Origin of the sequence: Pseudomonas sp. R28(2017) (assembly GCF_002112505.1) — a bacterium.
Lineage (GTDB): Bacteria > Pseudomonadota > Gammaproteobacteria > Pseudomonadales > Pseudomonadaceae > Aquipseudomonas.
The window spans coordinates 1-56,902 of the sequence record NZ_NEHW01000003.1 but is presented as its reverse complement, the minus strand read 5'-3'; the positions used below and the strand labels follow the sequence as shown (position 1 = coordinate 56,902).

Here is a 56,902-nt window from a genome sequence, read left to right as displayed (position 1 = left end):
CGGCTCGGTACGATCACCCGGCTCCGGCTCCAATGGCTGCTCGTCCAGCAGTACCGGCGCCGGTTCATGAGCCGCGAGCGGTTCATGGCGGTCGTCGGTCGCGGTACCGAACGGTTCATCAGCATGCTCATCGGCAGCCGGCTCGTCGCGACGGGCCTGCAGGGCACCGGCCTTGGCGTCAAGACGCGGTTCGGCAGCCTCGCCACGGCGTTCGAGGCGGGCGAGCTCCTGGTCCAGGTCGAGTTCATCCAGGGCCTGGGCGGTGATGGCCCAGTCCTCTTTTTCCACCGGTGGCGGCTCGCTGGCGACCGGTTCAGGCGCCGCGACCGGCTCGACCACCGCTGGCGGTGGTGCCACGGGGGCAGCGCTGGCCCCGGCACGGTTCTGCTCCAGCAACTGCTTGGCCGCATTGAACACTTGCAGGCAGTGGCCGCAGCGCACGACGCCGCGAGCCACGCTCAGCTGGTGATGAGTGACGCGAAAGCTGGTCTGGCAATGCGGGCACTGGGTGACGAAACTGTCGGTCATGCGGCGATCCGGGAGCTGTGCAGAGAACTATTCTAGGCCCGCTTAGCGGCGCCGACCACTGATGCGCACCCAGCCGTCGCGCACGACGATCGGGTCCAGGTCGAAGTCGGCAGCATAGGCCGCGGCCACTTCCTCACCCTGTTCGGCGAGGATGCCCGACAGGGCCAGCAGGCCACCTGGGCGGACCAGGCCGGACAGCTGCGGCGCCAGCGACACCAGCGGGCCAGCCAGGATGTTGGCGACCAGCACGTCGGCCTGCATGGCCGGCATGCGCTCGGGCAGGTACAGCGCCAGTTTGTCGTCGGCGATGCCGTTGCGCTGGGCGTTGTCACGCGAGGCTTCGATGGCCTGCACGTCGATGTCGGTACCCACGGCCTCGCGAGCGCCCAGCAGCAGGGCGGCGATGGCGAGGATGCCCGAGCCGCAGCCGAAGTCCAGCACCTGGGTGCCTTGCAGCTGCTGGCCGTCGAGCCATTCCAGGCACAGCGCGGTGGTCGGGTGGGTGCCGGTGCCGAAGGCCAGACCGGGGTCGAGCAGCAGGTTGACCGCGTCCTGATCCGGGGCCTCGTGCCAGCTCGGCACGATCCACAGGCGCTGGCCGAAGCGCATCGGCTGGAAACCGTCCATCCAGCTGCGTTCCCAGTCCTGGTCCTCGATCACCTCGGCCTGGTGCTCGGGCAACTCGGCGCCGGTCAGCAATTGCAGGTGGGCGAACACCGCTTCAGGCTCGGCGTCGGCTTCGAACAGGGCCAGCAAGTGAGTATGCGACCACAGCGGGGTGGTGTTGAGGTCGGGTTCGAAGATCGGCTGGTCTTCAGCGTCCATGAACGTGACCGATACGGCGCCGACTTCGAGCAGGGCGTCTTCGTAGGTTTCGGCTTGTTCCGGGCTGATGGCCAGGCGTACTTGCAGCCAAGGCATGGCGGGCACCTTTGGTAAATCGGACAGGGGCAGCCCGAGGCTGCGAGAAGCCTGGCAGTTTACGCGAGTGCGGGGGGTTTGTAGAGCAGGGGCGGCAGACCGTGTCGCGTTCTTCGCGGGCAAGCCCGCTCCCACAGGTTATCCATGGTCTTCAAGGTCAGGAGATCCTGTGGGAGCGGGCTTGCCCGCGAAGAGCCCGGAACAGACAGTTGAAAAGGTCAGTGCCTGCTCAGGAACTCCAGCACCCGCTGGTTCACCTGCTCCGCCGCCTCCATCTGCACCATGTGCCCGACCCCAGGCACCAGCAGCACCTCGGCCTCAAGCCCGCTGGCATGCGCCACTGGAATGATCGCGTCCGCGGTCCCCCAGATCACCAGCGCCGGGTGCTGCCCCAGCACCCCGCGCAAGTCATGGCGCTGGCGGTCACCGTCGGCCAGCGCCGAACCCAGTTGGCGCAAGGCTTGATCCACGCCTTCCAGGCGCTTGAACTTGAGCATGTCCTCGAGCATCTGCCGGGTCACCAGTCCCGGGTCGGCGAACAGCTGTACCATCTGCGGCTTCAGCGCGTTGCGGTTGGCCGCGGCGACGAAGCCTTGCAGGTAATGGCCATTGATTGCCTCGCCCAGCCCGGCACTGGCCACCAGACACAGGCTCGCCACCCGCTGCGGCGCCAGGCGTGCCACGTTCAGGCTGACCGCGCCCCCCATGGAGTGCCCGGCCAGGTGAGCCTTGGCGATGCCCAGATGGTCGAGCAGGGCCAGCACGGTTTCGCTCAGTTCATCCAGGTCACCTTTGTCCAGGGCCTTGGCCGACTCGCCATGCCCCGGCAGGTCCAGGGCGATGACCCGTCGCTCGGCCGCCAGTGCCGGGTGGTTGAACAGCCAGTTGTTGAGATCGCCGCCAAAGCCGTGCACCAGCACCAGCGGCGTACCACCGTCACCCAGTTCGAACCAGCGCAGCAGGCGCCCGGCTACCTCGGCTTTCTGCGGTGCTGGCCCCTGGGCCTGGTCGGCGCTGCCCTGGGCGACGAACTCGGCCTGGAAACGTTGCACCACGGCGTCGATTTCTGCCTCTTCGGCTTCACCCTCCACCACCACCGCCAGCAGCGCACCGACCGGCAAGGTTTCGTCGGGGCGGGCCACCTGGCGGCGCAGCACGCCGCTGAATGGCGCCTCGACACTGCTACTGATCTTGTCAGTCTCGACGTCCAGCACTTCGTCGCCCTTGCTGATTTCATCCCCCTCTTGCTTGAGCCAGGCATCGACCCGGCCCTCGGTCATCGACAGGCCCCACTTGGGCATGGTCAGGGTATGGATCTGGCTCATGCGGCACTCCTTGCAGCTTCGATCACCTTGCGCACGGCTGCTTCGATCTTCGCCGCGTCAGGAATGTACAGGTCTTCCAGGGCATCGGAGAACGGCACCGGGGTGTGCGGCGCGGTAACCATCTCGATCGGGCCCTTGAGCGCGGCGAAGGCCTTTTGCGCGACCAGTGCGCTGATGTCGGTGGCCATCGAGCAGCGCGGGTTGGCTTCGTCGATCACCACCAGGCGGCCGGTCTTCTCCACGCTTTCGAGGATGCTGGCCTCGTCCAGCGGGCTGGTGGTACGCAGGTCCAGCACTTCGCAGTCGATGCCCTGGCGGGCCAGGTTGCTGGCGGCTTCCATGGCCACGTGGACCATGCGGCCGTAGGTCACCAGGGTCACGTCGTCGCCGTCACGCAGGAAGTTGGCCTCGCCAAATGGCACGGTATAGACCTCTTCCGGTACCTCGCCCTGCAGGCTGTAGAGCAGCTTGTGCTCGCAGAAGATCACCGGGTCATTGTCACGGATCGCCTGGATCAGCAGGCCCTTGGCGTCATACGGCGAGGACGGGCAGACCACCTTCAGGCCGGGGATGTGGGTCCATAGCGACGTGAGCATCTGCGAGTGCTGGGCAGCGGCGCGCAGGCCGGCGCCGTACATGGTGCGCATCACCAGCGGGGTGACCGCCTTGCCGCCGAACATGTAGCGGAACTTGGCGGCCTGGTTGAGGATCTGGTCCAGGCAGCAGCCGGCGAAATCGACGAACATCAACTCGCACACCGGGCGCAGGCCTTGGGTGGCGGCACCGACTGCGGCACCGACGTAGCCGATTTCCGACAGCGGCGCATCGAGCACGCGCCCCGGGAACTGGTGGTACAAGCCTTTGGTGACACCGAGCACGCCACCCCAGGCATCATCTTCGCCTGGGGCGCCCGCGCCACCGGCAACGTCTTCACCAATGATGAACACGCTGCTGTCGCGGTGCATTTCCTGGGCCAGGGCTTCGTTGATGGCCTGCTGATAACTGATTTTTCTAGCCATGGTGGTTCTCCTGTTGTTCTTGTTTTCCGGGCTCAGGGGTAGCTGACGTAGACATCGGTGAGCAGGTCGGCGGGCTGGGGCTTGGGGTCGGATTTGGCGCGGCGCACGGCGTCTTCGATCAGGTCGTCGACACGGGCGTCGATGGCGTCCAGTTGCGCCGCCTGCAGCAGGCCGGCACGGGTGGTCTTGTTGCGGAACTGCAGCAGGCAGTCACGGGATTCGCGCAGGTTCTTCACTTCATCGGGTGCGCGATAGGTCTGTGCGTCGCCTTCGAAGTGGCCGTAGTAGCGGCTCAGCTTGACCTCGATCAGCGACGGGCCTTGCCCTGAACGGGCGCGCTCGATGGCGGCGCCGGCAGCCTCGTGCACGGCAAAGAAGTCGAAGCCGTCGATGGTCACCCCTGGCATGCCGAAGCCGGCGGCGCGGTCGGCGATATGGTCGCAAGCCACCGACCAGGTCGAGGCGGTGGCTTCGGCGTAGCCGTTGTTCTCGGCGACGAAGATGCACGGCAGGTTCATGATCGAGGCCAGGTTCATTGCCTCGAACACTGCGCCCTCGTTGGAGGCGCCGTCGCCGAAGAAGGCCACGGCCACGTTGTCATTGCCTTTGATCTTGGCAGCCAGGGCGGCGCCCGCCACCAGTGGTGCACCGGCACCGACTATGCCGTTGGCGCCGAGCATGCCTTTTTCCAGGTCGGCAATGTGCATCGAGCCGCCCTTGCCGCCGCACACGCCGGTCTTCTTGCCGTAGATCTCCGCCATCATGCCGTACACGTCGACTCCCTTGGCGATGCAGTGGCCATGGCCGCGGTGGGTCGAGGCAATGCAGTCACTGTCGCGCAGGTGCGCCATGACCCCGGCGGCGGAGGCTTCTTCGCCGGCATACAGGTGGACGAATCCGGGGATCTCGCCAGTGGCGAACTCCACGTGCAGGCGTTCTTCGAAGGCACGGATGGTGCGCATCACTTCATAGGCATGCAGCAATTGCTCTGAACTGAGGTGAGTGGACATCTTGTTGTTCTCCAGGGTTGTCTCAACACGGGGTTGCAGGGTGCAGCCGATGGCCGTGCGGGACGGCCAGCAGGTGATGACGGGCGGCATGTGCCAGCACGGCCTCGACGTCGACCGTCAATGGGCCTTGCAGGTCAAGGGTGATGGTCGGGGTGTCGTGTTCGGCGAACTCGATCTCGCGCTCGCCATCCAGGGCCAGGGTGCCGGCGGTGAGGCTCAGGCGGTGCGCCACACCGGGGCTGAGCGTGCCGCTGGCGGTGATGCCGCAGCCTTGCAGCAGGCCGGGGGCAAGCGGCGCGAGCAAGGCCTGTTCGGCACCGGGGTTGAGCCGTACCCAGGCACCGTGTGGTTCATGGCGGGCCACCGGTTGCCACAGCCCGCAGAGTGCGGACAGGCCAATGGCGTGGGGCTCGGCGAAGCAGGCGAAGACTTCGCTGAGGTCTTCGCTGCGGCTCAGCGCGCGAGCGCCGATGAAGCGTTGCGGCGACACTGCCACTTCGACCAGCGCCCACTCACACAGCTGTTGCTGCGGTACCTTCACCAGCAGCCGCTTGTTGCGGCGCAGGCCGATGCTGGCAGGCACCCGGCCACCAGCGAGCAAGCCGCCAGCGAGGCCTGCGCTGGTGGCTTCGCGCAGTTCCGGGAAGGCGTTGTTGGTGCCGGTGGACAGGGTAAGCAGAGGCGTGTCCCCAGCCTCGGCCGCCACGGCTTTGTGCGTGCCGTCGCCGCCCAGCACGGCGATCATGCTCACGCCTCGCCCCACCATCTGCCGGGTGGCCAGGCGGGTGTCGCTGACCGTCTGGGTCAATGGCAGGTCGAGCAGTTCCAGGTGCGGCCAGTGCTGGTCCTGCGCCATGGGGCCGAGGCTGGCCTTGAGCACGGCGGCGGCGATACCGGTCATGTCGGTGGGCAGCAGCACCTTGGCGACGCCAGTGGCGCCAAAGGCGCCAAGCAGGCGCTGGATGACCGAGGCCTTGTCGGTGCTGGAGTAGAGCCCTGCATTGCTGGTCAGGCGACGCAGGTCACGGCCGGAGGCAGGGTTGGCAATGATCCCGATGATCGGGGCGGGCTGCGGCATGGCACACCTCGTGTTCTTGTTTGCCTAGGCTTGAGCAAGGTGGGTGCCAGGTTCCTTCCTTTGCCCTGCAAGTGCTGTTGCAGAGCGGCCAGGCGGCAGTCGGGCCAGGTTGCAGTGGCCTTTGTTTGAGACGCTGCGTGCCAGCATTGCCAGGCGCCAGCCGGGCGCTTGAGACGCAGCGTCTCAAGCCCACCGGTAATCACACAGCGCTTGTCGGGACATGCCGGCAGGCGCTTAATGGCCGCACAACGACAAGAACAAACAGGAACCGGAGGCCTCATGCTTGCCGCGAACTCCCGAGCCCATGTCGATTGCGTCAGTCGGGTGGTGAAGAACGCCGACCGCCTGCCCCAGGCACCGGTGCCGCCGCTGATCCTCGACTCATGGCGCCGTTCCATGGAGCTGTACCGTCTTGACCCCGGCTCCCAACAGGGGCCGCGCATCCTTTCGCAAAGCCTGCTCAACGAATGCCGCGAACGTGCCGAACTGTTCCTGCGTATTGCCAGCGATGCCGTGGCGCGTCTGCATGCGCGGGTGCGCGGCGCCGACTATTGCGTGCTGCTGACCGATGCCCTGGGGCGCACCATCGATTACCGGGTCGAATCGGCCATCCGCAACGACTGTCGCAAGGCCGGCCTTTACCTGGGCACCTGCTGGTCGGAGGGCGAGGAGGGCACCTGTGGCGTGGCGGCGGTGCTGACCAGCAAGGCGTCGGTCACGGTGCACAAGCGCGATCACTTTCGTGCCGCCTTCATCGGCCTGACCTGCACGGCGGCGCCGGTATTCGACCCACAGGGCGAGTTGCTCGGCGTGGTCGATGTGTCGGCCCTGCAATCCCCGGACGACCGCCGCAGCCAGCACCTGATCCTGCAGTTGGTTGAACAGACCGCACGGGAGATCGAGAACGCCTTTTTCATGCACAGCGCCCAGGGTCACTGGGTGATGCGTGCCCATGGCACCCCGGGTTATGTGGAGAGCCAGCCCGACTATTTGCTCGCCTGGGAAGCCGACGGTCGGGTGCTGGGGATCAACAGCCTGGCCCGCGAGCGCTTGCTGGCACGGCATGGGCGTTTGCCTGAGCACATTGGCGAGTTGTTCGACATGGACCAGCTGCGCCGTGCCAACGAGGCATCGGCCCAGCGCCTGCCGGGGTGGGGCGGATTGTTCGGGCGGGTCAGCGCGCCCCAGCGGCGGGGCTGGACGCAACCTTTGCAGCAAGCCCAGGATTCGCGCATCGAACAGCACCTGCGGTTGGCCACAAGAGTCAAGGATTGCAACCTGGCGGTGCTGGTGCAGGGTGAGACCGGTGCAGGCAAGGAGGTCTTTGCGCGTCAGTTGCACCAGCAGAGCCAGCGCCGTGACGGGCCGTTCGTCACCCTGAACTGTGCCGCCATCCCTGAGAGCCTGATCGAGAGCGAGCTGTTCGGCTATGTCGCCGGGGCGTTTACCGGTGCGTCGAGCAAAGGCATGCAGGGGCTGCTGCAGCAGGCCGATGGCGGCACCTTGTTCCTTGACGAGATTGGCGACATGCCGCTGCATCTGCAGACCCGGTTGCTGCGAGTGCTGGCTGAAGGCGAAGTAGCGCCGCTGGGCGCAGCGCGGCGGGAGCGCGTGGATATCCAGGTGATCTGTGCGACACACCGCGACCTGGCGACGATGGTGAGTGAAGGGCGTTTTCGTGAAGACCTGTATTTCCGTCTGGCCAATGCCCGGTTCGAGTTGCCGCCGCTGCGTGAGCGCGACGACCGGTTGGGCTTGATTCATCAGTTGCTGGCTGAGGAGGCCGAGGCTTGTGGGGTTGAGGTGGTGCTGGCCGACGATGCGTTGCAGGCGCTGCTGGAGTACCGCTGGCCGGGGAATTTGCGCCAGCTGCGACAGGTACTGCGATATGCCTGTGCGGTCAGTGAGGGCGGGCAGGTGTGCCTGGAAAGCCTGCCACAGGAGGTGCGGGGTGATGTCGTGCCTGCGGCTGTTGTCGGCGTTTCGAGCCCGGCGCGGCAACTGCTGCTCGATGCTTTGATACGGCACCGCTGGAAGCCAGCGGAAGCGGCACGGGCCTTAGGGATATCGCGGGCGACTTTGTATCGGCGCGTGCATGAGCATCGGATCGAGATGCCGCGAATGAAGGGTTAGCGTCGGGGCTGGCAGGTGTTCGCCACAACATTTTAGCGCCTGTGAGATCGAGCGCCGCCCGCGCGGCGCATCGCGAGCTGCGCTCGCTCCTACGCTTGTTTCGGGCCAATTATTCCTGTGGGATTTGCGCGCGAACGCCTTGGCGCATGGCGCGATATTGCGTCGTATCAACAAGGCGTTCGCGCGCGCCTGCCGCTGGCGTTACTGGCCCGAAACAAACGTAGGAGCGAGCGCAGCTCGCGATGCGCCGCGCGGGCGGCGCTCGGTCTCACAGGCGCCAAATCCCTGAAGACGGGCAATAAAAACCCCGGAACCAGTCCGGGGTTTTTGCTGCATCACGCTAACGCGATCACTCCTGGCTGGCCAGTTTGTGCTCGAGGTAGTGGATGTTCACGCCGCCTTTGCAGAAACCTTCATCACGCACCAGGTCGCGGTGCAGCGGGATGTTGGTCTTGATGCCGTCGACGACGATCTCGTCCAGGGCATTGCGCATGCGCGCCATGGCTTCGTCGCGGTCCTTGCCGTAGGTGATCAGCTTGCCGATCAGCGAGTCGTAGTTCGGCGGAACCGAGTAGCCGCTGTACAGGTGCGAATCGACGCGTACGCCGTTGCCGCCCGGGGCGTGGAAGTGCTTGACCTTGCCTGGGCTCGGAATGAACTTCTTCGGGTCTTCGGCGTTGATCCGGCATTCCAGCGAGTGACCACGGATGACCACGTCTTCCTGGCGGAACGACAGCTTGTTGCCAGCGGCGATGCTCAGCATCTCCTTGACGATGTCGATACCGGTGACCATCTCCGACACCGGGTGCTCAACCTGCACGCGGGTGTTCATCTCGATGAAGTAGAAACGGCCGTTCTCGTACAGGAACTCGAAGGTACCGGCACCGCGGTAGCCGATCTCGATGCACGCATCGACGCAACGCTTGAAGACTTCCTGACGGGCCTTCTCGTCGATACCCGGGGCCGGGGCTTCTTCCAGCACCTTCTGGTGGCGGCGCTGCAGCGAGCAGTCACGGTCACCCAGGTGGATGGCGTTGCCCTGGCCGTCGGACAGCACCTGAACTTCCACGTGACGTGGGTTGGTCAGGAACTTCTCCAGGTAGACCATCGGGTTGCCGAAGGCAGCACCGGCTTCGGTACGGGTGAGCTTGGCCGAGGCGATCAGGTCCTCTTCCTTGTGCACCACGCGCATGCCGCGACCACCACCGCCACCGGCGGCCTTGATGATCACCGGGTAACCGACGTCACGGGCGATCGCCAGGGCGACCTCTTCGTCTTCCGGCAGCGGGCCATCGGAGCCCGGTACGGTTGGCACGCCCGACTTGATCATCGCGTCCTTGGCCGAAACCTTGTCGCCCATCAGGCGAATGGTGTCGGCTTTCGGGCCGATGAAGGCGAAACCGGACTTTTCCACCTGCTCGGCGAAATCGGCGTTTTCCGCGAGGAAGCCGTAACCCGGGTGGATCGCGGTGGCGCCGGTGACTTCGGCGGCAGCGATGATCGCCGGGATGTGCAGGTAGGAATCCTTGGACGATGCAGGGCCGATGCAGACCGACTCGTCTGCCAGGCCCAGGTGCATCAGTTCACGGTCGGCCGTGGAGTGCACGGCGACGGTCTTGATGCCCAGCTCTTTGCAGGCACGCAGGATGCGCAGGGCAATTTCCCCACGGTTGGCGATCAGGACTTTTTCGAGCTTCCCAGACATCGTTGGCTCTCCGCGATTCAAACGATGGTGAACAGCGGCTGGTCGAACTCAACCGGCTGGCCGTCTTCCACCAGGATGGCGTCGATGACACCGCCAACATCGGCTTCGATGTGGTTCATCATCTTCATGGCTTCGACGATGCACAGGGTGTCGCCTTTCTTCACGCTCTGGCCAACTTCAGCGAAGTTCGGCGAGGTCGGCGAAGGCTTGCGGTAGAAGGTACCGACCATCGGCGAACGGATCACGGTGCCTTTCAGGGCTGGGGCAGCAGCGGCAGCTTCGGCGGCTGGGGCAGCGGCAGCGGCCGCGGCTGGTGCGGCAACAGGTGCGGCAGCCATTGGCGCAGGTGCGTAGAACTGCTGGGCAGCCGGGGTCTTGCTGTGGCGGCTGATACGGACCGACTCTTCGCCTTCCTTGATCTCCAGCTCGTCGATGCCAGACTCTTCCAGCAGCTCGATCAGTTTCTTGACTTTACGGATATCCATTAATCATCAACTCCCAAAGGTTCGGTCAGGGGGCGAAATTTAAAAACGTATCTGAACGTTTCTCTCTAACCCCGGCCCACTGAGGCCAGGGTTTTCGTTATCAGGGCTGTGCGTTGGCAGCCAGTTGTTCCAGTGCGGATTCCAGGGCCAGGCGATAACCGCTGGCGCCCAGGCCGCAGATCACTCCTACGGCAACATCGGAAAAGTAGGAGTGGTGACGGAACGGTTCGCGTTTGTGCACGTTGGACAGGTGCACTTCGATGAATGGGATGCTCACCGCGAGCAATGCGTCACGTAATGCGACGCTTGTGTGGGTGAAAGCCGCCGGATTGATCAGGATGAAGTCCACACCCTCGTTGCGTGCGGCATGAATACGATCGATGAGTTCGTATTCGGCATTGCTCTGCAGGTACTGCAGATGGTGACCAGCGGCGCGGGCGCGCTGCTCCAGGTCCTGGTTGATCTGGGCCAGGGTCACGGCGCCGTAGTGGCCCGGTTCGCGAGTCCCGAGCAGGTTCAGGTTGGGGCCGTGAAGCACCAGTAGGGTTGCCATCTGCGGTTTCCTTGGATTTGTAGGGCAATTCGACACAGCGCGGCGAGTGTGCCGCAAAGCGACGGCAAGTGTCCAGTTCCCGGCAATAGCCAGCACGTTGCCCGAGGTTCGCGCGAAGTATGTGACCAAATAATTAAATCTGGTCACTCATTTGGAGAAATTTCCCGGCACGCGGGAAGTTATAGACCGAGTTTGCCGCGCACGCGCGTCAAAATCTGCGCAAATTCCCCGGCGTTTATCTCGCCAACCACCCGATCGGTGGTCATTTCGCTGCCGTTCGCGGCAAAGAACAGCAGCGCGGGCGGCCCGAACAGCTGATAGCGGTCAAGCAGCGAGCGCTGCTCGGCGCTGCTCTCGGTGATGTCGAAACGCAGCAGCCTGAAGGCGTGCAACTGCCCTTGAACCTGCGGCGCGTTCAGCACTTCGCGCTCGATCACCTTGCAGCTGATGCACCAGTCGGCGTACCAGTCCAGCAGTACGGGTTGACCGGCGGCCTTGGCTTCGGCCAGGGCAGCGTCCAGCGCGGCCGGTGTGGTCACGGTCTGCCAGGCAGCTGATGTGGCCGCCGCCGGGCTGTTGGCGCTGGCCGTGACGGGGGCTGGCAAGGGGCGCAACGGGTCGCCCTGGCCGTTCAGGGCGCCATACCAGCAGGCCAGGCCATACATCAGCAACGCCAGGCCGAGCAGTTGTGCCAGGCGTTGGCGTGGTGCCTTGACCACGAACTCCAGGGCACCCAGGAACAGCGCCACACCGGCTGCCAGGAAACCGACCAGCAGCATGGTCGCCGGCCCCGGCAGCACGCGGCTGAGCAGGCCGATGGCCAGGCCCAGCAGCAACACACCGATGGCGTTTTTCACGGTGTTCAGCCACGGGCCGCTCTTCGGCAACCAGGCCGCGCCACCCGTGGCAATCAGCAGCAAGGGGGCACCCATGCCCAGGCCCAGGGCGAACAGCTTGAGCGCGCCGCCCACGGCATCGCCGCTGGCGCTGATATATAGCAATGCGCCGGCCAGCGGTGCTGACACACAGGGCGAGACCAGCAAGCTGGAAAGCACGCCGAGCACCGCGGCACCGAGCAGCGAGCCGCCCCGGGTGTGGTTGGCGACGTTGTTCAGGCGGTTGCTCAGGGCCTGCGGCAACTTGAGCTCGAACAGGCCGAACATGGCCAGGGCGAACACCACGAAGAACAGCGCGAACGGCACCAGTACCCAGGCCGACTGCAGGCGTGCCTGCAGGTTCAGGCCGGCGCCGAACAGGCCCATCAGCGCACCGAGCACGGCGAAGCTGGCGGCCATCGGCAGCACGTAGGCCAGCGACAGGGCCAGGCCGCGCAGGCCACCAACCTGACCGCGCAAAACCACGCCGGAGAGGATCGGCAGCATCGGCAGCACGCAGGGGGTGAAGGTCAGGCCAACCCCGGCGAGGAAAAACAGCAGCAGCGATTTCCAGCTCCAGCCCTGTTCGCTGCCTGCAGGCAGGGCCGTTCCGGCGGCGGCAGCTTCGCCATCGATGCTCAGGCGCTCGGTTTCTGGCGGGTAGCACAGGCCCTTGTCGGCGCAGCCCTGGTAGCCCACCAGCAGGGTAAAGGCACGGGCGTCGGTGCGCGGGATCTCGATGTCGAGTACGCCGTGGTACACCTCGACGTCACCGAAGAATTCGTCGTGCTTGGCCTCGCCCTTGGGGATGTTTGGCGTGCCCAGGGCGATGTCCGCCGGTTCCGTGCGGAAATGGAAGCGGTGGCGGTACAGGTAGTAACCGTCGGTGGCGACGAAACGCAGCTTGAGGGTCTGCGCGTCGGCCTGCACCAGGCTGAGCTTGAAGGCTTCGTGTACCGGCAGGAAGTCGGCGTTGTTGGACAGCGAAGCGGCGCCGAGGGTGGCGCTGGGGCGGTTGTCGAGCAGGCCCGAGGCGAAAGCAGGGCTGGCCAGCAGCAGGAACAGCAGGAAAAACAGGCGGCGCATGGCGGACTCGCGAGGTGGAACGTGCCCGCATGATAGCGGAGTTGGTGAGGGTTGAAAGGGTGGGAGGCTAAAGGGCGACACATGGCCGCCGGGTTGAGTGTCGCCAGTTCTGGCCTCTTCGCGGGCAAGCCCGCTCCCACAGGTTTACTGTAGCCCTTGAATGCCTTGGGGTACCAGTGGGAGCGGGCTTGCCCGCGAAGAGGCCGTAACAGGAAGGCTCAGACCCTGAAGGCCCGTACCGCTTTGCTCAGCTCCCCGCCCAGGCTCAGCAGCTGTTCACCTTGCTCACGCCCTTCGCCGATGCGCTGCAGGTTGTCCTCGCCCAAGGCGTGAATCCGCTCGCTGTGATCGCGAATCTCGCTCACCGCGCCACTCTGCTGCGCCGTGACATCGGCAATCCGCACCGCGGTGTCGGCGATCGTGCGGATCGCGCTGACAATCTCATCCAGCGCGCCGTCGGCGGCCTGGGCCTGGTTGGCGGTGGCTTCGGCATGTTCAAGCTGAGTGCGCATCCCGGCCACCGACTCTCGCGCCGCCTGTTGCAGGCGGTCGATCAGCGCCTGGATCTCGCCGGTCGCCCCGGTGGTGCGCTGCGCAAGCGAGCGCACCTCGTCGGCCACCACCGCGAAGCCGCGGCCCATCTCACCCGCACGGGCGGCCTCGATGGCGGCATTCAAGGCCAGCAGGTTGGTCTGTTCGGCGATCGAGCGGATCACCGTCAGCACCCCGCCGATGGTGGCCGATTCTTCGGCCAGTTGTTCGATCATGCGTGCATTGCCTTGCACCTCGTCGACCAGCGCGCGCAGCCCCGAGAGGCTCTGGCCGATCACTGTCTGGCCCTGTTCCACGGCACGCCCGGCATCGCGGCTGGCATCGGCGGCGGAGCTGGCGTCGCCGGCCACTTGCTGGATGGTGGCTTCCAGCTCGCCCAGCGCATCGCGAATCTGCCCGGTATCGCCGGCCTGGCGCTCGGCGCCATCGTGCAACGCGGCACTCATGCCGGCCAGGGCGTGGCTGCTGCCGGCGACCTGTTCGGCGTTGTGGCGGATGGTGCCGACCAGCGCCACCAGGTACTGGCGCAGGCGGTTGAGCGATTCCTGGATATCGTGCAGCTCGCGATTGGTCTTGCCCAGTGCGATGGGCGCGGCAAAGTCGCCTTCGGCCCAGCGTGACAGGGCCGGGGCCAGGCTGGTCAAGGTGCGGGCCAGGCGGCGCTGCAAGGTGTCGATGAGCAAGGCGATCAACAGGATCAGGCCGATCATCAGCCCCTGGATGATGCGCACCTCGCCGGCAATCTTCGCGTGCTGGCCACGCACTTCCGGCTCCAGGCCGGCAATGGCCTGTTGCACGGCTTCCAGCCGCTGATTGGTGCTGGCGGCCAGGGCCGTGCGGCGCTCGATCTGCTCGCGGGTGCGTTGCAGTTCGGCAGGGTAGCGGTTCAGCAGGCTTTGCAGCTCGCGCTTGAGGCCGACGGCCACGTCTTCCTGTTGTTCGCTGGCTTGGGATTGCAGGCCCATCATGGCGGCGAAGTCGTCGGCGTTGGATTCGGCAGCACGGGTCACGCCCAGCAGCGGCAGGCCGTCGATGGCCTGGGCCTGGCTGCGGATCAGTTGCAGCTCGCGCTCGACTTCGTCGGCCAATTCGGCACGGCCGCTGCTGACCAGCTTGTCCCGGGCCAGCGACAGGCGGCCCAGGTGCACGGTGGCGTCGAGCAGTGGCAGCAGGTAGCGGTTGGCCTCGCTGCTGCCGCTGTCGCGGGCATAGCCGGCCAACTGTTCGAAGTTGGCCCCCAGCTCGCGCTCGGCCTGCAGCAGCAGGGCCTGCGGGTCGCCGGCCAGCTTGCCGGCGGCGAGCAGTTCATTGGCGGTGAAGGCCTGCAGGGTGTCCAGGCTCGGGCGCAACTTGGCGGCGAGCTCCGGCGGCCAGTCGGCAAGCGAGCCTTCGAGTTGCATGTTTGCCTCAACGGCAGCCGCGTGGCGCAAGGCGTCGCCACTGCCCAGGTACGCCTGGATATTGCGCACTGTCTGGTTCTGGAACTGCTGTGACAGGCCCAGGTAACGCTCCATCAACTGATAGGGCCGTTCCAGGGCACGTTGCGACCACCACAAGGTCGCACCCAAGGCGATACACACGGTCACCAGCAACAAGGTGTTGAAATTGGTAAGCCACTTCAGGCGCATAGCCGCGAACTTCCTGCGGGGGGGAGTCGAGAGATAGGTGCCTGAATTTATGGCGAATTTGTTACCAGGTGATGACGAAGGTGGCGTTGAGCTATTGCGCGCGACAGTTACGGCTCCACCCTGACCACGCAATTACGCCCCGCATGCTTGGCCCGGTACAACGCCTCATCCGCCGTGCTGGCCATGCTCAGCGCATCCAGCGCATCGTCCAGCTGCACGACCCCGGCGCTGAAGGTGCATTGCAGATCCTCAGGCTGCGCCGGGTAAAGGATTTCGGCAAAGCGCCGGCGAATTTCATCCAGCACCTTGTGCGCGGCTTCCAGCGAAGTGTCGGGCATGACGATGGCGAACTCTTCACCGCCATAGCGGCCAATGAAGTCAGTCTTGCGCAGGCGTTGCTTGAGGAACAGTGCCAGGCTCTTGATCACCCGGTCGCCCATGGGGTGGCCGTGGCGGTCGTTGATCTTCTTGAAGTGGTCGATGTCGAGCATGGCGAAGCTCAGTGGTTGCCGTTCGCGGCGGGCGCGATAGCTGCAGTCTTCGAGCAGCTGCAGGATATGGGTGTGGTTGTACAGCCCGGTCAGGCTGTCGCGGACCATGCGGGCCTTGAGGTGACGGGCACGGGCGGCGCGGTTGCGCACGGTGGTGATCAGGTGCCGCGAGCGGATCGGCTTGGTCAGGAAGTCGTCGCCGCCTTCGCTCATGGCATCAAGCTGCTTGTCCAGGTCGTCCTCGGCAGACAGGTAGATGATCGGCACGCTGACGTAACGGTCATTGTGACGGATCACCTTGGCCAGTTCCGGGCCCGAGCACGTCGGCATGTACAGGTCGAGGATGATCAGGTCAGGCTGGAAGTCGGCAAGTTCGGCCATGGCGCCGATCGGGTCGTTCAGGCTGCGGGTCAGCATTCCGGCACTGCTCAGTACCCGTTCGGTGTGCAGGGCCTGGGTGCGTGAGTCGTCGATGATCAGCACGCGCAAGGGGTCTTGCTGGGCGTTGCTGGTCATGACTTCGAGTTTTTCCAGCAGGCTGGAGGCCTCCAGCGTACCGGTCAGGAACGCCTGGCCGCCGGCGCGCACGGCGGCCAGGCGGGTCGGCGTATCGGCTTCGTGCAGGCTGAAGAACAGTAGCGGTATCAGCGGCTCCCGGCCCTGCTGCGCCAGCGCCGCCAACGGCAGGCCAGCACCGGGGCCGGAGAAGTCGACATCCATGACGATGGCCACCGGCGGTTGCTCGGCCAGTGACGCCAGAAACGCACTGGCGCAGGGCTGGGGCTGCGCGCTCAGGCCGAAGAACTCCAGCTGCTGGGCGAGGCGCTCGGCGCGTTCATGGTCGTGCAGCAGCAGGTAGACGGGTTTGCGCGCAGGCGGCAATTCCAGCTGATCGGGCAGGTCGCCGTGGCGCAGGCGCGTACGCGACAGGCGCTGCAACAGCTGTTCGAGCTCCTGCGAGAGGCGCTCCTGGCTCGGCTCTGCGGCTTGGGTCATGTCCTGGCTACTTGTTAGAGGGCTATGCAGGTTCGATGATGGCTCTATGCTAGCACCGCTTTTTCCATTCGCACGTGCTCCGCGTCAACAAAGGCCTACGAACGAATATTCAGTTACTGACTCATTGGTCGCTTATGCGTACGGCGGTGTCTGCTTTATAGTGCTGCGACGCGGGCTTGCCGTGGCACCCTGGCGCTGGCCTGTGGTCCAAGCCCCTGAACCGTCGTGACTGATTAAGGACAAAGCCATGCTGGACTGGAAAAACCGCGAGGCCAACGCCGAGCCCCGCGAGCGTGTCGATGGCCGCCGCGCCGCTGCCCGTAGCTATTTTGGCGGGCTCTGGAGCCGTGCCCTGGGGACCCTGATCGGGTTGTACCTGCTGGTGTGCCTGGGCCTGGGCTGGTACTGGAGCGAGGAGCCGGCGCTGTTCCCGGTCCAGCAGAACGCCCAGGCTGCCGCCGAGCGTAACGGCCAGCAGATGGTGGTGGGCTATACCACCATCGAAACCCTCAAGAGCGTGGCCGGTACCCTGCTGAACAAGCCGGGTGGCTACATTTCCAACGACCGCTTCCCGCCAGGCCTGTGGATGGACAACATGCCGAGCTGGGAATACGGCGTGCTGGTGCAGGTACGTGACCTGTCCCGCGCCCTGCGCAAGGACTTCGCCCGTTCGCAGTCGCAGTCCACTGAAGATGCCGACCTGGCCAAGGCCGAGCCGCGCTTCAACTTCGACAACAAGAGCTGGATCCTGCCATCGAGTGAGTCGGAGTTCGAAGAGGGCATCAAGTCGCTGAGCCGCTATCAGGCCCGCCTGGCCGCTGGCGACAAGGGCGCCGCCTTCTATACCCGTGCCGACAACCTGAACAACTGGCTGGGTGACGTCGCCACCCGCCTGGGTTCGCTGTCGCAGCGCCTGTCGGCCAGCGTTGGCCGGGTCAAGCTCAACACCACCCTGAAGACCGAGTCGGTGGTCGCCGGCCAGGCGCCGCAGGTGGATGAAGAGCTGGTGGAAACCCCGTGGCTGCAGATCGACAACGTGTTCTACGAAGCCCGTGGCCAGGCCTGGGCGCTGTCGCACCTGCTGCGCGCCATCGAGGTCGACTTCGCCGACGTGCTGGCGAAGAAGAACGCCACGGTCAGCGTGCGCCAGATCATTCGTGAACTGGAAGCCTCGCAGGAGCCGCTGTGGAGCCCGATGGTGCTCAACGGCAGCGGCTTCGGCATGTGGGCCAACCATTCGCTGGTCATGGCCAACTACATTTCCCGGGCCAACGCCGCAGTCATCGACCTGCGTCAGCTGCTGTCGCAGGGTTGAGCGTGGCCATCAGCGCCAACGAGGCCGCCCATCGGGCGGCTTCCGACCGTGAACGGGTCACCTGGGTGGATGAAGCCGACCAGGTGCTCGGCGCGTTGCCCAGGGCCGAGCTGCGTGAGCGTGGCCTGATCGGTCGCTGCACGTTCATCCTCTTGTTCAACAGCGCGGGTGAGTTGTGTGTGCACCGCCGGACCCTGAGCAAGGCGCTGTACCCCGGGTATTGGGACGTGGCGGCCGGTGGCATGGTGGCGGCAGGGGAGGCGTATGCCGATTCGGCTGCCCGCGAGCTGGCCGAGGAGCTGGGCATCGAAGGCGTCGAACTGCGTTTTCATGAGCGCTTCTATTTCGACCAGCCAGACAACCGCCTGTGGTGCGCGGTGTTTTCGGCGGTGTCGGATGCGCCGTTGCGGCTGCAGCCGGAAGAGGTGATCGAGGCGCGCTTCATTGGCCTGGAACAGGCTGAGCAAGAAAGCCTGACGAAGCCGTATTGCCCGGACTCGTTGGCGGCGTTGCAGCGCTATAAAGCAAGCCTCAAATAGATGCGTGGGCCATGCCGGCCCCTTCGCGGGTAAACCCGCTCCCACAGGGATTTCACAGGCCGTGAAACCTGCGCAGTACCTGTGGGAGCGGGTTTACCCGCGAAGGGGTCGCAAAACATTCGCAAAATGGCGCATTCCAGTACTTAGCAACAGCCTGATTTATCGTTACACTGCGCGCCCTTTTCGGGCTGCCGCAGGATCTTGCGGCAGTAGCGCCGCCCCTGCCAGAGTGGGGCTTCGCGGTCGGCTCCCGTCGACCAGTTTTTGTCCTCAGCACAGAGGAACAAAAGTGGCCAAGAAAGCTTCTTCCTTCGCCGCCCTTGGCGGTCTCGTTTACTCCACCGATGCCGGTCGGCACTGCCCCGACTGCGGCCAGCCGGTGGACGCCTGCACCTGCAAGCAGCAAGTCATCCCCGAAGGTGACGGCATCGCCCGTGTGCGCCGTGAAAGCAAAGGCCGTGGTGGCAAGACCGTGACTACCGTCACCGGCGTGCCGCTGCCGCTCGACCAGCTCAAGGAGCTGGCCACCACCCTCAAGCGCCGTTGCGGTACCGGCGGCGCACTGAAGGATGGGGTCATCGAGATCCAGGGCGACCATGTCGAGCTGCTGATCGCCGAGCTGATCAAACAGGGCTTCAAGGCGAAAAAGTCCGGCGGCTGATGCGCCCCCGCGATTTTTTGCCCAACGCTTTCTAAACTCGTTCCCGTGACCAGGGTCTACCCCAGGGCACGGACGAATCGTCATTTTTGGCTTTTACACTGCGCCCGCCTCCTTGCGGGGCAGTGTCCTGGACTTATCTATAGGGGACTTCAATGTCCGTACGACGCACACGCAAAGACGATGGTAGCCAATGGACCGTGGCCGACAGCCGCAGTGTTTATGGCATCCGCCATTGGGGCGCTGGTTATTTCGCCATCAATGAAGCCGGGCGCGTCGAAGTGCGCCCCAACGGCCCCGGCAGCGCGCCGATCGACCTGTTCGAGCAGGTCGACGAGCTGCGTCAGAGCGGCCTGTCGCTGCCGCTGCTGGTACGCTTCCCCGACATCCTGCAGGACCGCGTGCGCCAGTTGACCGGTGCCTTCGATGCCAACATCGCGCGCCTGGAATACCAGAGCCAGTACACCGCGCTGTACCCGATCAAGGTCAACCAGCAGGAAGCGGTGGTGGAAAACATCATCGCCACGCAGAACGTGTCGATCGGCCTGGAGGCCGGCTCCAAGCCCGAGCTGCTGGCAGTGCTGGCGCTGGCGCCGAAGGGTGGCACCATCGTCTGCAACGGCTACAAGGACCGCGAGTTCATCCGCCTGGCGCTGATGGGCCAGAAACTCGGCCACAACGTGTTCATCGTCATCGAGAAAGAGTCGGAAGTGGCCCTGGTGATCGACGAGGCCGCCGAGCTCAAGGTCAAGCCACAGGTCGGCCTGCGCGTGCGCCTGTCGTCGCTGGCTTCGAGCAAGTGGGCCGACACCGGGGGCGAGAAGTCCAAGTTCGGTTTGTCTGCTGCTCAGCTGATCTCGGTGGTGCAGCGCTTCCGCGATGCCGGCCTGGACCAGGGCATCCGCCTGCTGCACTTCCACATGGGCTCGCAGATCGCCAACCTGGCCGACTACCAGCACGGTTTCAAGGAAGCCATCCGTTACTACGGCGAACTGCGTGCACTGGGCCTGCCGGTCGACCATATCGACGTCGGCGGTGGCCTGGGTGTGGACTACGACGGTACCCACTCGCGCAACGCCAGCTCGATCAACTACGACATGGACGACTACGCCGGCGTGGTGGTGGGCATGCTCAAGGAGTTCTGCGACGCGCAGGGCCTGCCGCACCCGCACATCTTCTCGGAGAGTGGCCGTTCGCTGACTGCGCACCACGCGATGCTGGTGATCCAGGTGACCGACGTCGAGAAGCACAACGACGACGTGCCGACCATCGAGAACAAGGAAGCCCTGCCGGAAACCGTGCAATGGCTGGTCGACCTGCTTGGCCCGACCGACATCGAGATGGTCACCGAGACCTACTGGCGCGCCACCCACTACCTGGGCGACGTGGCGGCGCAGTACGCCGATGGCAAGATCAGCCTGGCCGAGAAGGCCCTGGCCGAGCAGTGCTACTTCGCCGTGTGCCGCCGCCTGCACAACTCGCTGAAGGCCCGTCAGCGCTCTCACCGCCAGGTGCTGGACGAGCTCAACGACAAGCTGGCCGACAAGTACATCTGCAACTTCTCGGTGTTCCAGAGCCTGCCGGACACCTGGGCCATTGGCCAGGTACTGCCGATCATCCCGTTGCACCGCCTGGACGAGGAGCCGATGCGCCGCGCGGTGCTGCAGGACCTGACCTGCGACTCCGACGGCAAGATCAACCAGTACGTCGACGAGCAGAGCATCGAGACCAGCATGCCGGTGCATGCGGTCAACGAAGGCGAGGATTACCTGCTGGGCGTGTTCCTGGTCGGTGCCTATCAGGAAATTCTCGGCGACATGCACAACCTGTTCGGTGACACCGACTCGGTGAACATCTACCAGAACGCCGATGGCAGCGTGTACCACGCCGGTATCGAGACCCACGACACCATCGAAGACATGCTGCGTTACGTGCACCTGTCCCCGGAGGAGTTGATGACGCACTACCGCGACAAGGTGGCCAGCGCCAAGATCAGCGCACGTGAGCGGACCCAGTTCCTCGATGCGTTGCGCCTGGGCCTGACGCGCTCGTCCTACCTCTCGTCTTGACCGCCGAGGCCGCTCTTACGCGTTTCTTGTAGGAGCGGCCTTGCGTCGCGAAAGGGTCGCAAAGCGGCCCCGACGCTACTGAATCCAACACCCTCTTTTCTGCAACCGCCACCCAACCCACCCCAACGTCACCGCCCGCAACGCCATGAACCCGAGAAACGCCAACCACAACCCATGGTTGCCAAGCCCACTCAGAAGCAGGCCCAACGGCAATGCAATCAGCACCGACAGCAACATCGCATTGCGCATCTCCCGCGCCCGGGTCGCGCCGATGAACAGCCCGTCGAGCAAGTAACTCCACACCGCAATCAACGGCAGCAGCGCCAGATACGGCAGGTACGGATAAGCCGCCGCCCGCACGCTTTCGATATCGGTCTGCAGGTCGATGAACAGGTGCCCACCGAGCAGGAACACGCCGGCAAACCCCACGCTGGTGATCAGCGACCAACCACAGGCCACCACCAGTGACCGGCGCAAGGTATCTCGGTCCCGCGCACCAATGGCATGCCCGCACAGCGCCTCCACGGCATGCGCCAGGCCATCCAGCGCGTAGGCAGTTAGCAGCAACCCGTTGAGCAGCAGGGCATTGGCCGCTACCGTGGCTTCGCCCAGGCGGGCGCCCTGCACGGTGATCAGCAGGAACACCAGCTGCAGCGCCAGGCTACGCAGGAAGATGTCGCGGTTTACCGCCAGCAATGGCCGCCAGGCGTGCCAGCGCTTGAGCGCGGCCCAGGCGACCTGCCCGGGGTAGGCGCGCAGGGCCGGGCGGGTCAGGGCCAGGCCGAGCAGGGCGGCGCTCCATTCGGCGATCACCGAGGCGCGTGCCGAACCCAGCACGCCCCAGTTCAGGCCCAGCACGAACCACAGGTTGAGGGCGATGTTCAGCAGGTTGGTGGTCAGCAAAATCGCCAACGGCGCCCGTGCGTTCTGGGTGCCGAGGAACCAGCCGACCAGCGCATAGCTGGCCAGCGCTGCTGGCAGGCCGAGCAGCCGGGTGTGGAAGAACGCCTCGGTGGATTGCTGCAACGCCTCGCTCGGCTGCATGGCGTGCAGCGCCAGCTGGCTGAAGGGCAGGGCGAGCAGGCCGATCAGCAGGGCGAAGGCCACGGCCAGCAGCAGGCCCTGCACCAGCACCTGGCGCAGCGCCGCGCCGTCGGCACGCCCGGCGGCCTGGGCGGCAAAACCGGTGGAGCCCATGCGCAGGAAGCCCATCAGGCCGACCATGAAGGTGAACAGCGTGGCGCCCACGGCCACCGCGCCGAGCTGGTGGGCATGGGGCAGGTGGCCGATCACGGTGCTGTCGACCAGGGCCACCAGCGGTACCGAAATGTTGGAGAGGATCATCGGCGCGGCCAGCGCCCAGACCTTGCGGTGAGTGGGGCGGTGCTGCCAGTCGGTGGTCAGTTGCGACATTGCAATTCCTGAGGCTGTGGGGCCGCTTCGCGGGCAAGCCCGCTCCCACAAAGGCGCCTCTATCCTGTGGGAGCGGGCTTGCCCGCGAAGGGGCGCAGAGCGCCCCCAGTATTCGGCTGGGCGCATTGTAACGGCAAGGCAACCAAACCACGCGAACCTGGTCTCACTTGCCGCATCGGTGAAAGTGCCGAATCCGCCATTGCGCTATAGTTGCTGCCCTCACGTACACGCTGCCAAAGAGTTCCCACTCCATGTTCAACAAAGGATTGTTGCTGGCCTGCGCGCTGGCCTTGCTCAGTGCCTGTGATTCCTCGACACCGGACAAACCCGCGCCCGCCGAAAAACCGGCCGCGAGCGCTGTGGCCGAGGCCCCGGCGCCCAAGCGCGAGGACCCTGCCGTCCTCGCCAAACGCTACGAGGGGCGCGAGCTCAGCGTGCTGGATGTCTCGGAGGTGCAGCTCGATGGCGCCAGTACCCTGTCGATCAGCTTTTCGGCACCGCTGGACGCCAAGCAGGACTTCGCCGCCAAGGTGCACCTGGTCGATACGGTCAACGGCAAGGTCGACGGTGCCTGGGAACTCTCCGACAACCAGATGGAACTGCGCCTGCGCCACCTGGAGCCGCAGCGCAAGCTGGTGCTGACCGTCGACAAGGGCCTGCTGGCGGTCAACGGCAACAGGCTCGACAGCGACTCGGTGAGCCGCCTCGAAACCCGCGACATGCAACCCACCGTCGGCTTCGCCAGCCGTGGTTCGTTGCTGCCCACCCGCCTGGCCGAAGGCCTGCCGGTGATCGCGCTGAACGTACCCAAGGTCGATGTCGAGTTCTTCCGGGTCAAGCCTGAGATGCTCTCGACCTTCCTGGCCAACTGGGGCCGCAACAGCAGCCTGTACTACTACCAGTCCAAGGAAACCCTGGACATGGCCGAGCTGGTCTACAGCGGCCGTTTCGACCTGAACCCGGCGCGCAACACCCGCGAGACCGTGCTGTTGCCGATTGCCGGGATCAAGCCGCTGCAGGCGCCGGGTGTGTACCTGGCCGTGATGCGCGCCTCCGGGACCTATGACTATTCGCAGCCGGCGACGCTGTTCACCCTCAGCGACATCGGCGTATCCGCGCACCGCTACCGTGACCGCCTGGACGTGTTCGCCCAGGCCCTGGAAGGTGGCAAGGCGCTCAAGGACGTCAACCTCGAGCTGCATGACGACAAGGGCAAGCTGCTGGCCCAGGCCAAGACCGATGGCGCCGGCCATGCCCAGCTGCCGATCACGGCCAAGGCCGACACCCTGATCGCCACCCAGGGCGTGCACACCACCCTGCTGCGCCTGAACACCGCAGCCCTGGACCTGGCCGAATTCGACATCACCGGCCCCCAGGCCAACCCGCTGCAGTTCTTCATTTTCGGCCCGCGTGACCTCTATCGCCCGGGTGAAACGGTGCTGCTCAACGGCCTGCTGCGCGACCAGGATGGCAAGCCGGTGAAGGCACAGCCGGTCAGCGTGGAAGTGCGTCGCCCGGATGAGCAGGTCAGCCGCAAGTTCGTCTGGGAGGCCGACGCCAATGGCCTGTACCAGTATCAGTTGCAACTGGCCACGGAGGCCCCGACCGGCCGCTGGCAATTGCTGCTCGACCTGGGCGGCGGTCGCAAGCAGGTGTACGAGTTCCTGGTCGAAGACTTCCTGCCCGAGCGCCTGGCGCTGGAACTCAAGGGTAGCGATACGCCGCTGTCGCCTGAGGAGGATGCGCGCATCCAGGTCAATGGCCGCTACCTCTACGGTGCGCCGGCTGCCGGCAATCGCCTGAGTGGCCAAGCCTACGTGCGCCCATTGCGCGAAGCGGTGCCGGCACTGCCGGGCTACCAGTTCGGCTCGGTTACCGAAAGCGAACTGACCCAGGACCTGGAACTCGACGAAGTCACCCTCGACCAGGCCGGCAAGGCAGTGGTCGATATCGAAAGCCATTGGGCCGAAGCACGGTCCCCGCTGCAACTGACCGTGCAGGCCAGCTTGCAGGAGTCCGGTGGACGGCCGATCACCCGCCGCCTCGAACAGCCGATCTGGCCGGCCGAGCGCCTGCCCGGCCTGCGCGGCCTGTTCGACGGTGAGGAGACCGACAGCGATGGCCCGGTGGAATTCGAGTTCCTGGTGGCCGACCGCGCTGGCAACAAGCTCGCCGCCAACGACCTGAAAGTGCGCCTGATCCGCGAGCGCCGCGACTACTACTGGAACTACTCGCAGAGCGATGGCTGGAGCTACAACTTCAACGAGAAGTTCCTCACCCAGAGCGAGCAGACCCTCAGCGTCAAGGCCGGCTCCACCGCCAAGCTGAGCTTCCAGGTGGAATGGGGGCCGTACCGCGTCGAGGTGGAAGACCCCGAGACCGGGCTGGTGTCCAGCGAACGCTTCTGGGCCGGTTACCGTGCTCAGGACAACGCCGAAGGCGGCGCGGTGCGCCCCGACCAGGTGAAGCTGGCGCTGGACAAGCCGGCCTATGCCGATGGCGCCACCGCCAAGGTCACCGTGACCCCGCCAGCGGCCGGTAGCGGCTACCTGATGATCGAGTCCAGCGATGGCCCGCTGTGGTGGCAGGAAATCGAGGTGCCCGCCGAGGGCAAGACCTTCGACGTGCAGCTGGACAAGCAGTGGGCGCGCCACGACCTGTACATCAGCGCGCTGGTGATCCGCCCGGGCGAGCGCAAGGCCAATGCCACGCCCAAGCGCGCCGTCGGCGTGCTCCACCTGCCGCTGGCGCGTGCCGAACGCAAGCTTGCGGTCAACCTGCAGGCGCCGGAGAAGATGCGCCCCAAGCAGCCGCTGACGGTGAAGATCAAGGCCGCTAATGCCGACGGTAGCGTGCCGAAGCAGGTGCAGGTGCTGCTGTCCGCCGTCGACGTGGGCATCCTCAATATCACCGATTTCAAGACCCCCGACCCGTTCGCCAGCCTGTTCGGTCGCAAAGCCTATGGCGCCGACCAGCTGGACATCTACGGCCAGCTGATCGAAGCCGGCCAGGGCCGCCTGGCCAGCCTGGCCTTTGGTGGTGACGCGGCGATGGCCAAGGGCGGCAAGCGCCCCAACACCACGGTCACTATTGTCGCCCAGCAAAGCCTGCCGGTGACCCTGAACGACCAGGGCGAAGGTGAAGCGACGGTCGATATCCCGGACTTCAACGGTGAACTGCGGCTGATGGCCCAGGCCTGGACCGACGAGCACTTCGGCATGGCCGAGGGCAAGACGGTGGTGGCCGCGCCGCTGATCGCCGAACTGTCGGCGCCGCGCTTTTTGGCCGGCGGTGACCGCACCAGCCTGGCGCTGGACCTGGCCAACCTGTCGGGGCGAGCGCAGCAGTTGAATGTCGAAATCCGCACCGAGGGCCAGCTGAGCCTGGCGGCCAGCGCCCAGCAGAACATCGCCCTGGCCGAGGGCCAGCGCAGCACGCTGTTGATCCCGGTGCAGGCCCTGGGTGGCCTGGGGCAGGGCAAGGTGCAGGTGCGGGTCAATGGCCTGCAACTGCCAGGTGAGCCAGCGAACACCTTCGAACGCGAATGGACCCTGGGCGTGCGCCCGGCCTACCCGGCGCTGCTCAAGCATTACCGCGTGGCCCTCAAGGACCAGCCATGGACCCTGCCGGAAAGCGACCTGGCCGCCTTCGAGCCCGCCGGCCTGGAAGCCAGCCTGGCGCTGTCGAGCCGCCCGCCGCTGAACCTGGCCGAGCAGATCCGCGCCCTCGAAGCCTACCCTTATGGCTGCCTGGAGCAGACCACCAGCGGCCTCTATCCGTCGCTGTACGCCGATGCCGAAAGCCTCAAGCGCCTGGGCATCAAGGGCGAGCCGGCCGAGGTGCGCAAGCGCAAGATCGAGATGGGCATCGAGCACCTGCTGGGCATGCAGCGCTACAACGGCAGCTTCGGCCTGTGGAGTTCGGACAGTGAAGAGGAATACTGGCTGACCGCCTATGTCACCGACTTCCTGCTGCGTGCCCGCGACCAGGGCTACGGTGTGCCGGCCGAGGCCCTGAAGAAGGCCAACGAGCGCCTGCTGCGCTACTTGCAGGAACGCAACCTGATCGAAGTCGATTACAGCGAGAACGCCGAGCACACCCGCTTTGCTGTGCAAGCCTACGCCGCGCTGGTGCTGTCGCGCAGCCAGCAGGCACCGCTGGGCGCCCTGCGCAGCCTGTTCGAGCGCCGCGCCGATGCCCGCTCCGGCCTGCCGCTGGTGCAACTGGCGGTGGCGCTGGACGCGATGGGCGACAAGCCGCGCGCCGAGCAGGCGCTGCAGGCGGGGCTGGGCATCAGCCGCAGCAAGGGCTGGATGGCCGACTATGGCAGCAGCCTGCGCGACCAGGCGTTGATCCTGGCGCTGCTGCAGGAGAGCAAATTGGCCAGCAACCAGGTCGACCAGCGGCTGTTCGCCCTGTCGGACGAGCTGGCGGCCAACCGCTGGTTGTCGACCCAGGAGCGCAATGCCTTGTACCTGGCCGGCCGTGGCCTGCTGGGCAAGCCGCAAGCGCCGTGGAAGGCTCGCCTGGACAGTGCCGGTGAGGTGCGTGAATTCAACAATGCCGAGGCGGGCATGAAGCTCGAAGGGCCGTTGCTGGCCTCGCCGCTGAGCGTGCAGAACGAGGGCAGCGAAACCCTCTACCAGCAACTGACCCTCTCCGGCTACCCACGCCAGGCGCCTGCCGCCGGTGGCAACGGCATGGAGATCCGCCGTGATTACCTGGGCATGAATGGCCAGCCGCTTGACCTGCACGACCTGCGCAGCGGCGACCTGGTGCTGGTGCACCTGGCGCTCAAGGCCACAGATCGCGTGCCGGATGCTCTGGTGGTCGACTTGCTGCCGGCAGGCCTGGAGCTGGAAAACCAGAACCTGGCACAGAGCGCGGCCAGCCTGGACAACGCCAGCAGCGCGGTGAAGCAGTGGCGCGAGTCGATGCAGAACGCCAGCGTGGTGCACCAGGAGTATCGTGATGACCGCTACGTGGCGGCGCTCAAGCTCGACGGCTATGGCACCACGCACCTTCTGTACCTGGCGCGGGCGGTGACCCCGGGCACCTACCGGGTGCCGCCGCCGCAGGTGGAATCGATGTACCGGCCAAACCTGCAGGCGGTGGGGGATGGGCAAGGCGAGATGACGGTGAAAGCGCGTTAGGCCTTGCGCGGCCCCTGTAGGAGCGGCCTTGTGTCGCGAAAGGGCTGCACAGCAGCCCCGGCAATTTCAGCTGCCAGGCTGAAGTCTGGGGGGCGCTTCGCGCCCCTTTCCGACCGGTCCGGCGCCCCGGCAAGGCCGCTCAAAATCAGTGAATCACCCAGCTCATTACCCACAGCCCCAGCACCAGCCAGATGATCCCGAGGATGATCGAAGCCCGCATGAAGGCGCGGATGGCCGAGTACAGCAGCATCAGGCCGATGATCAGGGCGAGGATGCTGAGCAGCGAGGTGTCCATGCCCAGCGTGCGTGCCAGGCCATCGATGAAATTGCCACCGGCATTGGCCAGCAGGTTGAACAGGCCGCTCAGGGCGTCGACGATGAAGCGGATCAGCGACCCCAGTGCCTGGCCAAGCCACTCGAAAAAACCTTCTACATGCATAGTTGCTTCCTGATGAACGAATCGGCACGGTTGCCGTTCCCAAGCCTTTGGCCATTACCTGGCCAGGTCGGTTCCCGATGCCAAGCTTAGCGCGGCCACGTACCCGAGCGAGACGGCTTGTGCGTGCCGCCGCGGTCATCATCCTGATGCTGCTCGGCCTGCTGTGGCTGGCCGACCGCATCTGGCCACTGCCGATGCCGGGCAATGACCTGGCACGGGTGGTGCTGGCCGAGGACGGCACACCGTTGTGGCGTTTTGCCGATGCCGATGGCGTGTGGCGCTACCCGGTCAGCCCGGAAGAGGTGTCGCCACTGTACCTGCAGGCCCTGCTGACCTACGAGGACCGCTGGTTCTACCGCCACCCAGGGGTCAACCCGCTGGCCCTGGCGCGCGCGGCCTGGCTCAACCTGCGCGGCGGGCGGGTGGTGTCTGGCGGCAGTACCTTGTCGATGCAGGTGGCGCGCCTGCTCGACCCACATGACCGCACCCTGGGCGGCAAGCTGCGGCAGCTGTGGCGCACCGCGCAACTGGAGTGGCACCTGTCCAAGCGCGAGATCCTGCAGCTCTACCTGGACCGTGCCCCGTTCGGCGGCACCTTGCAGGGCGTGGCGGCGGCCAGCTGGGCGTATCTGGGCAAGTCGCCGCAGCACCTCACGCCCGCCGAGGCTGCCTTGCTGGCCGTGTTGCCACAGGCACCGAGCCGCTTGCGCCCGGACCGCCACCCGGCCCGCGCCCAGCGTGCGCGCGACAAGGTGCTGCAGCGCCTGGGCGAGTATCAGGTGTGGCCGGCTCAACAGCTCAAGGAGGCTGCCGAGGAACCGCTGCTGCTGGCTCCGCGTCAGGAGCCAGCACTGGCGCCCCTGCTGGCGCGGCGGCTGAACACCCCAGGCAGCCCGACCTTGATTCGCACCACCCTCGACGCCTCGCTGCAACGGCGCCTCGAGGACCTGCTGCTGGGTTGGCGTGCACGCCTGCCGGAGCGCACCTCGGCGGCGATCCTGGTGGTCGACGCGCAGAGCATGGCGGTGCGCGCTTACCTGGGCTCGATCGACCTGAGCGACGAGCGCCGTTTCGGCCATGTCGACATGGTCCGTTCGTTGCGCTCGCCAGGCTCGACGCTCAAGCCGTTTCTCTACGGCCTGGCCCTGGATGATGGCCTGATCCACTCCGAATCGCTGCTGCAGGACGTGCCGCGGCGCTACGGCGACTATCGGCCCGGTAACTTCTCGATGGGCTTCAGCGGCCCGGTGTCTGCCGCCTCGGCGCTGGCGCTGTCGCTCAACCTGCCGGCAGTGCAATTGCTCGAAGCCTACGGGCCCAAGCGCTTCGCCGCGCAGTTGCGCATGGCCGGCGTGCCGTTGGCGCTGCCGCCGTTGGCCGAGCCCAACCTGGCATTGATTCTGGGCGGTGCCGGTAGCCGCCTGGAGGACCTGGTCGGCGGCTACGCGGCACTGGCCCGGGGTGGCAGCAGCGCGCAGGTGCGCCTGCAGCCACAGGATCCTCTGCTGGAGCGCCGGTTGATGTCGCCAGGCGCGGCCTGGATCATCCGGCGCATCCTCAGTGGCCAGGCGCGGCCCGACCGCGACCCCCATGCCGAACTGGTGCAGCGCCCGCAACTGGCCTGGAAGACCGGTACCAGTTATGGCTTTCGCGATGCCTGGTCGATCGGCGTAGGGCCGCGTTACCTGATCGGCGTGTGGATCGGTCGGCCCGATGGTACGCCGGTGCCCGGGCAGTTCGGCCTGGCCTCGGCGGCACCGTTGATGCTGCAGGTGCATGACTTATTGAGCAACCGCGACAGCCAGCGGGGCATCCGGGTACCGGTGGAACGCGTGCCGGAAAGTGTTGGCGTGGCGGCCATCTGCTGGCCGCTGGGCCAGCCGATGAACCGACAGGATCCGAACTGCCGGCGCCAGCGTTTCGCCTGGACCCTCGATGGCACTACACCGCCCACGTTGCAGGCTGCCGACCAGCCCCTCGGCCTGGGGCTGCGCGAGAGCGTCTGGGTGAATGCCCAGGGCCTGCGCGTGGACGGCAGTTGCCCGGGCGCCAAGGCGCTCGACATCGCCCTGTGGCCGGCACCGCTGGAGCCTTGGTTGCCACGCGCCGAGCGGCGTACGGCGCGGCTGCCGGCGGTTGACCCGAGCTGCCCGCCACAGGTGCCGGCCAGCTCGCCACCGCTGTCCATCGTTGGCGTTCGCCCCGGCGACACCCTGCGGCGCCCTGCCACCAGCAGAGAACCCCTGCAGTTGTACGTCTCTGCCCTCGGCGGCGGCGGGCGGCGCTGGTGGTTCCTCAACGGCCAGCCGCTGGGCGAAAGCGAAGGGCAGGGCAGCGTGCTGGTGCGTTTCGAACAGGCCGGGCAGTTCGAACTCAGTGCCCTGGACGAAAGCGGAGAAACAGCGCGGGTGGCGTTCCAGGTCAACGAATAGGCGTTCGACGATTAACGGGGCAACACCTACGCTTGCAAGTGACGGGTGAGGCCGGCCGACGCCCCGGTACCCAAGGGATTGTGGAGCGTCCTATGCGCCTTCTGCTGATGCCCCTGTTGCTGCTGCCCTGGGCCGGTCTGGTGATTGCCGAGCCCTTGCCTGTGTTGCTCGACGGCCACGAATACGAGCGCCGCCTGCCCAGCGCGAACCTGCCGATCGAGGCCTACCGCCACCTTGCCCCGAGCCTGCACCTGGAGCCGTCCAGGGCGGTAACCAGCACGTTGCCCGTGGACACCCGTTTCGTATTGCACAAGGTGCGCTTCGAAGGGGGGACGGTCTACCCGTTGAGCGAGCTGCGCGAGCATTACCAGCCCTTGGTCGGTCGCGAGGTGAGTGTCGGCGAGTTGCAGCAGTTCACCGAACGCCTGACCCAGCGCTACCAGCGCGACGGCTACCTGCTGTCGCAGGCTTACCTGCCTGATCAGGACTTTGCCGAGGGCCGCGTGCATGTCGTGTTGGTCGAGGGGTATGTTCATGAGGTTCGGCGGGAAGGAGAGATCGGCCCCGCTGGCGCTTACCTCGACCAGCTGCTGGAGCGTTTGCGCGCGGAACGCCCGTTGACCCAGGCGACGCTCGACCGGTTCATCGGCCTGGCCCAGCGCATTCCGGGCGTGACGCTGCAGGCTGATTTGGCCCAGCTCGAGCGCAGCGAAGGCGCCACGCGGCTTATCCTCAATGCCAGGCGCAAGCCCTTCGATGCGGCGATGACGCTCAGCGATGGCAGCCGCGACGGCTTGCAGGGGCTGTTCAAGGTCGCCAGCAATGCCCAGACCCGCGTTGCCGAACAGTTGACGGCCAGCGTGCTACTGCCGCCGGGCGATGACCACACTGAATACCAGCGCCTCGATTACAGCCAGCACCTGGATGCACAGGGCAGCCAGTTGTTGCTATCGGCCGCTCGCTATCGCAGCGAGCCGCGCACACCGGTGCGTCTGGAGCATGGTTCGCAATTTTTTCAGAGGATTGAAAGCGAACGTTATGCAGTCGGGCTTGCCCAGCCGGTGATCGTCACGCCGGATGAATGGCTGGCGGTGTCAGGGCATGTCTATTCGGTCAGCGAGCACAACGAAGATCTCAGCGGTGGCCTGGGGCGCAATGACACCTATGTACGCGCGCTGTCGTTCGAAGGTGACTGGCGCAAGGTCGAGGCCGGGCGGCTGCGCAGGGTCAGCGCCGGGGTGTATCAGGGGCTGGATTATCTGGGGGCACGCAGCGATGCCGATTACGACATGGACTTTCTGCGCTTTCGCGTCGCTGGCTTGCAGAGCGACCCGCTGTTTCAGCACTGGCAGGGCGTGCTGTCAGGCGCCTTGTACTGGACCGATGACCGGCTGCCCGACAGCGAGCGTGCGGTATTTGGCGGGCAGCACTTCGGCCATGGCTACCCGCAGGACCAAGCGGCAGGGGACAAGGGCTGGGGCGTGGCGTACGAGCTGAACTACAGCATCCAGCCTGGCGCTGGTTGGGTACGGCTGATGCAGCCCTATGCGCTGCTGGATGCTGCGCAGGCGTGGTACAACGGCGGGCCACTCGAAGATGCCAGGATGCGCTCGGCAGCGTTGGGTGTGCGGCTTGGGGATGGGCGTTACGGCAATGTGGCATTTGAGGTGGCCAAGCCGCTGGCGGATGTGGCGTTGGACAGCAAGAACCGGGGGCCGCGCTGGGTGATGAGCTTCAGCTATTTGCTGGAGTAGAGGCTGGCTGCACCGGCCTCATCGCCGGCAAGCTCTCACAGAATAGCCACCCGCCACCAGGCCAGCGTTATCCCTGTGGGCGCTGGCTTGCCGGCGATGAGGCCAGTGGCAGTCATGCAAGGTCGAGACGAACTCAATGCGTGGTAAACCGCTGATGCACCGGCGAAGAACTCGGCGTCAACGCCAGCGCCAACTGGGTGCGGTTGTGCATGTGGGTCAACCGCAACACCTGCGACACATACAGTTTCACGGTGTTCTCGGTAATCCCCAGTTCACAGGCAATCTGGTAGTTGGTCTTGCCCTTGCTCACCAGCCTGGCGACTTCCAGTTGCCGTGGTGACAGTTTTTCGAAAGCCGCCGGCAGTTCGCCTTCCGTCTCTTCGACGACGTCGGTGGCGCGGCGGTGTACGCCCTGGCCGCGGGCCTTTTCCAGGTCCTGGTAGAGCTCGTCGATGGAGCCGGCCAGGTCCTGCAAGCGTTGGTTGAGGTTGCCCAGGTCCTGGAAGCTGGCCTTGCGCTCCAGCAGCACTTGCTCCTGGCGGCGCACGCCCTCGAGCAGTTCGTCGAGATCCATGGGCTTCTGGTAGTAATCGGCGAAACCTTCGCGCAGGGCGCGGACCACGTCCTGCTTGTCGGCGCGCCCGGTGAGCATGATCGCTTCGAACATGCGTTGGCGACCGGCAATGTCCTTCAGTGCACGAACCAATTCGATGCCATCGCGATCGGGCATGTGCAGGTCGCACAACACCAGGCCGATGGCTGCGTCGGCAATGAAGCGTTCGATGGCTTCATCGGTGGAATGGGCCGCGACGCAGTGGTGGCCCTGGGTTTCGAGGAATTCACATAACTGTTCGACGATCAGCGCCTGGTCATCTACGACCAGAACCTTTACCTCACTAAATGAAATGTTCACGATCAACTCCCTGTTCGTAAGCGGCCCTGCTCCCGGGCCAGACGCTCTGGCAGCTTAAAAATAGACGCTGCTCGCGATTCTGTACAAGGTTTGTACAAGTCATCGGACAACAGGGATGTTCATTGGATCCATACAGCCGTGAGCAGAAAGCCCGCCAGCACGTAGGGGACGAAGGCCTGCTTGTCGCCCATCTCTTCGGTCAGGGTGGCCAGGCGCTTCTTCACCTTGGGGTTGAGCAGCGTCCACAGGCGCCTGCGGGCAAGCAGCCAGAGCACCACGCTGACGCCCGCACCGATGAAGGTGCCGAGCACATATTGCGGGCTGGTCGCCAGGGCCAGTGCGCCCATCAGCTTGACGTCGTCGGCACCGAAGCGGCCCAGCATGTAGCCCGGCAGCGTCAGCAACATGACGATGGCCAGGGCCCAGCCGGCGTCGCTGGCATCGGCGCCGATCCAGCTGTGCCCGGTGGCGAACAGCCAGGCCAGGGCGCCCGCGGCAAACCCCAGGGTCAGCATGTTGGCGATCTGGCGCTCGCGGATATCTTGTTCAGTGCACAAGGCAAGCCACATCAGGAGAACAATGCTTTGCATCGGCAGGCCGCCTTTCCCATTCGTTGAACACTTCTACCCGATCAGTCAGGTTTCCTAATCAGGGTAGACGCGATCTGACGAACGGGCAGGTCAGGGTGGCAAAAAGGTCGGCGGGGAAACGGCCTGGTGTCGTAACCAGGCCGCTTGCGAAGTGGCAGGTTTACTTCACCCGGCCCGGAGGATAGTTGCCGAGGACTTGGGCAACGGTCTTCTGGATTGCGTTGTTACGTTCGTCGGGGCTGGGCGGGTAGTTGTTCATGATCTGTTCGGCGCTGCCACGCCAGACCAGCTTGCCGTCATGGCCATCGAACAGGTCGACCTGGATGGTCGCCACCTTGTAGTCGACACTGCGGGTTTCGTTGTACATCGGCCCGCCCCAGTAACCGTTCCAGTAGCCGCCCCAGGCCCCGCCATAGTTGGTGGTGATCTGTTGCTGGCGTTGTTCGACGATCAGGTAGGCGCGGACGGTGACGTCAGGCCTGGCGCTGCCCTGGACGGGGCGCAGGCCGCGCTGGTCGAGCTGGTCGGCGACCGCCGCGCGGATACGCTGCTCGGTCAGGTCGCTCTTGATGCGTGGATCGTCCGGGCGGTATTGCAGGCCCGGTTCCTGCCACGCCCAGCTGCGATAGGCGGCAAAATCGCGGCTGGCGTCGAAATCCTGCTGAACGTTGTTGCTTGAGCAGGCGGCGAGCAACAGCGCGAATGACAGTAGAACGAGGCGGCGCAACATGATGGTTCTCCGTTAGGCGTTAACTGGGAGGATAGCCGCTGAGCGCCTTGTGAACCGATTCGCGCAGGGCGGTCTCGCGATCGCGCGGCGAGCCTTTGTCGCTGCCGCTTTCAGCGCTGGCGCTCCACACCGGCTGGCCGTTGCGGGCATCGAACAGATCGATGCGCACCACCATCACCTCCACTTCGTAGGTGCGTACGATCGGCACGCTGCCGTAGGCGCCGTAACCGTTGCGGTAGCCGCCGAAGCCGACACCGCCGTAGGGGTACGGGCCGTAATAGGGGTCGTAGTAGTCATAGTCACGCACTTGGCGCAGGCGCCGCTCCAGGCGCATGTCGGCGCTCACCAGCAAGTCGCCGGCAGCGCCCCGGGCAGGGCGCAGGCCATGTTGGTCGAGGGCGCCGCTGACGGCGTCGGCAAGCTGTGCCGGGTCGGCCTCGGCATTGCCGCTTGGCAGCTGGCCGTTGCGCCAGCTCCAGCTGCGGTAGTGCCCATAGTCGCGTGGCGGCGCCGGGTAGGCACTGGCGTCGAAGGTGTTGGCCGCTTGTGGCGGGGCCGGCGGCAGTGGGCGGCTGCTGGCCACATAAGGGTTGCTGGCCTGGCAGGCGGCCAGGGTGAGCGGCAGCAGGGCCAGGCACAACAGACGGTACGGCATGTAACCCTCCTGGAGGGGCGCAGTCAGCGGGGGCGGCACATCCAGTGCAGGTAGCGGCCGAGCCCGGCGAAGCTTGGGTGACGGCGGTGGGCCAGTTCCATTTCCAGCAGGTCGAGCAGCTCGGCCTTGTCCTGGAATTCCTTGGGCATGTAGTCGTGGAAGACGCGCACGCCACTCTCACTTTCGACTTGCCACATCACTTCAAGTTGCGCCTTGAGTTCCCGTGGATCAAGCGGTTTTTGCGGGGTCAGGCTCTGCTTTTCGCCTTCCAGGCGGTTGCTGCGCAGCTTGCGGAAATGGCCCTTGAGCAAGTTGCGGTAGACCAGCGCGTCGCGGTTGTAGAACGCCAGCGACAGCCAGCCACCCGGGGCCGTCAGCTGATGCAGCACCGGCAGGATGCTCTGCGGTTCGGCCAGCCATTCCAGCACGGCGTGGCACAGCACCAGGTCATAGGGCTCGGTGAGCTGGCCAAGCAGCTCTTGCCAGGGCGCCTGGATGAAGGTTGCCGCTTGACCCGCTTCTGCGAAGCGCGCCCGGGCACCCTCGAGCATCGGTGCGGCGGGTTCGGCCAGCGTCACATCGTGGCCACGCTCGGCCAGCCACAAGGCCATGTGGCCAAGGCCGGCGCCAATGTCGAGCACCCGCAGCGGTCGGTCTGGCAGGGCGTCGGCCAGGTCGGCCTGGAGCACGGCCAGGCGGATCGCACCTTTGGCGCCGCCGTAGATCTTCTCGGCAAAGCGTGTGGCCAGTTCATCGAAGTGACGGTCGTTCATCGGGCGAAACGCCTCTCGCTGTCGGCCAGCTTGGCCCGTACCACCTGCTCCATGTCCAGGCCCAGCTCGCTGCACAGCAGCAACAGGTAGAGGACCACGTCGCCGACTTCCTGGCCGGCATGGGCCAGCTGATCGGCGGGCAGCTGGCGCGATTGGTCCTCGCTCAGCCACTGGAAGATTTCCACCAGCTCGGCCATTTCGACGCTGGCGGCCATGGCCAGGTTCTTCGGGCTGTGGAAGCCGCGCCAATCATTGTTGTCGCGGATCTGGTGCAGGCGTTCGGTGAGTTCTTGCAGGTTCATCGGGGGTCTCCTAATGCTGCATAGCTTCAGCGCAGGCCCGATGCAAAGCAAGTGCAATCAGGGCGCTAGAGCACGGCCCAGCGCCCGACCATGTGCAGCAACCCGCCATGCCCGTCCAGCCGCAACTCGCCCGCCGGCCCCGCTTCGCTGGCACTGAGGACAACCTCCGAGGGCAAGCGCACTGGTTTGCGGAAGCCGACCTCGAAGCGATAACCACTGTTCGGGAGGTGCGTACGCAAGGCCGCCAATGCCATGGCGTTGCTCCACATGCCATGGGCGATGGCCTTGGGGAAGCCGAACAGGCGCGCGCTGGCGGCACTCAGGTGAATCGGGTTGTAGTCGCCACAAACCTTGGCGTAGCGCCGGCCGATGTCCGCGTCGGCGTACCAGCGGGTGACCTCCGCCAGGGCGCCAGGCTCGTTCTCCTCGCCATCGTCCAGCTGGCCATCCAGTTTCAGGCCACGCACCAGCATGCGGCTGGTCTCGCGCCAGAGCAGGCCAAGGCCATCTTCGGCTTCGGTGACCAGGTCAAAGGTGCCACCCTTGGCATGCGCCTGCAGATTGTCGGCATACACCGCAAAGCGCAGCCCGTCGATGCCGCCCAGCGGGCGGAGCACATCGATGCGGTTGTGCAGGTGAACCAGCCCGAGCAATGGGAAGGGAAAGTCGTGCGCAGTCAGCAGTTGCAACTGCAAGGTGAAGGCCATCACGTGTGGGTAAGTGCCGGGCAAGCGGCCATCGTCGGTGAAGTGGCAGAGCCGGCGGTAGGCTGCCAGGTTGCCGGGCTGCACACGGATGAAGCTGCGCAGGCCGCCGCTGGGCAGAGTATCGCCCGTGATCTTGCGTTTGCTGGCGGCGCGCAGGTAGAGGCTGGCGCGCGAATCCGGGCTGTGCAGGTCTTGCCATTGGCGGCTCATGTTCAGGCTCCCATCAAGGCCTGGCCGCACACGCGCAGCACCTGGCCGTTGACCGCCCCGCTACCCGGCTGGCTGAGCCAGGCGATGGCTTCGGCGACATCCTGCGGGTGCCCACCCTGGCCCAACGAGCTCAGGCGTCGCCCAGCTTCGCGCAGGCCGATGGGCATGGCGGCGGTCATGTGCGTTTCGATGAAACCGGGGGCCACGGCATTGATACTGCCGCCGCGCTCGGCAAGCTTCGCCGCCCAGGCTTCGGCGAAACCGATCAGGCCCGCCTTGCTCGCGGCATAGTTGGCCTGGCCGCGGTTGCCGGCAATGCCACTGACCGACGCCAGCAGGGTAATACGTGCGTTGTCGCCCAGCGCGCCGCCATCGTACAGGGCCTGGGTCAGCACCTGCGGTGCCTTGAGGTTGACTGCCAGCACCGCATCCCAGTATTCCGGGGTCATGTTGGCCAAGGTCTTGTCGCGGGTGATGCCGGCGTTGTGCACGACGATGTCGATGCCGTCGGGCAGGGCCTCGAGCAGTTTCGTTGCAGCATCGCTGGCGCAGATGTCCAGGCCCAGGGCCTTGCCACCGAGGCGTGCGGCGAGGGCATCGAGCTCCTGCTGGGCCTGGGGCACGTCGAGCAGCATCACTTCGGCACCATCGCGCGCCAGGGTTTCGGCGATGGCGGCGCCGATCCCGCGTGCGGCGCCGGTGACCAGGGCGCGACGGCCACCGAGCGGGCGGGTCCAGTCTTCGACCTGGGTGGCACAGGCCTGCAGGCGCAGGACCTGGCCGGACACAAAGGCACTCTTGGGGGACAGGAAGAAGCGCAGGGCGCCTTCGAGCTGTTCGTCCGCGCCCGCGCCCACATACAACAACTGCGCGGTAGCGCCGTTGCGCAGCTCTTTGGCCAGCGAACGGCTGAAGCCTTCCAGGGCACGCTGGGCGACCCTGGCCAGTGGGTCGTCGAGGGATTCCGGTGCACGCCCAAGGATCACCACATGGGCACAGGGGGCGAGGCTGCGCAGCAAAGGCTGAAAGAATTCGCGCAACTGCTTCAGCTGGTCGCTGTCGGACAGATGGCTGGCGTCGAACACCACGGCCTTGAGTTTCGGGCCCAGGCCGGCGACCCAGGCAGGCGCCTGCAGGCCGTCGCCATTGAAGCTGTACAGCGCCTCGGTCAGGCGCGGGGCGATGGCCTCGACCTGATTCGCCAGTGGCCCGCCACCGAGCACCAGTGCACCCTCCACCGGGCGCAGGCGGCCCGCCTGCCAACGTTCCAGCGGCGCCGGGCGCGGCAGGCCAAGGGCATCGACGAGGCGGCGCCCGAGGTTGGAGTTGGCAAAGCCGAGATAGCGGTCGCTCATGTGCGGGTCTCCTTGAAGGCAAGCTTGCAAGTGTGGACCAACTTTGTGGCAAGGTCGTTCGAATGCGGCAAAAACACCTAGGCTGTACGGACCAAATGGTTTCAGGAGGAACAAGCGCATGCGTTCAACTCGCCGGGTCGCGATACTGGGCGGCAACCGTATTCCTTTCGCCCGCTCCAACGGCGCCTATGCCAGCGCCAGCAACCAGGCGATGCTGACTGCAGCCCTGGAAGGCCTGATCGAGCGTTATCGCCTGCATGGGCTGCACCTGGGCGAAGTGGTGGCAGGGGCGGTGCTCAAGCATTCGCGGGACATGAGCCTGACCCGCGAATGCGTGCTCGGCTCGCGCCTGGCGCCACAGACGCCGGCCTACGACATCCAGCAGGCCTGCGGCACAGGGCTGGAAGCAGCGCTGCTGGTGGCCAACAAGATTGCCCTCGGGCAGATCGACTGTGGCATTGCCGGTGGCGTGGACACCACCTCCGATGCCCCCATCGGCGTCAACGAAGGGCTGCGGCGCATCCTCTTGCAGGCCAACCGCGGCAAGACCTTGAGCGAGCGGCTCAAGCCGTTCCTGCAATTGCGCCCAAGCCACCTGAAACCCGAACTCCCGCGCAATGGCGAGCCCCGCACCGGCCTGTCGATGGGCGAGCATTGCGAACGCATGGCGCAAACCTGGGCGATTGGCCGGGCGGAACAGGACGCGCTGGCGCTGCACAGCCATCAGCAACTGGCGGCCTCGTACAGCGAAGGTTGGCAGAATGACCTGCTGACGCCCTTCATGGGCCTGACCCGTGACAACAACCTGCGCACTGACCTGACCCTGGAACAACTGGCCAGGCTCAAACCCTCATTCGACCGCAGCGGCCTGGGCACGCTGACGCCGGGCAACTCCACGCCGCTCACCGATGGTGCCTCGCTGGTGCTGCTGGGCAGCGAACAATGGGCGCAGCAGCAGGGCCTGCCGGTGCTGGCCTATCTGGTCGATGGCGAAACCGCCGCCGTGGATTTCGTCACCGGCCGCGAGGGCTTGCTGATGGCGCCGGTGTACGCAGTGCCACGCTTGTTGGCGCGCAATGGCCTGACCTTGCAGGATTTCGACTACTACGAAATCCACGAAGCCTTTGCGGCACAGGTGCTGTGCACCCTCAAGGCCTGGGAAGATGCCGAGTACTGCCGGCAGAAACTGGGGCTTGAGGCACCGCTGGGGGCCATCGACCGTAGCAAGCTCAACGTCAAAGGCAGCTCGCTGGCGGCAGGGCATCCTTTCGCGGCTACTGGCGGGAGGATTCTGGCAAATCTGGCCAAGTTGCTGGCCAAGGCAGGCAAGGGGCGGGGGCTGATCTCGATCTGCGCGGCGGGTGGCCAGGGGGTGACGGTAATCGTCGAGCGGTGAAACACCGCGGCCTTCTGTGGGAGCGGGCTTGCCCGCGAAGAGGGCGACGCTGATCTCTGTTAGGCTTGTCTGCTCAGCACTACAAGAATTCGCTATGCAGACGATCGGACATCCCCGTGCCATTCCTGCTCTGGAGCGGTTGCCCAGGCCCCTTTATGCCCGCGCCGAAAGTCTTGGCGCCGGGTCCTGGACGACTCGCCATAGCCACGACTGGGTGCAGTTTTCCTACGCCATCAGTGGTGTATTGGGGGTGTATACCGACGATGGCAGCTACTTCGCCCCGCCGCAGTGGGGCGTGTGGATCCCCGCCGATGCCGAACATGAAGTGGTCACCTCGGGGCAGGCCGAAATGCGCAGCCTGTACATCCGCCGTGATGCCTGCCCGTGGGCGCCGGCGCAATGCCGGGTACTGGAAGTGACAGCGCTGGCGCGGGAGTTGATCAAGCAGTTCTGCCTGTTCCCGGCTGAATATGCCGAGGGCGACAGTGTCGAGGGCCGCCTGGTGGCCGTGTTGCTCGATCAGTTGCGCACCTTGCCCGAGGTAGGGTTTTCTCTGCCGCTGCCGCGGCATCCGGGGCTGTTGGCATTGTGCAATGGGCTGATTGCCGAACCGGACCAGGTGCAGACATTGCAGCAGTGGGCGGTGCAGCTGGGGTGCTCGGAAAAGACCTTGATGCGGCTGTTCCAGCGCGAGACCGGGTTGAGTTTTCGCAACTGGCGCCAGCGCATGCGACTGTTGTCGTCGCTGGCGTTGCTGGAGGCGGGGGACAGCGTGACCGAAGCGGCGTTGGGCTGTGGCTATGATTCGACTTCGGCCTACATCGCAGCCTTCAAGCAGTTGTTCGGGGCGACTCCTGGAGAATTGAAGCTCTGACGTTGCCTGTACCGGCCTCTTCGCGGGCTTGTCGGGGCGCCGAACCGCCGCGAAGAGGCCAGAACGGAAGGACTCAGGTGCGGAAGCGGCGCACCAGCGAATCCAGTTCATTGGACAGCCCCGCCAGGCTCTCGGAGTCCTGACGCGCCGCCTGGGCCAGTTCCGCCACCAGCTGCGCATCGCCATGAATCTGGCTGATATGGCGGTTGATGTCTTCGGCCACCTGGTGCTGTTCTTCTGCCGCCGTGGCGATCTGCGTGTTCATGTCACGAATGATGTCCACCGACTCGCGGATCTGCCCGAAGCTGTCACGGGCCAGGCCGATGCGGCTGACCGACTGCTGCGACACTTCCAGGCTGGCATGCATCTGCTCGGCCACTTCGGCGGTGCGGCTGGCCAGGTTGCCCAGCAAGCCATCGATCTCGGCGGTGGAGTCGGCGGTGCGCTTGGCCAGGGCCCGCACCTCGTCGGCCACCACGGCGAAACCACGGCCCTGCTCGCCGGCCCGGGCCGCTTCGATGGCCGCGTTGAGTGCCAGCAGGTTGGTCTGCTCGGCAATCGAGCGGATGGTGCCGAGGATCGACTGGATGGCGTTGCTGTCGCGCTCCAGTTGCTGGATCGATTGGGCCGACTGCTCGATCTCCTGGCTCAGGCGGTCGACGCTGTTGACCGCAGCGTCGATCTGCTGCTGGCCTTCGCGGGCCTGTTGCTGGCCACTGTCGGCCGATTGCGCGGCCTGGCTGCAGGAGCGGGCGACCTCATTGGCGGTGGCGACCATTTCGTGGAAGGCTGTGGAGACCATGTCCACGGCTTCACGCTGGCGCCCGGCCGCCTCGGCCATGTCGCTGGAGACCCGGGTGGAGCTGCTGGAGGTGCTGAGGATCTTGCTGGCGGCCGAGCCGATATGCTGGATCAGGCTGCGAATCGCGCCCAGGAACTGGTTGAACCAGTTGGCCAGTTGCGCGGTTTCGTCGCGGCCGCGCACGTCGAGGTTGCGGGTCAGGTCGCCTTCGCCCTGGGCAATGTCTTCGAGGCCGCTGGTGACGCTGTTGATCGGGCGCACGATGAGCTTGGCGAAGGCTGCGCCGACCGCGGCGAACAGTGCCGCCAGCACCAGCGCGATGGCGCCGATCAGCCAGGTCAGGCGGGTGGTGGTCTGCATCACCTCGCCGTGCTGGATCAGGCCGATGAAGGTCCAGCCCAGCTTCTCGTCAGGGTAGACGTTGGCCATGTAGCGCTCACCGTTGATCTCGACCTCGACCAGGCCCTTGCCGGCCTTGGCCAGCTCGGCGTAGCCATCGCCGAAGCTGGCCAGCTGCTTGAAGTTGTGGCTGGCATCGCGTGGGTCGACCATCACGTTGCCGTTGCTTTCCACCAGCATCAGGTAGCCGCTTTCGCCCAGCTTGATCTGCTTGACGATCTCGGTCAGGCCCTTGAGCGACACGTCGATGTTGACCACGCCGCCCGGGTTGCCGAGCTGGTTGGCGACGGCGCGTACGGTGCTGATCAGCACGGCATCGTCGGCAGCCCAGTAGTAGGCACCGGTGCGCACGGTCTTGCCGGGGTTGGCCATGGCCAGCTGGTACCACGGGCGTGGGCGCGGGTCATAGTTGACGAACTTTTGCCCGGCCGGCCAGCCGACGTAGCCACCATCACTCACGCCGTAGGAAACATAGGCATAGCCTGGGTGGGATTCTGCCAGGCGGGTGAAGAATTCCAGCAGTTGCTTGTCCTGATCGCCCAGTTCGTAGGACGGGTTGGCGCTCATGAACTTGTTCAGGTTGTTGCCGGTGGCCGCCACCATCGGCTGTGAGGCCAGGTAGGCGACGTTCTGGTCGATGCCCTGGAAGAAGATGTTCATCGCATTGCTGACCTGGCGGATTTCCCGGCTGCTGCCGTCGAGGAAGCCGTCGCGGGCTTCACCGCGCAGGTTGATCACCACCAAGGTGGCCACGAGGACGATGGGCAAGCCCGCGATGATCGCGAACGCCCAGGTCAGTTTCTGTTTGATGTTCATCGACACTCCCGGAATTTATTTTTTGCACGCGAGGCAGGTAGCAACTACATCGGCAGCTTCCGGGGGATTTTTAGCGAAAGTGCCCGTATTTATTGGGCGAGGTCGCATTTGGCGACTATTCGGTCGGCTTTGGGCTAATATGGCATACCAAAACACTGTGGCGTGTTGATATCAGCCCGCCACAGTGTTGAGCCGCGACCTCTCAATGGCAGCATCCAGCGCCATTGGCCAGGTCTTTCAGAATCGGGCAATCCGGGCGGTCATCCCCCTGGCAGTGGGCAACCAGTTCACCCAGGGTGTCACGCAGGCTCACCAGTTCCTCGATACGCCGATTCAGCTCATCGATATGCTGCATGGCCAGCGCCTTGACGTCGGCACTGGCGCGCCCGCGGTCTTGCCACAGGGTCAGCAGTTTGCCCACTTCTTCGAGGGAAAAGCCGAGATCACGGGAACGCTTGATGAAGGCCAGGCTGTGCAGGTCCTCGGCCTGGTACACGCGGTAGCCGCTGTCGGTGCGGGTGGCCGGCTTGAGCAGGCCGATGGATTCGTAATAGCGGATCATCTTGGTGCTGAGCCCGCTGCGGCGGGCAGCCTGGCCAATGTTCATCGGGCCTCCTGCGAAGTGCTGGTGGGTTTCCAGGTCTTCAGCCACAGGGCATTGCTGACCACGCTGACGCTGGACAGCGCCATGGCGGCGCCGGCCAGTACCGGGTTGAGATAGCCCAGTGCGGCCAGGGGAATGCCGATCAGGTTGTAGATGAAGGCCCAGAACAGATTCTGGCGGATTTTCGCATAGGTCTTGCGGCTGATTTCCAGCGCAGCGGGCACCAGCCGTGGGTCGCCGCGCATCAGGGTGATGCCGGCTGCCTGCATGGCCACGTCGGTGCCACCGCCCATGGCGATGCCGATGTCGGCAGCGGCCAGGGCCGGCGCATCGTTGATGCCGTCGCCGACCATCGCCACCACGCCGTCCTTTTTCAGGGCGGCCACGGTGGCGGCCTTGTCGGCCGGCAACACTTCGGCGTGGACATCGTCGATCCCGAGCGCATCGGCCACCACCTTGGCGCTGCCGCGGTTGTCACCGGTCAGCAGGTGGCTGCTGATGTGGCGAGCATGCAGGGCGGCAATGGCCTGCCCGGCGCCGGGCTTGAGGCTGTCACCGAAGGCGAACAGGCCGAGCACGCGAGGCGCTGTACCCCGTTCGATCAGCCACGACAGGGTGCGGCCTTCGGCTTCCCAGGCTTGAGCCTTGGCGGCCAGCTCGCCGGGTTGCAGTGCGCTTTCGTCGAGCAGGCGGCGGTTGCCCAGCGCCAGTTCGCGGCCCTCCACGCGCCCGGCAATGCCGCGGCCGGTAAGCGACTGGCTGTCAGCAACGGCGGGAACCTCCAGGCCCAGCTCGGCGCAGGCATCCAGCACTGCCTTGGCCAGTGGGTGCTCGCTGCCGCGCTGCAGGGCACCGGCGAGGCGATGCAGGTCAGCACTGTCATCGACCACAGCCTGGCTGTGGACCACGCGCGGGCTGCCGGAGGTGAGGGTGCCGGTCTTGTCGAACACCACGCGATTGACCGCATGGGCACGCTCCAGGGCTTCGGCGTCCTTGATCAGGATGCCGTGGCGGGCAGCCACTCCGGTACCGGCCATGATCGCCGCTGGCGTGGCCAGGCCCAGGGCGCAGGGGCAGGCGATCACCAGCACGGCGACTGCATTGATCAGCGCGGTCTCCAGCGGCGCACCCGCCAGCCACCAGCCAAGCAAGGTGAGCAGTGCCAGCACCAGCACCGCGGGCACGAATACCTGGCTGACCCGGTCGACCAGTTTCTGGATCGGTGCCTTGGCCGCTTGTGCGTCTTCGACCAGGCGGATGATGCGGGCCAGCACGGTCTCGGTGCCCAGTGCCTGGGTGCGCACCAGCAACCGGCCTTCGCCGTTGATGGCACCGCCGGTGACGCTGTCGCCGGGCTGCTTGGGCACCGGCAGGCTCTCGCCGCTGATCAGGGCCTCATCGGCGTGGCTGCTGCCTTCTTCCACTGCGCCATCGACCGGGAAGCGTTCGCCGGGTTTGACCAGCACCAGGTCGCCGAGGCGCAACTGGGCGATCGCCACGTCTTCCTCGCGGCCATCGATGACGCGTATGGCACGTTCCGGCCGCAACGCTTCGAGGGCGCGGATGGCGCTGGCGGTCTGGCGCTTGGCCCGGCTTTCGAGGTATTTGCCCAGCAGTACCAGGGCGATGACCACCGCCGAAGCTTCGAAATAAAGATGGGGTGGCATGCCGACCGGGGCCTTGGCCCACTGGTACAGGCTCAGGCCATAACCCGCGCTGGTGCCCAGGGCGACCAGCAGGTCCATGTTGCCGGCCCCGGCACGCACGGCTTTGTAGGCGGCCTTGTAGAAGCGTGCGCCGAGGATGAATTGCACCGGGGTGGCCAGCACGAACTGCGCCCAGGCAGGGAGCATCCAGTGCAGGCCGAACGGCTGTACCAGCATCGGCAGCACCAGCGGCAGGGCCAGCAACAGCGCGGCAGCGACGGCCAGGCGCTCGTTGCGCAGGCGCCGTTGGGCATCCTGCTGATCATCCTTGGCCGCGTGCGGCAGGCTGGCGCTGTAGCCGGCTTTTTCGACTGCGCCGATCAGCAGCGCATCATCGAGGGCCTGCAGCACCTCCAGGTGGGCACGTTCACTGGCCAGGTTGACGCTGACCTGCTCGACGCCCGGCAGCTTGCCTAGTGCGCGCTCGACACGCCCTACGCAGCTGGCGCAGGTCATGCCGCCGATCTGCAGCTCCACGGTTCGGGTCGGCACACCATAGCCGGCGCCGCGCACGGCCTCGACCAGGGCTGGCAGGCTGTCGGCCGGGGCCTGGACCCTGGCCTGTTCGGTGGCGAGGTTGACGCTGACCTGATCAGCGCCGCTGACTTTTCGCAGGGCGCGCTCCACACGGCCAGCGCAACTGGCGCAGGTCATGCCGGAGATCGGCAGGTCGAACGTGGTAGATGCGGGCATGGCGCTCCTCCTTGGCAGGGCTTGAGCATCAGCATCAACCTTGCCACCCGGGGAAGGTCAATAGCCCAGGCCGGCTCGCTTCAATTCAAGGCCATTGTGGCCCATGGCGATGCGGTACTTGCTGATCTGGCCCGCTTGCAGGTTGAGCCGCGTGCTGCGTTGGTCCTCGATGCCTGGGGCGCAGCCTGGCATTTGCCCGGGCAGCAGGCGCAGGCGCACGTCGACCGGGCCGGGCGGCAGGTTGAAGGACGTGGACTGTTCCTGGAACACGCGGCCGGAGAGCTGATCATTGAGGTACACGCCGATTTCGCAACTGGTGGCCACTTCCAGGCGTTCCCGGGAAATGATCAGCACGCTGTAGTCCGAGTTGCCCTCGGCGCTGGCCGGTGGCACTGCGGCCAGCGCGGCCAACAGCCCGACAACACCCACTGCTGTCCTGAACATGAAGAATCTCCTGCTTGCACAAATCGTCAAAGGCGCAGCTTGGCCGAGGTCCGCGCGGATTTCCAGCCCGGCCGTTTCATGCAGAACTTGACCTTGCCCCGATGGCAAGCTTGAAACTGGGTAAAACCCTGAAGGAGGCGATACCCATGCAAGTGTTCAATGTTCAAGGCATGACCTGTGGCCATTGCGTGAAAGCAGTGACTCGCGCGGTGCAGGAGCAGGATGCGCAGGCCAAGGTGGAAGTCGACCTGGCTGGCAAGACAGTGCGTGTGCAAAGCTCGCTGGCGGCCGAGCAAGTGCTGGCGGCCATTCGTGAGGAAGGCTACCAGGCTGAAGCGATGTAGTAGCGGCCTCGTGTCGTGATCGCGACACAAGGCCGCTCCAGCAGGTAGACTTGGCGGCTTGCTTAGCCTGCTATGGATTCCTGATGAACCTGCGAATGGTGCTGATCCTGGGCGCACTGAGTGCGTTCGGGCCCTTGGCGATCGACTTCTACCTGCCCGCCTTCCCGGCCATGGCGCAGGCGTTCGCCACCGATGAAAAACATGTACAGGCCACCTTGGCGGCCTATTTTCTCGGCCTGTCGATCGGCCAGCTGGCCTACGGGCCGGTGGCTGACCGCTTTGGTCGGCGCAAGCCGTTGCTGTTTGGTGTGGCACTGTTCACCTTGGCTTCGCTGGCCTGTGCCTACGCCCCCAACCTCGACACCTTGATCGTGGCGCGCTTTGTCCAGGCACTGGGCGGTTGCGCCGGCATGGTGCTGTCACGGGCCATTGTCAGTGACAAGTGCGACCCGGTGGCATCGGCCAAGGTGTTCTCGCAGTTGATGCTGGTGATGGGCCTGGCTCCGATCCTTGCGCCAATGCTGGGCGGGGTCTTGGTGAACGTGGCCGGTTGGCAGTCGATTTTCCTGGCGCTGAGCCTGTTCAGTGCTGCCAGCCTGCTGGCGGTGAGCCTGGGCCTGCCGGAGAGCCTGCCGACGCACATGCCGCGCCAGCCGTTGTCAGGGGCATTGCGCCAATACCTGCGGTTGTTGGCGGACCGCGTGTTCATCGGCCATGCCTTGACCGGCGGGATCGCCATTGCCGGGATGTTTGCCTACATCGCTGGTTCGCCTTTCGTATTCATCAAGCTCTATGGCGTACCTGCGGAGCACTATGGCTGGCTGTTCGGTACCAACGCCGCCGGCTTCATTCTGGTCGCCCAGGTCAATGCGCGCCTGCTGGCCAAGCGCGGTCCGGCATTCCTGTTGGTGCGTGCGGTCTGGCTCTACCTGGCAGCGGGGCTGGTATTGCTTGGCGTGGCAGCTTTGCGCCCGGCGCAGCTGTGGCCATTGCTGGTGCCGCTGTTCGTCTGCATTGCCAGCCTGGGTTGCATCATCCCCAACGCCTCGGCCTGCGCCATGAGCGGCCAGGGCGCCCGGGCAGGCAGCGCGTCCGCACTGATGGGCTGCCTGCAGTTCAGCGTCGCGGCCGGTGCGGCGTCGCTGGTCGGCGTGCTGCATGACGGCAGTGCAGTGCCCATGACCTTGGTGATCAGCCTGTGCGGGGCGCTGGTGGTCAGTGTCGCGCTGTTGACCCGGCGTTTGCAGGCCACGCGTCCAGCATGAGCGGGTGAGGTGCCTGCAGGCGGGTTTCCAGGGTGGCGACGAAGGCGCGTGCTTCTGCCTCGCTGCGGAAACTCACCACATGCTGGTCGAGCCTTACCTGCCACGGGCAGTTGGGGTTACGGTTCGACGCGCTGACGACAATCTTCATCGTGGCATACCTCCGATTGGGGGGAGAGCGGGTCAAGTGTAGCGCCGCAGGCACTCGGCGCCATGACTTCGCTGGGTGTCCTGACTGGCGGTCAAGGCACCCATTTCCCAATGGCCCGTCCGACGATTCCGCCAGGTTTGCCTGGATTGTTGTGGAAGCTTCGCTTTGATTTGCGCTACTTAGGGAAGTGCGCTGTCAGCAGAGTCGCTGCCCGCCCTGGGCCGTCCTTCCTCATGCCCTGTATTTTCCTATCTGCCCCACGTTGTGAAGATCTGAATGCTCCGTTGACTCGTGTGAGGGGTGCCCCACCCAACGCGGGATGAGCCTGCCTGAGCATGTGCCGGGCTGCCGGGAGGGGCGCGGGTGCGGCTTATACTTGCGCCAGGGCAGCTTGCTTGGGGGCGATGAGCGTAGCCAAGGCTGGCCTATGGAAACCAGACGTGATCATGCGGGGAGATACAGGGACATGAATGCAGTCAGCAGTATCAGTCAGATTGCCGGCCTGATGGCCGACCCCAAGCGCAGCGCGATGTTGTGGGCGCTAATCGATGGCACACCGCGGCCGACCGATGAGCTGGCGATGATGGCCGGGCTGACCTCGTCTTCGGCCTGTGCCCACCTGTCGTTGCTGTCTTCGGCCGGCCTGCTCAGGCTCGAGGCGCGCGGGCGCAAACGCTACTTCAGGCTGGCGACACCCCAGGTGGGCGTCGCCGTCGAAGCGTTGGCCAGCGTGCAGCTGGCGACGGAAAAGGGCCCGCGCACAGAGGCCCTGCAATTGCCGATGTCGATGCGCAGGGCACGTCGCTGTGGCGATCATCTGGGGGGCGAGCTGGCCGGTGAGCTGTATCACCGGCTGGTGGTGGCGGGTTGGCTGGAGGGCAGCCAGGCAGAGCTGATGGTCAGCGAGGAGGGGCGAATGCAGCTGGCCGCCATCGGCGTCTACATAGACGCGCTGGCATCGCGCAAGCAGCGCGGCTGTGTGATCTGCCACTGCAACGAGTGGAGCGACCAAGGGCCGCACTTGGGCGGCAGCCTTGGTCAGGCATTGCTCAAACTGTTTCTGCAGTCTGGCTGGATACGCGAGTCTGAAGGCTCGCGGGTGTTGCAGATTTCTGCCGAAGGTGTGCAGCAGATCAACCGCATAGCCCGCGTGATGACGTTGCAACTGGGCTAGCCCGCAACGCCCTCTTCCGCTCAGGCCAGGCGGGCATCCAGGCTGTTCTGTGCCAGCCGGCGGGCCTGGTCTTCGGTCATGCCCAGGTGGGTGTGCAAGGCGTGGAAGTTCTCGGTGACGTAGCCGCCGAAGTAGGCCGGGTCGTCCGAGTTCACTGTCACCTTCACGCCACGCTCGAGCATGTCGAGGATGTTGTGCCGGCTCATGTGGTCGAACACGCAAAGTTTGGTGTTCGACAACGGGCAGACGGTGAGCGGGATCTGCTCGTCGATGATGCGCTGCATCAGGCGTTCGTCTTCGATGGCGCGCACGCCGTGGTCGATGCGCTTGATCTTCAGCAGGTCGAGGGCTTCCCAGATGTACTCGGGTGGGCCTTCCTCGCCGGCGTGGGCCACCGCCATAAAGCCTTCGCTGCGGGCGCGGTCGAAGACGCGCTGGAACTTGCTCGGCGGGTGGCCCATTTCCGAGCTGTCCAGGCCGACGGCGATGAACGCGTCGCGGAAGGGCAGGGCCTGGTCGAGGGTCTTCTGTGCTTCGTCTTCGCTCAGGTGACGCAGGAAACTCAGGATCAGGCCGCTGCTGATGCCCAGCTGCTCACGGCCGTCCTTCAGCGCCTGGTTGATGCCATTGAGCACGACCTCGAACGGGATGCCGCGGTCGGTGTGGGTCTGCGGGTCGAAGAACGGTTCGGTGTGGATGACATTCTGCGCCTTGCAGCGCTGCAGGTAAGCCCAGGTCAGGTCGTAGAAGTCCTGCTCGGTGCGCAGCACGTCCGCGCCCTGGTAATACAGGTCGAGGAATTCCTGCAGGTTGTTGAAGGCGTAGGCGCTGCGCAGGGTTTCCACGTCGTTCCACGGCAGGGCAATCTTGTTGCGCTCGGCCAGGGCGAACAGCAGTTCGGGTTCCAGCGAGCCTTCAAGGTGCAGGTGCAGTTCTGCCTTGGGCAGGGCATTCAGCCAGTCATACATAGAGGGATGTCTCGAATCAGGTACGGTTGCCGCCATTCTACAGGGCCTGGCCGGGCATTGCGCCCGGCCGGTCGGTATTCACTTCACCAGGTGAGTGGCTCGCCCTTATAGTTGATGAAGCGCAGGCCACCTTGGCCGCTTTGTGCCTTGATCTGTTCGAGCATGCCACGGGTACTGGTGAGCACGTCGATCTCGGCGTTTTCGCCGCCCATGTCGGTCTTCACCCAGCCCGGGTGCATGGCCAGCACGCACAGGTCGGGGCGCTGCAGTTCGACCACGAAGCTGTTGATCATCGAATTGAGCGCGGCCTTGCTGGCCTTGTACAGGCAGATCTCGCCACCGTCGGGGATGGTCACGCTGCCCAGGATCGAACTCATGAATGCCAACACGCCACTGCCTTCGCGCACCTGGCCGGCCAGGCGGCGGGCAACGCGGATCGGGGCCACGGCGTTGGTCATGAACAGGTCGCCGATGGCCTGGGTGCTGACGGTTTCCAGGTCTTGCGGGAGAGGGCCCATGACGCCAGCGTTGACGAACACCAGGTCGAACACCTCACCCTGCAGGCGCTGCTTGAGCCCGTCGAGCTGGGTGGTGTCGTTCATTTCCAGTTGTTCGATGCGCACGCCCGCTACCTTGGCAAGGTCGCCAGGCTGTTGGGGATTACGCACGGTGGCTGTGATGTTCCAGCCGTCTTCGTGCAGGCGTTGTACCAGGCCCAGGCCAAGGCCACGGGAGGCACCGATGATGAGGGCGTTTTTTGAGCTGGCCATGTAAGCGCTCCTTGTTCGGTTGAAGTGAAAGGCTTTGAGCATAATGCAGACGGCGCGCATCTGCTTTTTCCCGAGACTGAACAAAAAATGATCAGTGGCTTGGGGCCGTGGGCGAGCGGGGGCTTGCCCCGTTGGCTAACGGGTTATCCACAGCGTCGTCCACAGTAAATGTGAGCAAGCGCAACGATAGGGGTTGTGTAATGCGCCTGACACACTGGGGATAAGTCTTGAGGGTTCAGGTGTTTACGGCTGTCATCAAACAGTGATCAAAATATGTTCAATGCTCTGCAGGCCTTGCCGGGCATGGGCTGTAAAGGAGTGCCCCAAGCTTATCCACAGGCCGGCCCACAGTAGATGTGGGCAAGTTTCAGCAGGCTTCGAGGATGATCCGGCCGCGGCTCAGGTCGGCCAGTTGCTGTTGCAGGGCGGGTTGATGCTCGGCGCCCACGGCAATCTGCAGGTCGACGCCATTGGCGGTGAACTGCTCGTCGAGCACCAGGCCATCCACCTCGGCCAGGCGCAGTTTCACCAGTGCCAGTTCGCTGAAAGCGCAGCTGCAGTTGTATTCGCTGCGTTGAATCAGCAGGCGTTTCGGTGCCTGTTGCAGGCACTTGTTGGCACCACCGCCATAGGCGCGAGCCAGCCCACCGGTGCCCAGCTGGATGCCGCCGTACCAGCGGATCACCAGCACCACCACCTGGTCGCAGTCTTGCGCCTCGATGGCCGCAAGGATCGGCCGCCCGGCGGTACCACCGGGTTCACCATCGTCGTTGCTGCGGTATTGCCCGCCGATCTTCCACGCCCAGCAATTGTGCGTGGCGGCTGGGTCGCTGTGGCGTTCGATGAAGCTCATCGCCTCGGCGGCACTGTTGATCGGGCCGGCGAGGGTGATGAAGCGGCTCTTGCGGATTTCCTCGCGAAATTCGCAGAGGTCGAGCAGGGTAGAAGGCATAGATGAACGTCAGGCAGCCGGCTTGATGCCGCACCCCTTGAGTATGATGTGGATAAGGTTGTTGCTGGCATCTTCCATGTCTTGCTTGGTCAGGCGGCTGCGGCCGGTGACCTGGCAGATCTGGGTGGCGAAGTCGGCGTAGTGCTGGGTGCTGCCCCAGAGCAGGAAGATCAGGTGCACCGGGTCGACCGGGTCCATCTTGCCGGCCTCGATCCAGGCCTGGAACACGGCGGCCCGGCCGCGGAACCATTCGCGGTAGTCGGCGCTGAAGTACTCGGTCAGGCAGGTGCCACCGCTGATCACTTCCATCGCGAAGATCCGCGAAGCCTGTGGGTTGCGCCGGGAAAACTCCATCTTGGTGCGGATGTAGTGGCTCAGCGCTTCGCCCGGGTCGTCCTCGACGCTCAGGGCGTTGAAGGTGCTGTCCCACAGCTCGATGATGTTGCTCAGCACGGCGATGTACAGGCCGAGCTTGTTGGTGAAGTAGTAATGCAGGTTGGCCTTGGGCAAGCCGGCCTTCAGCGCGATGGTGTTCATGCTGGTGCCTTTGAACCCATGGCGGGCGAATTCGTCTTCGGCGGCCTGGATGATGGCCTGCTCGTTCTTCTGGCGGATGCGGCCGGCGGGCTTGCCCGAGGCGGCGAGGCGATGCGCAGGGACTTCTAGGGTCATGGACGATTCCGGACAGGTCTGTGGCAACGAATGTCGGACAAGATTACCTGCCTGTGCTGGCGTGACAAGCCTTAGCGTCAGAAGCGGGCATCAGCGTGTCGCAGCCAGGCTTTCCAGGAAGCTTTCCAGCACCAGGTTCGGTCGCCGCCCCTTGCGCGTGACCCAGCTCAGGCTCAGGTCATAGAAGCGTTGCGCCGGCTTGAGTGCACGCAGGCGACCTTGCTGGACCCAGAAGGTGGCGTAGTGGTCGGGCAGGTAGCCGATGTAGCGCCCGGTGAGGATCAGGAACGCCATGCCTTCGCGGTCCGAGGCACTGGCGGTGCAGTTGAGGGCCTGGTAGTGCGCCTGGATTTCCGCAGGCAGGCGGAAGGTCGGCGCGATCGCTTCCTGGCTGTTGAGGCGATCATCGTCGATCTGCTGGTTGTCGGCGTAAAAAAGCGGGTGGCCAACCGCGCAGTAGAGTTGAGACCGTTCGCTGTACAGCGGTTGGTACTCTAGGCCGGACAGCGGGCTGGTCTGCGGTACCACGCCGACGTGCAGGCTGCCGTCCAGTACCCCCTGCTCGACCTGGCTGGGGGCAATCATGCGGATCTGGATGCGCACATCCGGGCCGCGGTCCTTGAGCTCGGCCAGGGCATGGGTGATGCGCATGTGCGGCAGGGTGACCAGGTTGTCGGTCAGGCCGATGTTGAGCTCGCCGCGCAAGTGCTGGTGCAGGCCGTTGACTTCAGTGCGAAAGGTTTCCAGCGCACTGAGCAACTGCAGGGCCGAGTGATAGACCTCGCGGCCTTCCTCGGTCAGCGAGAAACCGGCACGGCCGCGCTGGCACAGGCGCAAACCCAAGCGCTGTTCGAGGTCGTTCATCTGCTGGCTGATGGCCGAGCGGCCGATCCCCAGTACGTTCTCCGCCGCCGAGAAACCGCCGCATTCAACGACGCTTCGGTAGATTTTCAGCAGGCGGATGTCGAAATCGCTGACTTGCGCGAGAGGGTCGGGGCGTCGGCTCATAAGTTTAGTCTTGCGCTACCTGAAGATTAGAAATGTAGGCTTTTTCAGACTTTATCCGCGTGCGAATTTAGCTGCAACAACATCCATCGTTGCCTAATCGTCTTCCGAGGAACCGCCGATGAACATGCCCGAAACCGCTCCTGCCGGTATCGCCAGCCAGTTGAAGCTGGATGCCCACTGGATGCCCTACACCGCCAACCGTAACTTCCAGCGCGACCCACGGCTGATCGTGGCGGCCGAAGGCAACTACCTGGTCGATGACAAGGGGCGCAAGATCTTCGACGCCCTCTCTGGCCTGTGGACCTGCGGCGCCGGGCATACCCGCAAGGAAATCACCGAAGCGGTCGCGCGCCAGGTCGGCACTCTCGATTACTCCCCGGCGTTCCAGTTCGGCCACCCGCTGTCGTTCCAGCTGGCCGAGAAGATCGCCGAGCTGACCCCGGGCGACCTGAATCACGTCTTCTATACCAACTCCGGCTCCGAGTGCTGCGATACCGCGCTGAAGATGGTGCGTGCCTACTGGCGCCTGAAGGGGCAGGCCACCAAGACCAAGATCATTGGCCGTGCCCGTGGTTACCACGGGGTCAACATTGCCGGTACCAGCCTGGGCGGCGTCAACGGCAACCGCAAGATGTTCGGCCAGCTGCTGGACGTCGACCACCTGCCTCACACCGTGCTGCCGGTGAACGCCTTCTCCAAGGGCATGCCGGAAGAGGGCGGCATCGCCCTGGCCGATGAAATGCTCAAGCTGATCGAACTGCACGATGCGTCGAACATCGCCGCGGTGATCGTCGAGCCGCTGGCCGGCTCCGCCGGTGTGCTGCCGCCGCCGAAGGGTTACCTGAAGCGCCTGCGCGAAATCTGCACCCAGCACAACATCCTGCTGATCTTCGATGAAGTCATCACCGGTTTCGGCCGCATGGGTGCCATGACCGGTTCCGAGGCCTTTGGTGTCACCCCGGACCTGATGTGCATCGCCAAGCAGGTCACCAACGGTGCCATCCCGATGGGGGCGGTCATCGCCACCAGCGAGATCTACCAGACCTTCATGAACCAGCCGACCCCGGAATATGCCGTGGAATTCCCACACGGCTATACCTATTCGGCTCACCCGGTAGCCTGCGCCGCCGGTATCGCTGCGCTCGACCTGCTGCAGAAGGAAAGCCTGGTGCAGTCGGCTGCCGAACTGGCGCCGCACTTCGAGAAGCTGCTGCATGGCGTCAAGGGCACCAAGAACATCGTCGACATTCGTAACTATGGCCTGGCCGGCGCGATCCAGATCGCTGCCCGCGACGGTGATGCCATCGTGCGTCCATACGAAGCAGCCATGAAGCTGTGGCAGGCCGGCTTCTATGTGCGTTTCGGTGGCGACACCCTGCAGTTCGGCCCAACCTTCAATACCCAGCCGCAGGAACTGGACCGCCTGTTCGACGCGGTCGGTGAAGCCCTGAACCAGATCGACTGATCTTTCCGCTTTTGACGTAGGGCGCGTGATCTAACCACGCGCCTGCCTCAACTTTCTTTATCCGGAGTTTTGCATGAGCATTGTTCAGCACCTGATCCACGGCGAACTGGTTACCAAGGGTGAGCGCACCGCCGATGTCTTCAACCCGTCTACCGGCCAGGCCGTACGCAAGGTCGAACTGGCCAGCCGCGCGACCGTGCAGGAAGCCATCGATTCGGCCAAGGCTGCCTTCCCGGCCTGGCGCAATACCCCACCGGCCAAGCGCGCCCAGGTGATGTTCCGCTTCAAGCAGCTGCTGGAGCAGAACGAAGCCCGTATCTCGCAGATGATCAGCGAAGAGCACGGCAAGACCCTGGAAGATGCGGCCGGTGAACTGAAGCGTGGCATCGAGAACGTCGAGTTCGCCTGCGCGGCGCCGGAAGTGCTGAAAGGCGAGTACAGCCGCAACGTCGGCCCGAATATCGACGCCTGGTCCGACTTCCAGCCACTGGGCGTGGTCGCCGGCATCACCCCGTTCAACTTCCCGGCCATGGTGCCGCTGTGGATGTACCCGCTGGCCATCGCCTGCGGTAACGCCTTCATCCTCAAGCCATCCGAGCGCGACCCGAGCTCCACCTTGTTCATTGCCCAGCTGCTGCTGGAGGCTGGCCTGCCAAAGGGCATCCTCAACGTGGTGCACGGTGACAAGGAAGCGGTCGACGCACTGATCGAAGCGCCGGAAGTGAAAGCACTGAGCTTCGTCGGTTCGACTCCGATTGCCGAATACATCTATGCCGAAGGCACCAAGCGCGGCAAGCGCGTGCAGGCCCTGGGCGGTGCGAAGAACCACGCGGTGCTGATGCCCGATGCCGACCTGGACAACGCGGTCAGCGCGCTGATGGGCGCCGCCTATGGTTCGTGCGGCGAGCGTTGCATGGCTATTTCGGTGGCGGTGTGCGTGGGTGACCAGGTTGCCGATGCACTGATCGCCAAGCTGGAGCCGCAGATCAAGGCCCTGAAGATTGGTGCTGGCACTTCCTGCGGCCTGGACATGGGCCCGCTGGTCACCGCTGCTGCCCGTGACAAGGTTGTCGGCTACATCGACGACGGCGTTGCCGCTGGCGCCAAGCTGGTGGTGGATGGCCGTGGCTTCCGTGTGGCGGGTAATGAAGATGGCTACTTCGTCGGTGGCACGCTGTTCGACAACGTGACCCCGCAGATGCGCATCTATAAAGAAGAGATCTTCGGCCCAGTGCTGTGCGTGGTGCGCGTGAACAGCCTGGAGCAGGCCATGCAGCTGATCAACGATCACGAGTACGGCAACGGCACCTGCATCTTCACCCGCGACGGTGAAGCGGCGCGCCTGTTCTGCGACGAGATCGAAGTGGGCATGGTCGGTGTCAACGTGCCGCTGCCGGTGCCGGTTGCCTACCACAGCTTCGGTGGCTGGAAGCGTTCGCTGTTTGGTGACCTGCATGCCTATGGCCCGGATGGGGTGCGCTTCTATACCCGTCGCAAGGCAATCACCCAGCGCTGGCCGCAGCGTGCCAGCCATGAGGCGTCGCAGTTTGCGTTCCCTAGCTTGTAAGGGATGAAATGAAGCGGGGAGGCCGACAGGCCTCCCCGCTTTGTTTTTCAGCGATATTAACGTTTCTTGAAATTAAGGGTTGACGGCCTTTCGAATCCCCTTATAATGCGCCCCACTTCCAGCGACATCGGAACGACAAACTCCTTGAGATTCAACGAGTTAGGTGGTTAAGGTGGTGTCGGAGGCGCTTCGATCGCATGATCGACAGCGGTTGAGATGAAGGTTGACAGCGGTTTTAAACGCTGTATTATTCGCCTCCCGCTACGAGAGATCGCAGCGAGTCAAGTGTTTGAAGCTAAACGAGTTTCTCGCAAAAAACTTCAAAATAAACGCTTGACAGCAAATGAGGAAAGCGTAGAATGCGCGCCTCGGTTGAGACGAAAAGCTCTTAACCAAACGCTCTTTAACAAATCGAATCAAGCAATTCGTGTGGGTGCTTGTGA

The 56,902-nt window shown here is 65.0% G+C and carries 48 protein-coding genes and 1 pseudogene (1 of these 49 cut by a window edge); 16 read left to right on the top strand and 33 right to left on the bottom strand.

Features of this window, described 5'->3' with window-relative positions; genetic code table 11:
• From CAF78_RS05730 to CAF78_RS05705, 6 genes are all read right to left on the bottom strand, one after another.
• Window positions 1-528, bottom strand: partial view of a DUF3426 domain-containing protein gene (locus CAF78_RS05730; RefSeq protein WP_085676822.1) — the beginning only. The gene continues 792 nt to the left of window position 1, outside the view; 528 of the gene's 1,320 nt are visible here — the first part of the coding sequence; its start codon is at window positions 526-528; its stop codon lies beyond the left edge, outside the window.
• A 42-nt stretch (window positions 529-570) separates the two neighbouring features.
• The gene (prmA, locus tag CAF78_RS05725; protein ID WP_085676823.1) at window positions 571-1,449 is read right to left on the bottom strand and encodes a 50S ribosomal protein L11 methyltransferase; all 879 of its coding nucleotides are present in this window, start codon (window positions 1,447-1,449) and stop codon (window positions 571-573) included.
• A gap of 218 nt (window positions 1,450-1,667) precedes the next feature.
• Window positions 1,668-2,774 carry an acetoin dehydrogenase dihydrolipoyllysine-residue acetyltransferase subunit gene (locus CAF78_RS05720; protein ID WP_085676824.1) on the bottom strand — a complete coding sequence of 369 codons (1,107 nt, stop codon included), beginning with the start codon at window positions 2,772-2,774 and terminating at the stop codon, window positions 1,668-1,670.
• On the bottom strand, window positions 2,771-3,793 hold the full coding sequence (locus tag CAF78_RS05715; RefSeq protein ID WP_085676825.1) for an alpha-ketoacid dehydrogenase subunit beta: 1,023 nt from the start codon (window positions 3,791-3,793) through the stop codon (window positions 2,771-2,773). Before CAF78_RS05715 ends, CAF78_RS05720 begins: the two co-directional genes overlap by 4 nt.
• Before the next feature lie 32 nt (window positions 3,794-3,825).
• Window positions 3,826-4,803 (bottom strand): thiamine pyrophosphate-dependent dehydrogenase E1 component subunit alpha, encoded by a 978-nt coding sequence (locus CAF78_RS05710; RefSeq protein WP_085676826.1) that lies wholly within the window; start codon window positions 4,801-4,803, stop codon window positions 3,826-3,828.
• 22 nt (window positions 4,804-4,825) lie between these two features.
• Window positions 4,826-5,881, bottom strand: a complete 1,056-nt coding sequence (locus CAF78_RS05705) for an NAD(+)/NADH kinase (protein ID WP_085676827.1) — start codon at window positions 5,879-5,881, stop codon at window positions 4,826-4,828.
• Between the two features lie 279 nt (window positions 5,882-6,160).
• Here CAF78_RS05705 and CAF78_RS05700 point away from each other — a divergent pair, with 279 nt between their 5' ends.
• On the top strand, window positions 6,161-8,014 hold the full coding sequence (locus CAF78_RS05700) for a sigma-54-dependent Fis family transcriptional regulator (protein ID WP_085676828.1): 1,854 nt from the start codon (window positions 6,161-6,163) through the stop codon (window positions 8,012-8,014).
• Window positions 8,015-8,363: 349 nt separating this feature from the next.
• Here CAF78_RS05700 and accC read toward each other — a convergent pair whose 3' ends face one another.
• From accC to CAF78_RS05670, 6 genes are all read right to left on the bottom strand, one after another.
• On the bottom strand, window positions 8,364-9,719 hold the full coding sequence (gene accC, locus CAF78_RS05695) for an acetyl-CoA carboxylase biotin carboxylase subunit (RefSeq protein WP_085676829.1): 1,356 nt from the start codon (window positions 9,717-9,719) through the stop codon (window positions 8,364-8,366).
• A gap of 17 nt (window positions 9,720-9,736) precedes the next feature.
• Window positions 9,737-10,204 (bottom strand): acetyl-CoA carboxylase biotin carboxyl carrier protein, encoded by a 468-nt coding sequence (accB, locus tag CAF78_RS05690; RefSeq protein WP_085676830.1) that lies wholly within the window; start codon window positions 10,202-10,204, stop codon window positions 9,737-9,739.
• 100 nt (window positions 10,205-10,304) lie between these two features.
• Complete coding sequence (gene aroQ, locus CAF78_RS05685; protein WP_008093086.1) at window positions 10,305-10,757, bottom strand: type II 3-dehydroquinate dehydratase; 453 nt, start codon at window positions 10,755-10,757, stop codon at window positions 10,305-10,307.
• Window positions 10,758-10,936: 179 nt separating this feature from the next.
• Complete coding sequence (locus CAF78_RS05680) at window positions 10,937-12,718, bottom strand: protein-disulfide reductase DsbD (RefSeq protein WP_085676831.1); 1,782 nt, start codon at window positions 12,716-12,718, stop codon at window positions 10,937-10,939.
• 218 nt (window positions 12,719-12,936) lie between these two features.
• Window positions 12,937-14,670: a methyl-accepting chemotaxis protein gene (locus tag CAF78_RS05675; protein WP_371856897.1), complete on the bottom strand. Its 1,734-nt coding sequence runs from the start codon at window positions 14,668-14,670 to the stop codon at window positions 12,937-12,939.
• 335 nt (window positions 14,671-15,005) lie between these two features.
• Complete coding sequence (locus tag CAF78_RS05670; protein ID WP_085676833.1) at window positions 15,006-16,385, bottom strand: diguanylate cyclase; 1,380 nt, start codon at window positions 16,383-16,385, stop codon at window positions 15,006-15,008.
• A gap of 247 nt (window positions 16,386-16,632) precedes the next feature.
• Between CAF78_RS05670 and CAF78_RS05665 the strand changes: the two genes are divergently transcribed.
• From CAF78_RS05665 to speA, 4 genes are all read left to right on the top strand, one after another.
• Window positions 16,633-17,700 (top strand): DUF2333 family protein, encoded by a 1,068-nt coding sequence (locus tag CAF78_RS05665; RefSeq protein ID WP_085676834.1) that lies wholly within the window; start codon window positions 16,633-16,635, stop codon window positions 17,698-17,700.
• A gap of 2 nt (window positions 17,701-17,702) precedes the next feature.
• Window positions 17,703-18,239, top strand: a complete 537-nt coding sequence (locus CAF78_RS05660; RefSeq protein WP_085676835.1) for an NUDIX hydrolase — start codon at window positions 17,703-17,705, stop codon at window positions 18,237-18,239.
• A 289-nt stretch (window positions 18,240-18,528) separates the two neighbouring features.
• The gene (locus CAF78_RS05655; protein WP_027920822.1) at window positions 18,529-18,900 is read left to right on the top strand and encodes a translation initiation factor Sui1; all 372 of its coding nucleotides are present in this window, start codon (window positions 18,529-18,531) and stop codon (window positions 18,898-18,900) included.
• Between the two features lie 152 nt (window positions 18,901-19,052).
• Entirely contained in the window at window positions 19,053-20,966 is a 1,914-nt protein-coding gene (gene speA / locus CAF78_RS05650; protein ID WP_085676836.1) for an arginine decarboxylase, read from the top strand.
• Between the two features lie 75 nt (window positions 20,967-21,041).
• Here the strand turns inward: speA and CAF78_RS05645 are convergent, their stop codons facing one another.
• Window positions 21,042-22,379 (bottom strand): MATE family efflux transporter, encoded by a 1,338-nt coding sequence (locus CAF78_RS05645; RefSeq protein ID WP_085676837.1) that lies wholly within the window; start codon window positions 22,377-22,379, stop codon window positions 21,042-21,044.
• 251 nt (window positions 22,380-22,630) lie between these two features.
• Between CAF78_RS05645 and CAF78_RS05640 the strand changes: the two genes are divergently transcribed.
• Window positions 22,631-27,532 (top strand): alpha-2-macroglobulin, encoded by a 4,902-nt coding sequence (locus tag CAF78_RS05640; protein ID WP_085676838.1) that lies wholly within the window; start codon window positions 22,631-22,633, stop codon window positions 27,530-27,532.
• Between the two features lie 145 nt (window positions 27,533-27,677).
• Here CAF78_RS05640 and CAF78_RS05630 read toward each other — a convergent pair whose 3' ends face one another.
• The gene (locus CAF78_RS05630; protein WP_012270337.1) at window positions 27,678-27,971 is read right to left on the bottom strand and encodes a hypothetical protein; all 294 of its coding nucleotides are present in this window, start codon (window positions 27,969-27,971) and stop codon (window positions 27,678-27,680) included.
• A gap of 77 nt (window positions 27,972-28,048) precedes the next feature.
• On the opposite strand from CAF78_RS05630, the gene pbpC reads away from it, so the two are divergent.
• Together pbpC and CAF78_RS05620 are read left to right on the top strand one after the other, a co-directional pair.
• A complete protein-coding gene (gene pbpC, locus CAF78_RS05625) occupies window positions 28,049-30,403 on the top strand; it encodes a peptidoglycan glycosyltransferase PbpC (protein ID WP_085676840.1) in 2,355 nt (784 codons plus the stop codon).
• A gap of 92 nt (window positions 30,404-30,495) precedes the next feature.
• Window positions 30,496-32,157, top strand: coding sequence for a ShlB/FhaC/HecB family hemolysin secretion/activation protein (locus CAF78_RS05620; protein ID WP_085676841.1), 1,662 nt, complete (start codon window positions 30,496-30,498; stop codon window positions 32,155-32,157).
• Window positions 32,158-32,290: 133 nt separating this feature from the next.
• Here CAF78_RS05620 and CAF78_RS05615 read toward each other — a convergent pair whose 3' ends face one another.
• The 8 genes from CAF78_RS05615 to CAF78_RS05580 form a co-directional block, all read right to left on the bottom strand.
• A complete protein-coding gene (locus CAF78_RS05615) occupies window positions 32,291-33,076 on the bottom strand; it encodes a response regulator transcription factor (protein ID WP_371856895.1) in 786 nt (261 codons plus the stop codon).
• Window positions 33,077-33,189: 113 nt separating this feature from the next.
• Window positions 33,190-33,660 (bottom strand): A24 family peptidase, encoded by a 471-nt coding sequence (locus tag CAF78_RS05610; protein WP_085676843.1) that lies wholly within the window; start codon window positions 33,658-33,660, stop codon window positions 33,190-33,192.
• Window positions 33,661-33,820: 160 nt separating this feature from the next.
• Window positions 33,821-34,390, bottom strand: a complete 570-nt coding sequence (locus CAF78_RS05605) for a DUF4136 domain-containing protein (protein ID WP_085676844.1) — start codon at window positions 34,388-34,390, stop codon at window positions 33,821-33,823.
• A 19-nt stretch (window positions 34,391-34,409) separates the two neighbouring features.
• On the bottom strand, window positions 34,410-35,045 hold the full coding sequence (locus CAF78_RS05600) for a DUF4136 domain-containing protein (RefSeq protein ID WP_085676845.1): 636 nt from the start codon (window positions 35,043-35,045) through the stop codon (window positions 34,410-34,412).
• 23 nt (window positions 35,046-35,068) lie between these two features.
• The gene (locus CAF78_RS05595) at window positions 35,069-35,818 is read right to left on the bottom strand and encodes a methyltransferase domain-containing protein (protein ID WP_085676846.1); all 750 of its coding nucleotides are present in this window, start codon (window positions 35,816-35,818) and stop codon (window positions 35,069-35,071) included.
• Window positions 35,815-36,120: a MazG-like family protein gene (locus CAF78_RS05590; RefSeq protein ID WP_027920833.1), complete on the bottom strand. Its 306-nt coding sequence runs from the start codon at window positions 36,118-36,120 to the stop codon at window positions 35,815-35,817. The genes CAF78_RS05595 and CAF78_RS05590 overlap by 4 nt, the downstream gene beginning before the upstream one ends.
• A 65-nt stretch (window positions 36,121-36,185) precedes the next feature.
• Window positions 36,186-37,037, bottom strand: coding sequence for a MaoC/PaaZ C-terminal domain-containing protein (locus CAF78_RS05585; protein ID WP_085676847.1), 852 nt, complete (start codon window positions 37,035-37,037; stop codon window positions 36,186-36,188).
• A gap of 2 nt (window positions 37,038-37,039) precedes the next feature.
• Window positions 37,040-38,392, bottom strand: a complete 1,353-nt coding sequence (locus tag CAF78_RS05580) for a 3-oxoacyl-ACP reductase (protein WP_085676848.1) — start codon at window positions 38,390-38,392, stop codon at window positions 37,040-37,042.
• A 118-nt stretch (window positions 38,393-38,510) separates the two neighbouring features.
• On the opposite strand from CAF78_RS05580, the gene CAF78_RS05575 reads away from it, so the two are divergent.
• Window positions 38,511-39,788, top strand: coding sequence for an acetyl-CoA C-acetyltransferase (locus tag CAF78_RS05575; protein ID WP_085676849.1), 1,278 nt, complete (start codon window positions 38,511-38,513; stop codon window positions 39,786-39,788).
• Between the two features lie 94 nt (window positions 39,789-39,882).
• A complete protein-coding gene (locus CAF78_RS05570) occupies window positions 39,883-40,662 on the top strand; it encodes a helix-turn-helix transcriptional regulator (protein ID WP_085676850.1) in 780 nt (259 codons plus the stop codon).
• A gap of 73 nt (window positions 40,663-40,735) precedes the next feature.
• Here CAF78_RS05570 and CAF78_RS28970 read toward each other — a convergent pair whose 3' ends face one another.
• The 5 genes and pseudogenes from CAF78_RS28970 to CAF78_RS05550 all read right to left on the bottom strand — a co-directional run bounded on the left by CAF78_RS28970 (window position 40,736) and on the right by CAF78_RS05550 (window position 46,126).
• Window positions 40,736-41,464 (bottom strand): methyl-accepting chemotaxis protein, encoded by a 729-nt coding sequence (locus CAF78_RS28970; protein ID WP_371856896.1) that lies wholly within the window; start codon window positions 41,462-41,464, stop codon window positions 40,736-40,738.
• Window positions 41,465-41,593: 129 nt separating this feature from the next.
• A pseudogene (locus CAF78_RS28965) lies at window positions 41,594-42,523 on the bottom strand (cache domain-containing protein); the annotation flags it as partial.
• A gap of 358 nt (window positions 42,524-42,881) precedes the next feature.
• On the bottom strand, window positions 42,882-43,286 hold the full coding sequence (cueR, locus tag CAF78_RS05560; RefSeq protein ID WP_085676852.1) for a Cu(I)-responsive transcriptional regulator: 405 nt from the start codon (window positions 43,284-43,286) through the stop codon (window positions 42,882-42,884).
• On the bottom strand, window positions 43,283-45,682 hold the full coding sequence (locus CAF78_RS05555; RefSeq protein WP_085676853.1) for a heavy metal translocating P-type ATPase: 2,400 nt from the start codon (window positions 45,680-45,682) through the stop codon (window positions 43,283-43,285). The genes cueR and CAF78_RS05555 overlap by 4 nt, the downstream gene beginning before the upstream one ends.
• A gap of 57 nt (window positions 45,683-45,739) precedes the next feature.
• Complete coding sequence (locus CAF78_RS05550) at window positions 45,740-46,126, bottom strand: hypothetical protein (protein WP_085676854.1); 387 nt, start codon at window positions 46,124-46,126, stop codon at window positions 45,740-45,742.
• Between the two features lie 146 nt (window positions 46,127-46,272).
• On the opposite strand from CAF78_RS05550, the gene CAF78_RS05545 reads away from it, so the two are divergent.
• Window positions 46,273-46,470 (top strand): heavy-metal-associated domain-containing protein, encoded by a 198-nt coding sequence (locus CAF78_RS05545; RefSeq protein WP_085676855.1) that lies wholly within the window; start codon window positions 46,273-46,275, stop codon window positions 46,468-46,470.
• A gap of 83 nt (window positions 46,471-46,553) precedes the next feature.
• A complete protein-coding gene (locus CAF78_RS05540) occupies window positions 46,554-47,735 on the top strand; it encodes a multidrug effflux MFS transporter (protein ID WP_085676856.1) in 1,182 nt (393 codons plus the stop codon).
• On the opposite strand, the gene CAF78_RS28720 is transcribed toward CAF78_RS05540, so the two are convergent.
• Window positions 47,686-47,883 (bottom strand): hypothetical protein, encoded by a 198-nt coding sequence (locus CAF78_RS28720; protein WP_082432304.1) that lies wholly within the window; start codon window positions 47,881-47,883, stop codon window positions 47,686-47,688. The genes CAF78_RS05540 and CAF78_RS28720 overlap by 50 nt on opposite strands.
• Before the next feature lie 466 nt (window positions 47,884-48,349).
• Here CAF78_RS28720 and CAF78_RS05530 point away from each other — a divergent pair, with 466 nt between their 5' ends.
• Complete coding sequence (locus CAF78_RS05530; protein WP_085676857.1) at window positions 48,350-49,057, top strand: helix-turn-helix transcriptional regulator; 708 nt, start codon at window positions 48,350-48,352, stop codon at window positions 49,055-49,057.
• A 20-nt stretch (window positions 49,058-49,077) separates the two neighbouring features.
• On the opposite strand, the gene CAF78_RS05525 is transcribed toward CAF78_RS05530, so the two are convergent.
• From CAF78_RS05525 to CAF78_RS05505, 5 genes are all read right to left on the bottom strand, one after another.
• Window positions 49,078-50,025, bottom strand: a complete 948-nt coding sequence (locus CAF78_RS05525) for an adenosine deaminase (RefSeq protein WP_085676858.1) — start codon at window positions 50,023-50,025, stop codon at window positions 49,078-49,080.
• 83 nt (window positions 50,026-50,108) lie between these two features.
• Window positions 50,109-50,795, bottom strand: a complete 687-nt coding sequence (locus tag CAF78_RS05520) for an SDR family oxidoreductase (RefSeq protein WP_085676859.1) — start codon at window positions 50,793-50,795, stop codon at window positions 50,109-50,111.
• A gap of 367 nt (window positions 50,796-51,162) precedes the next feature.
• Complete coding sequence (locus CAF78_RS05515) at window positions 51,163-51,747, bottom strand: YigZ family protein (RefSeq protein WP_085676860.1); 585 nt, start codon at window positions 51,745-51,747, stop codon at window positions 51,163-51,165.
• 9 nt (window positions 51,748-51,756) lie between these two features.
• A complete protein-coding gene (locus tag CAF78_RS05510; protein WP_085676861.1) occupies window positions 51,757-52,419 on the bottom strand; it encodes a TetR/AcrR family transcriptional regulator in 663 nt (220 codons plus the stop codon).
• A 90-nt stretch (window positions 52,420-52,509) separates the two neighbouring features.
• Entirely contained in the window at window positions 52,510-53,427 is a 918-nt protein-coding gene (locus tag CAF78_RS05505; protein WP_054886800.1) for a LysR family transcriptional regulator, read from the bottom strand.
• 118 nt (window positions 53,428-53,545) lie between these two features.
• Between CAF78_RS05505 and CAF78_RS05500 the strand changes: the two genes are divergently transcribed.
• From CAF78_RS05500 to CAF78_RS28640, 3 genes are all read left to right on the top strand, one after another.
• The gene (locus CAF78_RS05500) at window positions 53,546-54,892 is read left to right on the top strand and encodes an aspartate aminotransferase family protein (protein WP_085676862.1); all 1,347 of its coding nucleotides are present in this window, start codon (window positions 53,546-53,548) and stop codon (window positions 54,890-54,892) included.
• Window positions 54,893-54,965: 73 nt separating this feature from the next.
• Window positions 54,966-56,459, top strand: a complete 1,494-nt coding sequence (locus CAF78_RS05495; RefSeq protein ID WP_085676863.1) for a CoA-acylating methylmalonate-semialdehyde dehydrogenase — start codon at window positions 54,966-54,968, stop codon at window positions 56,457-56,459.
• A gap of 216 nt (window positions 56,460-56,675) precedes the next feature.
• Window positions 56,676-56,902, top strand: a 227-nt coding sequence (locus CAF78_RS28640) for a hypothetical protein (RefSeq protein ID WP_218189784.1), incomplete at its 3' end; no start/stop codon positions are given.

Bases quoted from the DNA above. Each gene is read 5' to 3' on its own strand.
- CAF78_RS05495 (WP_085676863.1), top strand. From the start codon at position 54,966: ATGAGCATTGTTCAGCACCTGATCCACGGCGAACTGGTTACCAAGGGT.
- CAF78_RS05645 (WP_085676837.1), bottom strand. From the start codon at position 22,379: ATGTCGCAACTGACCACCGACTGGCAGCACCGCCCCACTCACCGCAAG.
- CAF78_RS05680 (WP_085676831.1), bottom strand. From the start codon at position 12,718: ATGCGCCGCCTGTTTTTCCTGCTGTTCCTGCTGCTGGCCAGCCCTGCT.
- accB (WP_085676830.1), bottom strand. From the start codon at position 10,204: ATGGATATCCGTAAAGTCAAGAAACTGATCGAGCTGCTGGAAGAGTCT.
- CAF78_RS05505 (WP_054886800.1), bottom strand. From the start codon at position 53,427: ATGAGCCGACGCCCCGACCCTCTCGCGCAAGTCAGCGATTTCGACATC.
- CAF78_RS05530 (WP_085676857.1), top strand. From the start codon at position 48,350: ATGAATGCAGTCAGCAGTATCAGTCAGATTGCCGGCCTGATGGCCGAC.
- CAF78_RS05605 (WP_085676844.1), bottom strand. From the start codon at position 34,390: ATGTTGCGCCGCCTCGTTCTACTGTCATTCGCGCTGTTGCTCGCCGCC.
- prmA (WP_085676823.1), bottom strand. From the start codon at position 1,449: ATGCCTTGGCTGCAAGTACGCCTGGCCATCAGCCCGGAACAAGCCGAA.
- CAF78_RS05675 (WP_371856897.1), bottom strand. From the start codon at position 14,670: ATGCAACTCGAAGGCTCGCTTGCCGACTGGCCGCCGGAGCTCGCCGCC.
- CAF78_RS05620 (WP_085676841.1), top strand. From the start codon at position 30,496: ATGCGCCTTCTGCTGATGCCCCTGTTGCTGCTGCCCTGGGCCGGTCTG.
- CAF78_RS05610 (WP_085676843.1), bottom strand. From the start codon at position 33,660: ATGCAAAGCATTGTTCTCCTGATGTGGCTTGCCTTGTGCACTGAACAA.
- CAF78_RS05515 (WP_085676860.1), bottom strand. From the start codon at position 51,747: ATGCCTTCTACCCTGCTCGACCTCTGCGAATTTCGCGAGGAAATCCGC.
- CAF78_RS05665 (WP_085676834.1), top strand. From the start codon at position 16,633: ATGCTGGACTGGAAAAACCGCGAGGCCAACGCCGAGCCCCGCGAGCGT.
- CAF78_RS05570 (WP_085676850.1), top strand. From the start codon at position 39,883: ATGCAGACGATCGGACATCCCCGTGCCATTCCTGCTCTGGAGCGGTTG.
- CAF78_RS05600 (WP_085676845.1), bottom strand. From the start codon at position 35,045: ATGCCGTACCGTCTGTTGTGCCTGGCCCTGCTGCCGCTCACCCTGGCC.
- CAF78_RS28720 (WP_082432304.1), bottom strand. From the start codon at position 47,883: ATGAAGATTGTCGTCAGCGCGTCGAACCGTAACCCCAACTGCCCGTGG.
- CAF78_RS05545 (WP_085676855.1), top strand. From the start codon at position 46,273: ATGCAAGTGTTCAATGTTCAAGGCATGACCTGTGGCCATTGCGTGAAA.
- CAF78_RS28970 (WP_371856896.1), bottom strand. From the start codon at position 41,464: ATGGTCTCCACAGCCTTCCACGAAATGGTCGCCACCGCCAATGAGGTC.
- CAF78_RS05555 (WP_085676853.1), bottom strand. From the start codon at position 45,682: ATGCCCGCATCTACCACGTTCGACCTGCCGATCTCCGGCATGACCTGC.
- CAF78_RS05715 (WP_085676825.1), bottom strand. From the start codon at position 3,793: ATGGCTAGAAAAATCAGTTATCAGCAGGCCATCAACGAAGCCCTGGCC.
- CAF78_RS05585 (WP_085676847.1), bottom strand. From the start codon at position 37,037: ATGAGCCGCCAATGGCAAGACCTGCACAGCCCGGATTCGCGCGCCAGC.
- pbpC (WP_085676840.1), top strand. From the start codon at position 28,049: ATGCCAAGCTTAGCGCGGCCACGTACCCGAGCGAGACGGCTTGTGCGT.
- CAF78_RS05595 (WP_085676846.1), bottom strand. From the start codon at position 35,818: ATGAACGACCGTCACTTCGATGAACTGGCCACACGCTTTGCCGAGAAG.
- cueR (WP_085676852.1), bottom strand. From the start codon at position 43,286: ATGAACATTGGCCAGGCTGCCCGCCGCAGCGGGCTCAGCACCAAGATG.
- CAF78_RS05550 (WP_085676854.1), bottom strand. From the start codon at position 46,126: ATGTTCAGGACAGCAGTGGGTGTTGTCGGGCTGTTGGCCGCGCTGGCC.
- CAF78_RS05525 (WP_085676858.1), bottom strand. From the start codon at position 50,025: ATGTATGACTGGCTGAATGCCCTGCCCAAGGCAGAACTGCACCTGCAC.
- CAF78_RS05580 (WP_085676848.1), bottom strand. From the start codon at position 38,392: ATGAGCGACCGCTATCTCGGCTTTGCCAACTCCAACCTCGGGCGCCGC.
- CAF78_RS05520 (WP_085676859.1), bottom strand. From the start codon at position 50,795: ATGGCCAGCTCAAAAAACGCCCTCATCATCGGTGCCTCCCGTGGCCTT.
- CAF78_RS05500 (WP_085676862.1), top strand. From the start codon at position 53,546: ATGAACATGCCCGAAACCGCTCCTGCCGGTATCGCCAGCCAGTTGAAG.
- CAF78_RS05540 (WP_085676856.1), top strand. From the start codon at position 46,554: ATGAACCTGCGAATGGTGCTGATCCTGGGCGCACTGAGTGCGTTCGGG.
- CAF78_RS05720 (WP_085676824.1), bottom strand. From the start codon at position 2,774: ATGAGCCAGATCCATACCCTGACCATGCCCAAGTGGGGCCTGTCGATG.
- CAF78_RS05575 (WP_085676849.1), top strand. From the start codon at position 38,511: ATGCGTTCAACTCGCCGGGTCGCGATACTGGGCGGCAACCGTATTCCT.
- CAF78_RS05710 (WP_085676826.1), bottom strand. From the start codon at position 4,803: ATGTCCACTCACCTCAGTTCAGAGCAATTGCTGCATGCCTATGAAGTG.
- CAF78_RS05510 (WP_085676861.1), bottom strand. From the start codon at position 52,419: ATGACCCTAGAAGTCCCTGCGCATCGCCTCGCCGCCTCGGGCAAGCCC.
- accC (WP_085676829.1), bottom strand. From the start codon at position 9,719: ATGTCTGGGAAGCTCGAAAAAGTCCTGATCGCCAACCGTGGGGAAATT.
- CAF78_RS05670 (WP_085676833.1), bottom strand. From the start codon at position 16,385: ATGACCCAAGCCGCAGAGCCGAGCCAGGAGCGCCTCTCGCAGGAGCTC.
- CAF78_RS05640 (WP_085676838.1), top strand. From the start codon at position 22,631: ATGTTCAACAAAGGATTGTTGCTGGCCTGCGCGCTGGCCTTGCTCAGT.
- speA (WP_085676836.1), top strand. From the start codon at position 19,053: ATGTCCGTACGACGCACACGCAAAGACGATGGTAGCCAATGGACCGTG.
- CAF78_RS05705 (WP_085676827.1), bottom strand. From the start codon at position 5,881: ATGCCGCAGCCCGCCCCGATCATCGGGATCATTGCCAACCCTGCCTCC.
- CAF78_RS05700 (WP_085676828.1), top strand. From the start codon at position 6,161: ATGCTTGCCGCGAACTCCCGAGCCCATGTCGATTGCGTCAGTCGGGTG.
- aroQ (WP_008093086.1), bottom strand. From the start codon at position 10,757: ATGGCAACCCTACTGGTGCTTCACGGCCCCAACCTGAACCTGCTCGGG.
- CAF78_RS05590 (WP_027920833.1), bottom strand. From the start codon at position 36,120: ATGAACCTGCAAGAACTCACCGAACGCCTGCACCAGATCCGCGACAAC.
- CAF78_RS05630 (WP_012270337.1), bottom strand. From the start codon at position 27,971: ATGCATGTAGAAGGTTTTTTCGAGTGGCTTGGCCAGGCACTGGGGTCG.